This window comes from Streptomyces tardus, from assembly GCF_018101125.2.
Classification (GTDB): domain Bacteria; phylum Actinomycetota; class Actinomycetes; order Streptomycetales; family Streptomycetaceae; genus Streptomyces; species Streptomyces tardus.
Genome location: NZ_JAELVF020000001.1, coordinates 3,919,345 through 3,976,091, shown reverse-complemented (window position 1 = coordinate 3,976,091; position 56,747 = coordinate 3,919,345). Strand labels below are relative to the sequence as shown.

The window sequence follows — 56,747 nt, the reverse complement described above, 5'->3', positions numbered from 1 at the left end:
AGCCGGGAATGCTGGGCGCCGCCCGCTCGTTGCGTCTTTCGGAGCCCGCGCCGCCAGTCGGCCCGCGGCCCCGTGACCGCACTGCCCACCGGCCTGCCCAGGCACGCCGCCACACCCGAGGGAGCACACCACCCATGTCCGCAAGCGTGACGATGTACAGCACCACCTGGTGCGGCTACTGCCGCCGGCTGAAGGGTCAGATGGACCGCGAGGGCATCGCCTACTCGGAGGTCAACATCGAGCACGACCCGGCCTCGGCGGACTTCGTCGAGAAGGCCAACGGCGGGAACCAGACGGTCCCCACTCTGCTGGTCGTCTCCCCCTCGGGCACCGAGACCGTCATGACCAACCCCTCGCTGGCCCAGGTCAAGCAGGCGCTGGCAGCCTGACCCGCACCGGGCCTCCCCGGACAGCCCGGGGTGGGTCCGGACGAGCCGTACGGTCCGCGGTCCGAGCGGTTCCGGTGACGGCAGCCGGTCCGAGCGAGCCCGTCCGAGCAAGCCGCTCCGGCGCGCGGTCTCGGCCGGGCTCGCGGCCCGGCCCGCGGCTGCCCGCGGCGGGCGGTCCGGGGGCCGGGCGGCGTCCTGCCGTCGGCGCGCCCGACCACCGTTCCGCATCCGGTGGTCGGCCCCGGCGGCGTGCGCACCGCGCTACGGCAGCGGGACCGGAAGCGGCTTGCCGTACCAGAGCTCGACCAGCCGGGCCGCGATCGAGATTCCGGCGGGCGGATGGACCACGCCGCTCTCGATGGCAGCGCGCAGATCGTCCCGGGAGAACCAGCGCGCCTCCTCGATCTCCTCGCCGTCCACTCGAATCTCCGAGGAGCCCGCCCGCGCCATGAAGCCCAGCATCAGGCTGCTGGGGAACGGCCAGGGCTGGCTGGCGACGTACTCCACCTCGTCGACGACGACCCCCGCCTCCTCGAACACCTCTCGGATCACGGCTCGTTCGATGGACTCACCCGGCTCGACGAAGCCGGCCAGTGTGGAGAAACGGCCCTCCGGCCAGTGCACCTGCCGGCCCAGGAGCGCACGGTCCCGGTCGTCGGTGACGAGCATGATGACGGAGGGGTCGGTGCGCGGGTAGTGCTCCGCTCCGCACGCCAGGCACCGGCGAACGTGACCGGCCGCCGCGATCGTCGTGCGTTCGCCGCAGCGGGAGCAGAAGCGGTGCATCCGCTGCCAGTTCTCCAACGCGACCGCGTGCACCAGGAGTTCACTGTCACGCGGCCCGAGAAGGGCGCCCGCCTCCCGCAGACCGGCCGGTCTGGCGTCGTCGTCCATGCGCCCCGGAAGGGTGTCCTTCTGGAGCGCGAAGTAGCGGACGCCGTCGGTCCCGGTCCCCAGGAAGTACCGGTGGGCCTCGGTGAAGGGAGCCTCGAACGAGGGTGTGGTCACCAGCTCGGTGCGCCCGTCGTCGGTGTCCACGACCAGCGCGCGGCCGTCGGAGACCACGAAGCAGCGGGTGCTCGGGTGACTCCAGGCGGCGCCGAGCCACGCCTCGTCGAGCCGGTGGTTCGCACCCCGGTCGATGCCGCCGTTCACGGTCAGCGGCACCTGGTGGGCGATGGTACGGGCGGTCCTGGAGGTCACTGCGGTCTCTGCTCCCTGTGGAACTCGCGGGCGGTCTGACTGCTGCTCGTGCTCGGGCGGACACCGGGTTCACGGTCCGGGCGTGGTGGGCCGCCGCGCGGTTGCGGGACGCGGGTGGGCGCCCAGCTCCTCCCAGAGGTACGCCGCGGCCTCGGCCCCCTTGCGCAGAAGGTCGATCTCCACCTTCTCGTCGGGTGCATGCCAGCCGTCGGAGGGGATGGAGATACCCAGGAACAGCACCGGTACGCCCAGAATGTCCTGGAGATCAGCCGCGGGTCCCGAACCGCCCTCCCTGGTGAAGCGGATCGGCTGCTCGAACGCCCGGCCCATGGCCCTCACCAGAGAACGCAGCGCGGGGTGGTCCAGCGGCGTCAGACAGGGGCGGGTAGCGCCCCAGAAGGTCAGTTCGTACCGGACACCGGTCGGCAGCGTGGCGGCCACCCATTCGCGCAACGACTGCTGGATCTTCTCCTGGTCCTGGCCGGCGACCGTGCGGAAGGAGAGCTTGAGCTGTGCTGTCGCCGGGACGATCGTCTTGCCGCCCGGCCCCTGGTAGCCGCCGCCGATGCCGTTCACCTCCGCGGTGGGGCGCGCCCAGATCCGCTCCAGCGTGGAGTAGCCCTCCTCGCCGAGTGTGGCGCCGCTGTGGGCGGTGCGCAGCCACGCCGCCTCGTCGAAAGGCAGCTCTGCGAAGAGGCGCCGCTCCTCCTCGGTGAGTTCGACGATCCCGTCGTAGAAGCCGGAGACAGTGACCCGGCGGCGGTCGTCGTGCAGCGCCGCGGCCAGCGTCGCCGCAGCCTCCGCCGGGTTGGGCACCGCGCCGCCGAAGGAACCGGAGTGGATGTCCTGGGCCGGGCCGCTCAGATCGATCTGGCAGTCGATGAGCCCACGCATCCCGGTGCACACGGTCGGGGTGTCGGCCGCCCACATTCCGGTGTCGGAGATCAGGGCGGCGTCGCACTCCAGCCGGCCGGCGTGCGCACGGACGAGGGCGGGGAAGTGCGGCGAACCGGACTCCTCCTCGCCCTCGATCAGCAGCTTCAGCCCGACGGCGGGAGCGGTGCGGCCGGTGGCGGCGAGGTGGGCGGTGACGCCGAGGGTGTGGAAGTAGACCTGGCCTTTGTCGTCCGCCGCGCCCCTGGCGAAGAGACGCCCCTCGCGCTCGGTCGGTTGGAAGGGGTCGGACTGCCAGCCGTCGCCGCGTTCGGCGGGCTGTACGTCGTGGTGGCCGTAGACGAGCACGGTCGGGGCGTCCGCCTCGGCGGCCGGCCAGTGCGCGAAGACCGCGGGAAGCCCCTCGGTCTCCCAGACCTCCACCGTCGGAAAACCGGTGCGGCGCAGCGACTCGGCCAGCCATCGGGCGCTGCGGTCCACGTCGGCCGCGCGCTCCGGATCGGCGGAGACCGAGGGGATGCGCAGCCACTCCCGCAGCTCGTCGAGGAAACGGGGAAACCCGCTCGTCACGGCGTCGCGGACGGCGCTGTCCGGGGTGTCGCTCATCCTTCGAGCCTATCCGGCCGACGGGGGGCGCCGGTCGCCCGCCCCGGGGTCGGGTCCGGTCCTGCCGTACGGGTCGCCGCTCGGCACCGGGGCCACCGCGCCGGGATCCTCCGGCGGCTCCTCCGGCTGCTCCCGCGCGCTGCCGGTCAGCAGCAGTCGCTCCAGCTCCTGTCTGCCGGGGAGCCCGGCGGGACGGACCACCTCTCCGCTTCTGACGTGGACGAACGCCGCGCGCACGGCATCCAGCGGCAGCCCGTGACGCTCCGCCCAGGCGAGCCGGTAGATCGAGAGCTGGAGGGGGTCGGCGGCACGGCGGCGGCCGGTCTTCCAGTCGACGATCTCGAAGCCCTCTTCGTCCCGGTAGACCGCGTCGATACGGCCGCGCACCACCCGCCCGGCGAGCACCAGCTGGAAGGGCTCCTCGACCGCCCAGGGGGTGCGGTCCGCGTACGGAGTACGGCCGAACGCCTCCTTGAGCGCGGCGAGCTCACGCTCGTCCGCGATCTCCACGGGCTCGGTGTCCGACCCGTGATCGCCGGCGCCCGGCAGCTCCTCGGGGCCGAGCATCGGCAGGGTCAGCTCCTCGAATCGCGACTCGATCCAGGCGTGGAACCGGATGCCGCGCCGGGCGGCGTCCGGCTGCGGGGGGCGCGGCATCGGCCTCACCAGCTCGCGTGCGAACCGCTCGGGGTCGGCGTTCAGCCGCATCAGCTGGGAGGCGGTCAGTGAGGGCGGCAGCTCCACCTCGTGCACCCGGCGGCGGGCGCGGCGCAACTCACCGGCGAGAGCTGTCAGATCGCGATCCCAGGAGGCCGCGAGCCGACGCTCCTCGGGGGTGAGGCCCTCGGCCTCCGCAGCATCGGTCGCACGGCCCGGCTCTGCCTCCCGACGGCGGTACTCCTTCCCGCGCGGGTGCTCCTCGCACGGCTCCGCCTCGCGCGGCTCCCCGCGCGGGTGCGGCAACCGGCCGGTGCCGACGGGCTCCTGCCCGTACGCGTCCGTCTCACCCGGCTGCCGTACGGGACCGGATTCCAGCCGGTCGAGCACCATTGCTGCCGCGGTGCGCCGACGCGCCAGCGCCTGCGCGTCCAGCGGCATGGGCCAGCGCCGCTCCTCCGCCTCCGCGGCGAGGGCCGGGTTCTCCTCGTCCTCGCCGGGCGGCGGCGCCCACTCCTCCACCTCACCGTGCGCGGGCTGCGACTCCACATGTGCGCGGACCGCCTCCAGGAAGGCCGACGGGCCGCGCGGCTTCTTCTGCGAAGGCCCCCACCAGTGGCCGGACGCCAGCAGCAGCGAGCGCGGCCGGGTGAACGTCACATAGCCCAGGCGCAGTTCCTCGGTCGCCTGGTGATCGGTGAGGGCGGTGTCGTAGCGCGTGCGGTCCTTGGCGGTCCAGCCCCCCAGCTCCGGCAGCGTCGGGGCGTCCCCGCGCAGCGGGTGGGGCAGTACGCCGGCGCCGGTCAGCCAGGACGTCTGGCCCCTGCTGCTCGGGAACTGGCCGCTGACCAGCCCGGGAGCGGCGACCACATCCCATTCGAGGCCCTTGGAACGGTGCGCGGTCAGGACCTTGACGGTTTCCTCGCCGCCGGGCAGGGAGCTGTCCATGCCCTTGTCGTAGCGCTCGGCCATCCGCAGGAAACCCAGGAACGCCAGCAGGGTGCTCTCGCCCTCCAACGAGGCGAAGCCGGCCGCCACGTCCAGGAACTGGCCCAGCGTCTCCCTGCGTCTGGCCGCCAACGCGTGCGGGGAGGCGGCCAGTTCGACCTCCAGACCGGTCGCCGACAGTACGCGGTGCAGCACGTCCATCAGCGGATCGGCGAGCGACCTGCGCAACTCCCTGATCTCGGCCGCGAACCGCGCGAACCGCACCCTCGCCGCCCGCGAGAACGGCAGCTCGTCCTCGTGCCCCTCTGCCTCGAGGAAGGTGTCCAGCGCGTCCGCCAGGGAGAGCACCTCGGCCGGATCCGTGCCCTCGACCGCCGCGGCCAGCCGCTGGTCGGCGTCCTCGTCACGGCCACCGCGCGGTGGCAGCAGCAGCCGGGCCCTGCGGCCGAGCAGCGCCAGATCGCGGGGCCCGATCCGCCACCGCGGACCGGCCAGCAGCCGTACGAGCGAGGCGTTGGCCGTGGGGTCCTGGAGGACCTCGCACATGGCCACCAGATCGGCGACCTCGGGCAGGTGCAGCAGACCGGAGAGGCCGACGACCTCGACCGGCAGGCCGCGGGCCGTCAGCACGGACTGGATCTCGGCGAAGTCGGCGGCGCCCCGGCACAGCACCGCGATCTCGCCGGGGGGCGTGCCGGTGCGCACCAGGTGCGCGAGAGAGTCGCCGAGCCACTCCAACTCCTCGGCGTGGGTGGGCAGCAGCGCACAGCGGGCACGTCCGTCGGCCTCCGCGCCGGGCGCCGGGCGCAGTGCGTGCACACCCTGGTGGCGCTCGCGCAGCGGCAGGGCGAGCTCGTTGGCCAGCGAGAGCAGAAGGCCACCGCTGCGGCGGTTCTCGCTGAGCGAGTAGCGGTCGGCCGGGCTGCCGTCGCGTGCCGGGAAGTGCAGTGGGAAGTCGTCGAGGTTGGCGACGGAGGCGCCGCGCCATCCGTAGATCGCCTGGCACGGGTCGCCGACCGCCGTCACGGGGTGCCCGTCGCCGCCGAACAGCCCGGCGAGCAGGATGCGTTGGGCCACCGAGGTGTCCTGGTACTCGTCGAGCAGGACGACGGCGTACTCCTCGCGCAGCAGCCGCCCCACCTCCGGCACGTCCCGGGCCAGCCGGGCGGCCACCGCGATCTGGTCGCCGAAGTCCAGCAGCTCGCGACGGTGTTTGCGGCTGCGGTACTCCTCGACCAGCCCGAGCAGCTCCAACCGCCCCCGGACCGTGCGCGGCACCTGGCGCAGCGCGACGTTGGTGAGCCTGACCTCCCCGCTCTCCAGCAGCGCCAGCAGCTCGGTGTCGTGCTCGCGCAGCTGCTCCGGCGCGACCAGGTGCTCGGCCAACTCGCCGTCCAGCGCCAGCAGCTCGCTCACCAGCGTCCCGAGCGATCTGGTGAGGGACTCGTAGGGACCGGGCGCGGAGCGGAGCACGGCAGCGGCCAGCTGGAACCTGGTCGCATCGGCGAGCAGCCGGGCGCTGGGCTCCACGCCGAGCCGCAGCCCGTGGTCCTTCAGCAGCCGCCCCGCGAACGCGTGGTAGGTGGAGATCGCCGGCTCGCCCACCGGCTCCTGCGGCCCGAACCCCGCTCCCCCGACCGGCGCCCCGGGCGGCAGCGCGGCCTCGCCCAGCACTCCGGCGCTGGTGAGCGCTCTGCGTACGCGCTCGGCCAGCTCCGCGGCGGCCTTGTTGGTGAACGTCAGCCCCAGCACCTGCTCCGGCGCGACCTGCCCGGTGCCGACCAGCCACACCACACGGGCCGCCATCACCGTGGTCTTCCCCGAACCGGCGCCGGCCACGATGACCTGCGGAGCGGGCGGCGCGGTGATGCACGCCAGCTGCTCCGGGGTGAACGGGATACCGAGCAGCTCCTTGAGCTGGTCGGGTCGGTCGAGCTGTGCCACGAGTAGAGACCGTAGCCGAGGGCGCTGACAGCGAACGCCGCCGGTCAGCACCCGCGTCCAACAGCCCGTGGCGCGGCGGCACTTGGGTCGGTGCAGTCGGCACCGGCCCGGTGCAGCCACGGCGGGTGGGCGCGGGCGGGCGTGTCACTCCACGGGCGGGCGTGTCACTCCGCGGTCTGGCGTGTCACTCCACGGTCTGGCGGCCCTCCGGCCGTGCGCTGCACGCCGCGCGGAAGGAGCAGTTCGCGCACTGCCGCCCCGGTGTGGGGGTGAAGCGCTCCTCCAGTACACGGCCGGCGGCGGTCGCCAACAGGCCGCCCAGCCAGTCGTCCCGCTCCGGCGCCCCGGCCGAACCCTGCTCCGGCGCCCCGGCCGCCTCCTCGGCTGCGGCAGCAGCCGGCCCGGCGGCCGTCCCCTCGCCGCTGCCGGCCCCGCCCGCCGGGTCCGGGGCCTCCGGGCTCCCCGGCTCCGGCTCCGTACGCGCCTGCAGCTCCGTACGCGCCTCCCCGTCCCCGTCCGTACGGGCCTGCGGCAGCGGTTCCTGGCGCTGGACCGCGGGGAGCGTGTCACCGCCGTCCCGCTTAGGCGCGCCGAGCCGCAGATGCACCAGCTCGGCACCGCCGGGTTCCGCCTCCGGCGAGAGCTCCTGCAGCGCCCGTTGATAGACCGCCAGTTGCGGATGACGGTCTACTTCGGCCGCGGTCGGTTTGGCCGCTCCGGTCTTGAAGTCCACGACGTACACCCGCCCGTCGCCGTCCTCCTCGATCCGGTCCACTGTCCCGCGCACGCGTACCCGCACCTCGCCGGCGGCGAGCGTCACGTCGAACTCGCGCTCGCTCGCCACGGCCCGGCGCCCGCCGCGGTCGAGCACGTGCCAGCGCAGAAAGCGCTCCAGAGCGGCGCGGGCGCTGTCGCGCTCCTGGTGCGATTTCCACGGCGCGTCGAAGGCGAGCGCGTCCCACACCGAGTCGAGCCGGGCGAGCAGCACGTCCAGATCGGCCGGAGTGGTGCCCGAGGCGACCTCGTCCGCGAGTACGTGGACGACGTTGCCGAAGCCCTGTGCCGCGGTGGCGGGCTCCTCGGCGCGCACCTCGCGACCGAGGAACCACTGGAGCGAGCAGGCGTCCACCAACTGCCCCAGCGCACTGCCGGAGAGCGCCACCGGCTGCTGCGGATCGCGCAGCGGGACCTCGCTGCGCGTCGGTTCGTACAGCCCCCACCAGCGCTGCGGATGAGCCACGGGAACGAGCGGGTTGCCGTCGTCGTCCCTCAGGTCGGCGAGGGTGGCGAGGCGTTCGGCGGCTGCGGTGCGCAGCGCCTCGCTCGCCCGGGGGTCGACGGTGGTGGCCCGCAGCTCCGCGACCAGCGCCGCGACCGACAGCGGACGCGGTGGCCGCACTGTGCTGTCCTTCGGCTCGACCCCCAACTCCTGGAGAAACCGAGAGGGTTGATCGCCGTCCTCGGCAGCCGCGCGCACCGCGGTGACCACCAGCCGCTCCTTCGCCCGGGTGGCCGCGACGTAGAACAGGCGACGCTCCTCGGCCAGCAGCGCACCGGCCGCCATCGGCTCGGCGAGACCGGTGGGCCCTATCCGGTCGGCCTCCAGCAGCGAGCCACGGCGGCGCAGATCCGGCCAGAGCCCCTCCTGTACACCTGCCGCCACCACCAGCGACCACTCCAGCCCCTTGGCGCGGTGCGCGGTCATCAGCCGTACGGCGTCGGGCCGCACCGCGCGGCCCGCGAGCGTGTCGGCGGCGATGTCCTGGGCGTCCAGCTCCTCCAGGAGGTTGAGCGCGCCGCGACCGCCGGTGCGCTCCTCGGCGCGGGCGGCGATCTCGAAGAGCGTGCAGTGCGCGTCCAGGTCGCGGTCCGCGTGCCGGCCCGCGGCGCCGCCCCGACGGGCGGTGCGCTCCAGCCGCTGGGGCCACCCGGTGCCGTCCCACAACTCCCACAGCGCCGCCTCGGCCGTACCGCCGCCGGCCAGCAACTCCCGCGCCTTGCGCAGGAGCAGGCCGAGCCGATGGGCGCCCTGCGCATGGCTCCGCTCCTGGGCGACGAGACGCTCCGGCTCGGCGAGCGCGCGGGCCAGCAGTTCGTCCGAGGGCCTGGGCACGGGGTGCCCGGCGGCACGTTCCTCCTCCCGCAGCGCCCGGCCCAGGCGGCGCAGGTCGGCGGCGTCCATCCCGCCGAGCGGAGAGGCCAGCAGGGTGAGCGCGGTCTCGGTGTCCAACCAGCAGGGAGCCTGCGCCGCCGTACCGACGTCCGCGGATCCCTGCGACGCGTACCCGGCAGCTCCCGGATCCGCCGAATCCGCCGGGTCGCCGGGCTCCCCCGAACTCCCGTCCTCCGTACGCTCCTCGGAGTCCGCGGCAGCCGCCTCGGCGACCGCCCGCAACGCGGTGAGCAGCGGCGCCACGGCCGGCTCGCGCCGCAGCGGCAGATCGTCACCGGCGACGTCCAGAGGAACCCCCGCGGAGATCAGCGACCGCCGCAGTCCGGGGATCGTCCGCTCGCCGGCGCGCACCAGCACTGCCATCTGTGACCACGGCACGCCCTCTTCCAGGTGCGCCCGGCGCAGTACGTCGGCGACGGTGTCCCGCTCCGCGCCCTGGGTCGGGCAGGTGTACACCTGCACCCGCCCACCGGGCCGGCTCGCGGTGAGCGAGCGGTGCGCCCGTACGGCGTCGGCGGGCAGCCGCGGCAGCGGCATGCGCCGGGCCAGCTCCCGGCCGGCGGCGAGCACCCGTGCGGGCGCGCGGCGGCTGGTGCGCAGCACGGCGACGCGGGCGGGGGACCCGTCCGGGCGTCGGAAGGTGTGGGGGAAGTCGAGGATCCCGTTCACGTCCGCGCCGCGGAAGGCGTAGATCGACTGGTCCGGATCGCCGAGGGCGACCACCGTACGGGCGCGCTCCGGCGCACCCACCAGGGCGCGCACCAGCCGTACCTGCGCGGGGTCGGTGTCCTGGTACTCGTCCAGGTAGATCGCGTCGTACGCCCGGGCGAGGGTCTCCGCGGCGCCCTGCGGGCCCTGGCGCTCGGCGAGCAGGACCGCGCGGTGCACCAGCTCGGCGTAGTCCACGACGCCCTGGAGATCGAGCACGTCCAGGTACTCAGCGAGGAAGGACGCCGCAGCGGACCAGTCGGGACGACCGGCCCGGGCGGCGAACCCCGTCAGCTGCTCGGGGCCGAGTCCCAGCTCACGGCTGCGCGCCAGCACGGCGCGGACCTCGTCGGCGAAGCCGCGGGTGGTCAGACACGCGCGCAACTCGTCCGGCCAGCGGGTGCGCACCCGGCCACCGCGCGCCAGCTCCTGCTGCCCGGCGAGCAACTCCCTGATGTAGAGGTCCTGTTCGGGGCCGGAGAGCAGCCGCAGCGGCTCGGCGAAGCGGTCGGCCTCCTGATGGGCACGGACCAGCGCGTAGCAGTACGAGTGGAACGTCGTCGCCTGCGGTGCACCGCCCTCCAGCCGGGCGGCCATCCGGTCGCGGAGCTCCACCGCGGCCCTGCGGCTGAAGGTGAGCACCAGGATCCGCGAGGGGTCGGCCCCCTCCGCCACGCGCGCCGCGACCGATTCGACGAGTGTCGTCGTCTTGCCCGTGCCCGGACCGGCGAGCACCAGCAAAGGTCCGCCGGTGTGGTCAACCACAGCGCGCTGCGTTGCGTCCAGACGAGGTAGACCGACCTTGACCGGCGGAGTGCGCACCAATCGGTACGCGGGGGACTTCGGGTACGAACTCACGTGTCTCGCCGGTCCTGGGGTCTGTTCTGGTTGGTGCCGACGGTACGCCAGGCGCTCACCGAACCGCGGCGGGCCGGAGGTACCCCGTACGGACGCCCCATCGAATGAGCCTTGGCGCGATGACGGAAGCTGGTGGATGTGAACAGCCGTACCGGATGGCTGGAGCGCTCAGTCGCTGTGCCCGTCCCACCGTGCGCGGCGCACGTCCACTCTGGGCACCGCCTGCCCGGCGGTGGTGCGCGCCGCCTCGCGCAGCGGGGTGCCCTCCGCTCGATACTGCTCCAGCGCACGGCGCTCGGAGCCGGGCAGCAGGACACCGTCCGCGCGTATCACCCGCCACCACGGCACGGCGCCGCCGTAGAGCGCCATCACCCGGCCCACCTGCCGCGGGCCGCCGTCGGCCAGCCACTCGGCGATGTCGCCGTACGTCATCACCCGGCCCGGCGGGATGCGCTCGGCGACATCGAGCACACGCTCGGCGAAGTCGGGGATGGCGTCCGGGTCGCAGACGGGGTCGTCCGCGCGGTCGGCGGCTGGGGAGTCCGGTCGGGCGGCGGGTCGGTGCTGGGCGGGCATGTCGGCAATGGTGCCGCACGCCACCGACAGCGCGCCGCTCCCCCGCTCTGCCCGACCTCGGCGCACGGTACGCCCGAACCGGCCCTGACCTGGTGTTTCAACCTCGCACTTGATGACCGTCGAACCGTCAGCGCCACCCTGATGTGCGGCGCCCGTGTCAGCTCATGCCACCATCGTGCGGGCGGTGACGCGTGATACGGGACCACAGAGACCAGTCGGAGCAGCGGGACGGAGAGTTCTCCCCGGGGGAGAGCGGCTCCGGCGATTCGCGGGGTCCGCAGCGGGACGACGCCGCTCCGCGCAGGTCCGCCCGGGCCGGTGCCGAAGAGGCGCCGCGCACTCCGGAGTCCGGAACGAGCGGGCCCGCTAAGCCCGGTGACGCCCCCGCCGACGGCGCGGAGGCCGACGGCCCGGCCGCATCGGAGCAGGCCCCGGAGCCCACCGACCGTCACGAACGCACCTCCCTCCGGAAGCCGTCGGCGACGCCCCGGAGCACCGGATCGACCTCCGACGCGTCGACCTCCGAGCGGCTGGAGAAGGACGAACCGCTGCTCGCCGCGCGCGCCCACCGGCCCCCCGACCTGCTCCGCTTCCTGCTCGGCATCCTCGGGATGGCCGTGGTGCTGGGCATCGCCTACTTCGCCCACGCCACCACCGCGGGGCTGGAGGAGGACATCGACAAGGGCGCCGGTCAGGCCCCGCCGCTGGTGATCAGCTTCACCGCGGTGATCTCCAGCGTCGCCGTACTCCTGGTCCCGGTGGCCTTCGCGATCGAGCGACTGATCAAACGCGACGGACTGCGCATCGCCGACGGCGTGCTCGCCGCAGTGCTGGCGCACGGTGTCTCCCTCGCCGTGGCGCTGTGGGTCGCCAAGGTGGCACCGGTGCCGATCCAGGACGCGCTGACCAAGAACGCGCCCTCGGGGGGGCTCACCGACCCCGTGCACAACTACCTCGGCCCGGTCATCGCCTATATGACGGCGGTCGGCATGGCCAGGCGTCCGCGCTGGCGGGTGCTGCTCTGGGTGGTGCTGCTCACCGACGCGCTGTCCATCCTGGCCAGCGGTTACATGACGACGCTGGCGATCGTCCTCACGCTGCTCATCGGCTGGACCGTCGCCTACGGAACGCTGTACGCGGTCGGTTCGCCCAACGTGCGCCCCACCGGCCAGGGCCTGCTCGCCGGCCTTCGCCGGGTCGGTTTCCGGCCGGTCAGCGCACTGCACACGGAGGAGCCGGGTGTCGGTTCGGGAGAGAGCGAGCGCGGACGCCAGTACCTCGTCACGCTGGAGGACGGCGCCCCGCTGGACGTCACCATCGTCGACCGGGAACAGCAGGCTCACGGCTTCTTCTACCGCGCCTGGCGCCGTCTCGCGCTGCGCGGCATCACCCAGCGCCGCAGCACACAGTCGCTGCGGCAGGCGCTCGAGCAGGAGGCGCTGCTCGCCTACGCGGCGATAGCTGCGGGCGCCAACGCCCCCAAGCTCATCGCCACTTCCGAGCTCGGCCCGGACGCCGTGATGCTCGTCTACGAGCACACCGGCGGGCGCCCACTGGAGGCGCTGCCGGACACGGAGATCACCGACGAGCTGATGTGCGCGGCCTGGCAACAGGTACGGGCGCTCCAGTCGCGCCGGATCGCCCACCGCCGGCTGACCGGCGAAGCGCTGCTGGTCGACTCGGAGGGGACGGTCTACCTCACCGACCTCCGGGGCGGTGAGATCGCGGCGGGCGACCTGGTGCTGCTGATGGACGTCGCCCAGCTGCTGACGACGTTCGGCCTGCGGGTGGGCGCCGACCGCGCCGTGTCGTCCGCCGTGGAGACCCTCGGGCCGGACGCGGTCGCCGACAGCCTTCCGCTGCTCCAGCCCATCGCGCTCAACCGCAGCACCCGCACCACGCTGCGGCGGCTCTCCAAGGAACGGGCGGACCGGGAGCGGGAGGCGGTGCTGGCCGCGGCGCAGGCGCGCAAGGCGGCCAAGACGCATCCCGCCGACAGCGACCCCGAGGGACGCAAGGCGGCGAAGGCCGAACGCAGCCTCCAGAAGCGCCAGTTGGAGCAGGCGCTGGAGGACGCGCGCGAAGAGGACCTGCTGACCCAGATCCGCGAGGAGGTGCTGCGGATCCGGCCGGAGGCGACGATAGTCCCGGCCCGGCTGGAGCGGATCAAACCGCGCACGCTGGTCACCTCCATCGCGGGCGTCTTCGCGGCGTACTTCCTGCTCACCTCGTTCGCCCACGTCAACCTGCCCGATCTGGTGGGCGACGCGCACTGGGGGTGGGTGGCGGCTGCGGCCGTCTTCTCCGCGTCCAGCTATCTCGCGGCGGCGCTGAGCCTGCTCGGCTTCGTACCCGAGAAGGTGCCGTTCTGGCGGACGGTGTCGGCGCAGGTGGCGGGGTCGTTCGTCAAGCTCGTGGCGCCCGCCGCCATCGGCGGTGTGGCGCTCAACACCCGCTTCCTGCAGCGGGCCGGGCTGCGGCCGGGGCACGCGGTGGCGAGTGTGGGAGTTTCCCAGATCTTCGTGCTGACCTGCCACATCACGCTGCTGCTGTGCTTCGGCTATCTGACCGGCAAGGAGCAGGCGGCGTCCATCCCGCCCTCGCGCACGGTGATCGCCGGACTGTTGACGGTCGCGGTGCTGGTGCTGATCGTGACGGCGGTACCGGCGTTGCGGAAGTTCGTGACGACGCGGGTGCGTTCGCTGTTCGCGGGTGTGGTGCCGCGGATGCTCGACGTGGTCCAGCGGCCGAAGAAGCTCGCCAGCGGTATCGGCGGCATGCTGATGCTGACGGTGGTCTTCGTCGCCTGTCTCTACTCCTCGATCCAGGCGTTCGGCGGCGAGGTGAGCTTCGTCGTGGTGGCGACGGTCTTCCTCGCGGGCAACGCCCTGGGTTCGGCCGCGCCCACGCCCGGCGGTCTGGGCGCGGTGGAGGGCGCGCTGTTCGCCGGTCTCACCACGATCGGAAAGCTGGACTCGGCGACCGCGCTTTCGGCCGTGCTCCTCTACCGGGCCCTGACCTTCTGGCTTCCGGTGCTGCCCGGCTGGATCGCCTTCTCCCGGCTCACCTCTCGCAAGGCCCTGTAGCCCCGCGCCAGGTGCCGGAGAGGCAAGGTGCACGCGCGGCGACGGTGAGCGCTCCCGCGCGTGCACCGGGGCGCGCGACACTCACCCGTACGCCCCGCGCAACGGGCGTGGGTGCCCGGCGCGTACGGAGGATGGCACTCCGCGACATTGGGGAGCTGCGATGCCATCAGCTGTCAGCAGAGGTCTGTCCGTGGCGGTCGCCACAGTGCTCACGGCAGGGGCCGCGGCAGCCTGCAGCGGCGCCGAGAGCAGCCCGATGACCGGTACGGCCGCACAGCGGGACGCGTCTCCCGCGGCCACCGGCGCCAAAGACCTCCCCGCGAACTTCACCGACCAGGAGCTGGACTGGAAGAAGTGTCCGGAAACGGGCGGTGACGGGCTGGTCGGCGGCGAGCTGGAGCCCATGCCGAACGGCGCGCAGTGGCAGTGCGCCACGTTGAAGGCGCCACTGGACTACGCGGACCCGGACAGCAAGACGATGGACCTGGCCCTGGTCAGGGCCCGTACCAAGGCCTCGGGCGAAGAGCGCCTGGGCTCCTTGCTGTTCAACTTCGGCGGTCCCGGCGGTTCGGGCGTCAGCACTCTGCCGCCCTCCGGACCGGAATTCGCCGAGCTGCACAAACGGTACGACCTGGTCAGCTTCGACCCCCGCGGCGTCAGCGCCAGTTCGGGCGTGAAGTGCCTGGACGACAAGGAACTGGACGAGTACTACCAGGAGGCAAAGACCCCCACCAACGAGAAGGAGGGCAGACAGGCGTTCCGCGACCAGGAGCGGTACGCCCGGGCGTGCGCCGAGAACAGCGGCAAGGTCCTGCCCTACGTCGGCACCGAGTACGCGGCCCGCGACATGGACCTGATGCGGGAGGTGCTCGGCGACGAGAAGCTGAACTACTTCGGCATCTCCTACGGCACCGAGCTCGGTGGCGTGTACGCGACGCTCTTCCCCGACCGCGTGGGGCGAGCGGTCTTCGACGCGGTGGTGGACCCCTCGCAGACCCCGGAGCAGAGCAACCTCGGGCAGGCGAAAGGCTTCCAGCTCGCGCTGACGAACTATCTGAAGGCCTGCGAGGAGGACGGCGAGGACGGCTGTCCCCTCGCCGACAGCCCCGAGGACGGCGAGCGCCGGATCAGTGACCTGCTCAAGCAGCTGGAGAACAAGCCGCTGGAAACAGCCGATCCCGCCGGGCGGAAGCTCAACGGCTCGCTGGCGTCCAGCGGTATCGCGCTCGCCCTCTACTCCGACGACTTCTGGGAGGTCCTGACCGAGGGCCTGCAGACGGCCATGGACGACGGCGACGGCACGATGCTGCTGCGGTTGAGCGACCTGCTCAACGGCCGCAGCGACGACGGAAGTTACGACAACAGTCAGGCCTCGCTCACCGCGATCTCCTGCGCCGACACCAAGCCGCGGTACTCCCTGCAGGACGTCCAGGACAAGCTTCCGGAGTTCGAGAAGGCCTCACCGGTCTTCGGGACGATGACGGCATGGAGCATGAGTGCCTGCCACGGCTGGCCGGTCAGGGGCGACAAGGACCACCCCGAGATCGACGCCGAGGGTTCGGAGAAGATCCTGCTGATCGGCGCGACCGGGGACCCGGCGACCCCGTACGAGGGCACCAGGAAGATGGCCGAGGCTCTCGGCAAGGACGTCGCGGTGGAGCTGACCTTCGAAGGGGAGGGGCACGGGGCGTACAACAGCGGTGACCGCTGCGTCCAGAAGCGGGTGAACACCTACCTGCTGGAGGGCAAGCTGCCCAGGGACGGCACCACCTGCAAGGCGAGCGGCTCCGGATCCGGCGGCTAGCCGGAACAGCCCGGCGGCTCGGACCGGAAGGCGGTCGGCCGAGCCCGTACAGAGCAGGAGAGCAGGGCGAGCGGCAGTCCGCAGAGGGGCCGGCTCAGCCGGATCGACGGAAGGACGCAGGGGCGGGACACGGCGAACGCGCCGTGTCCCGCCCCTGCGGCGCTCGTCTCAGTAGATCGGCTTGTCCGGCTCGATCTGGTTCACCCAGCCGATGACACCGCCACCGACGTGGACGGCGTCCGAGAACCCGGCGTTCTTCAGCACCGCGAGGACTTCCGCGGATCGGACACCCGTCTTGCAGTTCAAGACGATCTTCCGGTCCTGGGGCAGGTCCTGGAGCGCGGTGCCCATCAGGAACTCGTTCTTCGGGATCAACCGGGCGCCCGGGATCGAGACGATCTCGAACTCGTTCGGCTCGCGGACGTCGATCAGATCGATCTTCTCGTCACCGTCGATCCACTCCTTGAGCTGCGCGGGAGTGATGGTGGAACCGGCCGCCGCCTCCTGCGCCTCCTCCGAGACGACACCGCAGAACGCGTCGTAGTCGATCAGCTCGGTGACGGTCGGGTTCTCGCCGCAGATCGCGCAGTCGGGGTCCTTGCGCACCTTGACCTGGCGGTAGCTCATCTCCAGGGCGTCGTAGATCATCAGGCGGCCGAGCAGCGGCTCACCGAAGCCCGCGAGCAGCTTGATCGCCTCGTTGACCTGGATCGATCCGATCGAGGCGCAGAGCACCCCGAGCACACCGCCCTCGGCGCAGGACGGCACCATGCCGGGCGGCGGGGGCTCGGGGTAGAGGCAGCGGTAGCAGGGGCCGTGCTCGCTCCAGAAGACCGACGCCTGGCCGTCGAAGCGGTAGATGGAGCCCCAGACGTACGGCTTGCCGAGCAGCACGCACGCGTCGTTCACCAGGTAGCGGGTGGCGAAGTTGTCCGTGCCGTCGACGATCAGGTCGTACTGGCTGAAGATGTCCATCACATTGGACGACTCCAGCCGCTCCTTGTGCAGATTGACCTGCACGAGCGGGTTGATGCCGAGCACGGTGTCCTTGGCCGAGTCGGCCTTGGAGCGCCCGATGTCGCTCTGGCTGTGGATGATCTGGCGCTGCAGGTTCGACTCGTCGACCTCGTCGAACTCGATGATGCCCAGGGTCCCGACACCCGCCGCGGCCAGGTACATCAGCGCGGGAGAGCCGAGCCCGCCGGCGCCGACACAGAGCACTCTGGCGTTCTTCAGGCGCTTCTGACCGTCCATACCGACATCCGGGATGATCAGGTGGCGCGAGTACCTGCGGACCTCGTCGACGGTGAGCTCGGCGGCTGGCTCGACCAGCGGTGGCAGCGACACGGAGACCTCAGCAAAAGGTTGAGAGGGGACAAACGCTTGTTCTCATCGGCAACACTGCCACGCGCCGTCTCATTCCCCGGCATCAGGTCCGAGCTTCGAGACGATTTCGTCCCAGTAGCCGGGCAGCGACTCCCAGGGGTCCAACCCCTCGTGCCGGGTGCGGTCGGTGAGATAGACGGTGCCGGCGCCCTGCCAGCGGGCGATGCGCACCGCCTCGTCCAGATGTGTCGCCGGCACCCCGTGGACCAGGTGGCAGAAGCGGTGCGACGGATGGTCCGCCGTCCACTCCGCCACCTGGGACCAGCGGTAGTCGTGCCAGGGCCCGCTGAAGGTGACCAGCTGGTCGGCCAGTTCGACGTAGTCGCGATGCGGGTGGCACTCCGGATCGAGCACCATCCGGTGTTGCACACCGTCGCCGGCGCCCGCCAGCGCCCGCAGCGTGGTGGTCACCCGCTCGACACCGGCGAGCCCGTCCCGGCCCGACGGAGCCCGAGCGAGGTAGAAGCCGTCCACGCCGTACCACTCCAGGAAGTGGTGGGCCTCACGCAGCACTTCGCCGAAGTCCCGGGTTCCCCGGCGCAGGTCCAGCCGGCCGAGCACTTCGACACCCGTCCCCCGCAGCGCGGCGATCGCCGCGGCGCAGTACGGGTCGGCACGAGCCCCGGCGCCGCCTGCCGCGACATGGACCGCGACCCAGTCCAACGGCACACCGGGGCGGGCCAGTTCGGCCCACTCCACCGGCGCCACCAGCGGATGCGCGTACCCCGGCACCCCCAGCCCCGGCCGGTCGGCGACAGCGCCACCGCCGCCGACCGGGGCGCCGCCGGCGGACGCACGGGCGGCGAGGAACGCGCGGGCAGCGCTGCGGGAGGGCGGTCTCAGATACGACATGCGGCCTCCATCCAGATATCGGCGAGCGACTCCTCCAGGCCGATTCGGGGGCGCCAGCCGAGCCGGTCGCGGGCGGTGCGGATGTCGGCCTGCTGCCAGACCCCGCAGCCGTCCGGGTACGGGGGCGCGTGGACCAGGCCGAGCTGTGGCTCGTCCAGCTCGTTGATCGCGCCGGCGAAGCCCGCCACACGGGAGAGCAGGGACGTCGCGTCGCGCAGCCGAACGGCGCGACCGGTGCCGATGTTCACCACACCCTGGGCGGCCGAGAGCGCGGCGGCGTGCACCGCGCGCGCCACGTCGCGCACGTCCACGAAGTCCCGCTGGACGGCGAGCCCGCTGAGCTTCAGCTCGAACTCGCCCTGCTGCATGGCCCGTCGCATCGACTCCGCCAGCCGGCCGAGCGGGGAACCCGCCGGTGTGCCGGGGCCCGCGGGCGAGAAGACCCGCAGCACCAGCGCGTCCAGACCGGAGCCGAGGACCAGCTCGGTGGCGGCCAACTTGCTCACTCCGTACGGCCCCCCGGGTCTGGGCAGGGCGTCCTCACTGGTGGAGGATCCCGGCTGGGACGGCCCGTACTCCGAGGCGCAGCCCACGTGCACCAGCCGCGCGGTGCAGCTGCTGCGCCGCATCGACTCGCAGACGGTCGCGGTCGCGACGGTGTTGTGCCGGGTCAACTCCCGCGCACCGCCGCGGATCGCGCCCGCGCAGTTGATGACGACTCCGGGGTGCACCGCGTCCAGGAAGCGGGCGAGCGCGCCCGGGCTGCCGGTGGAGAGATCGAACCGAACGTCGGCGTCGTCCCTCCGGCCGAGCGCCGTGAGCTGCACCGCCGGGTCGGCCAGCAGCCGGTCGGCGACGAAACGTCCGAGGAAGCCGTTGGCTCCCAGCAACAGCACCCTCATCGCACCCTCACTTCCCACCGCACGGCGCCGCTCGGGCTCTGCTGACTGGTCATTTCTCGTCTCTCCTTCGTGAGGGGTTCATCAGTCGTGCGGCGGGTCGGACCGTCTCGGTCGTCCGACCGCGCCGGGGTCGGTGCGGTGCGCGGTGCTCCGGCCGGGCAGGAGGCGACCGGCTCCGGAGCGGGCCGGGCCCGCACCCGGGCGGTCCGCGTACGGCTCGCGGGGTACGGCTCGCCCAACCGGCCGGGTCCGCGGTGCCGGCGGGCGGCAGCGGGTCGGCCGGGTACGGCAGCCGGGCCGGTGACCGCCGTGCGACGCGGGCGGGCCGGGCGTCCGGCGGCTACCCCGGCCAGGGCCGTCGGTGCGCAGACGCTCCCGTGAGCAGCCGGCCGGCGCAGATCAGCGCGCCCGTGGCCACCACCAGGCAGACCAGCGCGGGGACGGCAGCTTCGCCGTACGCGGTCGTCAGCAGTTCCACCGGCTTGCCGAGCGGGTCGAGGCCGGGCAGTCGCGCGGCGAACACCAGCATCGGCGCCAGGAGTTCGAGGGCTGCGGCGGTCGCGAGCACCTGCCCGGCGACCCTGCCGAAACCGTGCGCGCAGAGCAGCAGCGCCACGAAGAGCAGCAGCCCGAGCGCGGTCACCGCCAACCACTCCGCCCCGGCGGGCCGATGGCCGAGCAGTCCGTGCGTCAGCTGCCACAGCAGGCCGACGGCCGCGGCGAACCCCAGCACCGCCAGCGCCAGCAGCGGTCGCACCGAGGCGGCGAACGCCGAGAGGCTCTCGCTCTCGGCCAGTCGCCACCGGGCTCGCAGCGCGAACCACCGGGCGCACCCGAGGGCCGCCGCGACGGCCCAGGCGAGCGTCACCGGCACGCACCGGGAGGCGGTCTCGGGGAACGTGTCCGGGCCGCCGGCCAGGGCCGCGCCGAGCAGCGCGTCGCCGTAGAGCGCGTAGCACAGCAGCACGGTTCCGGCTGTCGCGGCGAGCGCGGAGAGCGCAGCCCTGCGCAGCGCGTACGCCAGTGAGAGGAGAACCGCGGTGACCCCCAGCGCGGCGATGACGCCGGGAGCGGAAGAACCCGTCTGCGGGAGGGGGAGCGCCAGCGCCGTGACCGTGCACAGGGCTCCTGGCAACAGCAGGCCGAGAGCCTGCCACCAGCTCCGCGCGCGCCGCCCGGGCCCCGACGCCGCCTGCGTACGGGTCGGCGGGTGCTCGTGCCGGCTCTCGTCGGCAGGCGCGGGGCTGCGTGCGTACAGCTCCTCGGCGAGGGAGAAGACGTCCCGGTGCCGGAAGCGCGCGGCACTGCGATCGGTGAGCCCGTCGGTCTCCAGTCCGACTGCGATCTCCAGCGGGTCGACGGCCCGTTCGCACAGCCCTCGATATCTCTCCATCAGGCCGCGCACCGGGTCGGCGGGCGCCGCGCCCGCGCCTGCGCCTGGGCGCTCGGGCGCGGCCAACGCGCCGGTCGCCGCGGCCGGTTCAGTTGCCCGCAGTCGCTCGTGCCCGGTCATCCGGCCTCACTCCGCCGCGTCGAGCCGGCACCCACCGCGCGTGCGAGGTCGACGCCGGCTCCGACGTCCACCGCCCAGCTCGGGCCGTCCGCTCCCGCCGCCGGGGCGACCACCCGCTGCCCGCCGTCGGCCAGCCGCACCGCGAGCTGCCCGTCCGCAGTGGTGGCGAACGGTTTCACCTCGGTGCCCGGCTGCTCCCGCAACCCCGGACCCGGCCCGCGGTACGAACGGCGGGAGATGAGTTCCAGGTAGATGCCGTGGAAGGCCGCCACGTTCTGTTCGACGGTGAAGAGCTCCATCGCCCGGGCCCGCGCCGCGGCGCCCAGCCGGGCACGCCGCCCCGGATCGGCGAGCAGCGCCAGACAGGCGTCGGCGAACGGCTCGGGTCGGCCGGGAGGCACCAGCAGGCCAGTGCCACCGATCACCTCGGCCGCCGCACCCACATCCGTGCAGACGATGGCGCGCCCGCAGAACATCGCCTCCACCAGCGCAGGGGGAAACCCCTCCACCGCGCTGGATCTCACCACCACGGTGGCCCGCGCGTACGCCTCCGCCACGGTCCGCACTCGTTCGCCGCCCAACTCCGCGAACTCCACGGCCGCCTGTCCGTCCGCGGACGGCGGAAAGAGCCGGTCGGCCAACTCCCGGCACTCGCGCGTACAGCTCGCGTCGGCTCCGGTACGCATCTCCACCAGCAGCAGTCGCGCACCCGGCCGGTCGGCACGCACCCGGGCGAAGGCGTGCAGCAGCCCGCGCACGTCCCTGGCCGGATCACACTGCCCGACCCACACCAGTGTGGGCGCGGTCTCCTGAGCCCCGGGGTCGTCGGGGACAGTCACGAAGGGGGCGGCGTCCATCCCGGGGTAGACGGTGCGCAGCCTGCTGCGCTCGGCGCCGCATCGTTCCTGCCAACCTCTCGCATGAGCGTTTCCGGGCGTGATCACCTCGGCCCGCCGGTACGCCTCCACGGCGAGGCGGCGCTGGAAGGAGCCGAGCAGCGCGCGCACTCCCGCCGCACCGCCGACGCTGCCGCCGCCCGGGCTGCCGGCCGTACCGCCGGCCGTACCGCCGGCCGTACTGCCGGCAGCCGCGCCCGTACGCGCCCCGGTGCGGACGTCTCCCGGTCGGGCTGCTCCCGCGAGCCCGGCAAGGCTCTCCAGATGGTGCTCGCGCAGCCGGACCCCGTACTCGGTGATGAGCAGCGGCGTGCCGAAGGCCCGTCGGGCCAGCAGCCCGGGCAGGGCCGCGAGGCCGCCGCCGACCGCGTGGCAGAGATCCGCCCCCGCCAGTCCCGCCGCCTCCTCACGGGCGGTCGCCGGCCGGTCGGCGCGCAGCCCGTACCAGTCGAGGGAGAGGGGACGCAGAGCACGTTCCAGCCGCTCCAGCACGGCCAGCAGATCGCTCACGCTGGTGGCGCGCACCGCCCGCGAGGCGCTGGGGGCGTGCGCCGCCGACTCCAGGAGCCGTACCGCCTGTTCGGAGCGGAGGGCGGCGGAGAGGCCCCGGTGTTCGGCGGCGAGATCGGCGAGCCCGTAGAGCGCATCGGCGAAACGGTCCTCCTCGGGCCGCGTCCCGTCGGCCGCGCGACCCTCGGCGGTGCCGGGCGAGGGGGCGCAGAGCGCGTGGGCGAGCCCGGAGAAGTGTTCGGCGAACCGCTCGGCCGGCTCGCCGTGGAAGGCCCTGCCCCTCGTCCGGCTCGCGGTCAGGGGCGGTTCGCCCCACAGCGGGGCGGTGCGCACCCGGCGCACATGCGCGGGCAGACCGTGGCTGCCGTACCAGCCCGCTTCCTCCTGCCGCCGACCGCGGCTGAGTGCGTACACCTCGAACTCGTGACTGCCCAGTCCACGCACCAGCCGGTCGCACCAGAGCACCGACTCACCGCGTGCGTACGGGTAACCACCCTCCGTCAGCAGTGCGATGCGCATGGACGTACCCCCGAATCTTTCTTCGAGACCGGCCGCGTCCGGACGAGTCGCCCGGGTGGCGTTGCGGGACGACGCTATGCGCGCTCTGCGGGGCGATGCTGGACGGTTGTCCGCCGCACCACTGGAAGGGGTGAACAAGCGTGACTATTCACCGGCGCGGACGTTCGGCAGAGTCGCCACCGCCACCGCCGGTGCTCTTCGCGGCCCACCGACCGCAGCCCGGCCCGGCTACGCGTCCGGGTGCGGCCAGGCGTTGGGCCGGCAGGTGCGCCCGTCGGTCGACAGGTACTTGGTCTGCTGCATCATCACGGGCGCCAGCGCGCCCTCCTTGGAGCAGCCGACATGGTTGAACCCGAGCCGGTGGCCGACCTCGTGGTTGATCAGCATCTGCCGGTACGCGAACATCCGGCTGTCGCCGAAGGTCTTGGCGCCGCGCGCCCAGCGGTAGGCGTTGATCATGATCCGGTCGGTCGCCGCGGAATCGCAGGAGACGTTGTCCTCAGTGGTGTCCAGACCGGACTTCGCGCACCACACTGCAGTGGTGCCGGGGCTCGCCAGCGTCACCACGAAGTCCGCCTTCCCGGAGGAGACGCGCTCGAAGTCCCGCTCGCCCCCGTTGGCCCAACTCCGGTCGTCGTTGAGGGTGGTGTGCACGGCACGGGCGAGCAGCTTCCCGTCCAGACCGAGCCCCTTCTCGACGTCGACCCGGTACCTCAGCTTGGTGCCGGCACCCGGCCCCTTGTTGCCGCCGGCGATCGCGGTGAACTCACCGCTGCCCTCGTGGTCGGGCTTCATCGGCAGCAGCGCGGCCATCTGCTGCTCGTAGCCGACCGGGCTCGGAGTGGTGCTCGGCACCGGCTCGGAGGGGGTGGGCCGGCCCTCGGAGCGCGAAGCCGAATCCTCTGCGGGGCGGCCCGAACCGTCGCCGGCAGCCTGGCCCCGGGAGTCGTCGTCACCCGACGCCACCTGGCCGGCCACTATCACCGTGAGCACAGTCGTGATCGCCGCGGCGGCGATCCCGGTGACCGTGCGGCCGCGGCGGTCCTTGGCGAAGTCGTTCCTGGAAACCTCTGGTTCCTCTGGTTCCTCGGTGTGGCTCTGATGGGGAGGTCGGTGCGGCCCGTCGGACTGCGTGCGTATGCCGGGCACTTCGGGCCCGTCACCGGTGCCCCCGGAGGTGGCGCCGCTCGGCCGCTCCGGAGTGGGACCCGTCTCTGCGAACGCGGGCCCGGCACCGTGCGACGGCCTCGGCCGTACGGGCTCTCCGGCGGCGAAGACATCGTCGAGAGCGCCCGTTCCACCGGCGGGGGTGTCCACGAAGGGCTGGCGGTCGAACGCGTCCAGGTAGTCCTGGCGGGGCCCGGCGGAGCGCTGCGAGGGCACCGCCGGCCCTGCCGCGGGCCCTGCCTTGCGAGGCGCGCCCTCCCGGTGCTGGGGATGCCCCGCGCGCACCGGGCGGCTGCGGGGATCGAAGCCGTCGAAGGAGTCGGAACCGGACCTGGAGCGCTCGGCTGCTCCCGGCGTGAACGCGCGCTCCCCCGCCGGTCCCTGCGGTGCGCTGCGCTGCCTGCCCTCGGCGGCCTGCTGCGGCGCGGGTACCTGATCGGGGCCCTCGCTCACCAGGGGTATCTCCTGGGTGCGACTGAAACCTCGACGCGGGCGGCTATGGCGTCCCACGCGTCGCCTCAACTCCTGCCCGTTCTGAATCGGCCATCAACTGGCGGAATGCTCCCGCCACCAGCTCCGGGTACTCCATCATCGCCACATGCCCCGCGTCCGGCAGTGCCAGCAGACGCGAGTCACGGAACACCCTGCACGCTTTGCGCGCCATACGGAAGCCGACCAGCTTGTCGCGGCCCCCGTACACCAGGAGGGTAGGCGCCAGAACACGGCCGGCCTGCCTCCACAGGGCGTGTTGCCCACCCAGCGTGTACGAGTCGACGACTCCCCGGGCGGACGCCGCAAGGGAATCCCAAAAGTACGGGAGAAGCAACCTGCGTTCGTACTCCTCCACCGCCGCCCGGAAGTCCTCGGACGCGACCCGGCTCGGATCTCCGTAGCACAGGCCGAGCACCGCCCTGGTGCGGTCGGCCGGTGACCAGTGCCCGGTCAGCCGGCGGAAGAGTCGCACCGTACCGGGTACGGCGAGCAGCGCGGTGGGCAGTGCGCTGCGCTGCGGTCGCAGCTCGGGGAGTGCGGGCGAAACCAGCGTCAGGGTGCGCACCAGGTCGGGCCGCAGTGCGGCGACCCTGGTGGCCGCGGCGCCCCCCATCGAGTTGCCGAAGAGGTGCACCGGGCCGCGCTCAGCGGCGTCGAGGTGGCGGATGACTGCTCTGGCGTGCGCGCTGAGCCCGTAGTTGCCGTCCGGCGGTGGCGGCGAGTCGCCGAAGCCGGGCAGGTCCACCGCCTCACCCTCGACGGTGTCGGCCAACTCGGCCATCAACACCGACCAGTTCTGCGACGAACCGCCCAGCCCGTGCACGTACAGCGCCGGCGGGAGTGTGCGGTCGGCATCCTCGCGGCTGCGAACGACCATGGTGCAGCCGGGCAGTTGGACGGTGCGCCGGGTCTCTCCGGCACGCATTCGCGACCCGCCGTGCGACGGCAGCCCGGCAGCCGTCTCGACAGGCGGGACGGGTCGACCGGTGGAATCCATGGATCAATGTTACGGCTTGATCACTTTGACGTGGAGGTGTCGGCGGTCACACCTGCCCCGCGACCCAACGACCGGTTGACGGCCGCCTGTTTGGCCGGCGGCGACGGCCCTCGGGCGGACGCCGGAGCCGTCCGCGGCGACAGGTCCTACGCTCGAAGGGAGACCTCGCATTCGACGAGGCTTCCGAGGAGAGGAGTCGCCATGCCCGTGGACCCAGGCAACCCCGACACCTTCGAGGACGCGGAGGGCGGCATCGACCGCGCACCCAGCAGCACCGGCCCGGAGGTTCCGGAGGCGGACGCGGCGGAGCTCCGGGCGGAGATGCTGGAGGAGAGCGAGACCCCTCCCCCGGGCCCGACCCTCGGAGAGGTCGATCCGGCGGACGCCGCCGAACAGGCCCGCACCGTCACGGACGAGGAGGACGACTACCGCTGAGTCTGACCGGAACCTCACGCTCAGTAAGTAAAGAGTTAACGGACAAATCCGTGCGATTACCACAGTTCGTCAAGGTCAGCGGGAAAATTCCCTCCTCCACGCCGCGCACAGTCCGGTTACCGAAACGTACGATGGCCGACGCGGCGCGAACCAGCGCGCGGTCAGAACCAGGGAGGCAGGCGTGAGCGCCATCGAGCAAGCGGAGGCACGTCCACGAGGTACGCGCCTGCCGCGCCGGGCCCGACGCAACCAGCTGCTGGGAGCGGCCCAGGAAGTGTTCGTCGCGCACGGCTACCACGCGGCGGCCATGGACGACATCGCCGACCGGGCAGGCGTCAGCAAGCCCGTGCTCTACCAGCACTTCCCGGGCAAGCTCGACCTCTACATGGCGCTGCTCGACCAGCACTGCGAGGCGCTGATCCAGTCCGTGCGCACCGCTCTGAGCTCCACTTCGGACAACAAGCTGCGCGTGGCGGCGACGATGGAGGCCTACTTCTCCTACGTCGAGCACGAGGGCGGCGCGTTCCGGCTCGTCTTCGAGTCCGACCTGACCAACGAGCCCGCGGTGCGGGACCGGGTGGACAAGGTCAGCCTCGAGTGCGCCGAGGCAGTGTGCGAGGTCATCGCCGAGGACACCCAGAGGCCCTACGACCAGTCGATGCTGCTGGCCATGGGGCTGACGGGCATGGCTCAGATCACCGCCCGCTACTGGCTGGGCTCCGGGCAGTCCATCCCCAGGAACGCCGCCGCGGAGCTCATCTCCTCGCTGGCCTGGCGCGGCATCGCCGGATTCCCTCTCCAGGACACCGAGGAGAGCGACGGGGCGCAGACCCCGCCCGAGGCGTAGCCCGGGCAGCCGGCCGGCAGCGGACCGTGTTCGCTGCCGGCGTGGCGGCCGGGCGCTTTCCGGTGTCGGAGCCGGGCTAATCTGGCCAGGTACGGCGCGGTCAACCGCGCATCCACTGACGGTCGGAGGGACTTAGCCGTGGAGGTCAAGATCGGCGTGCAGCACGCACCCCGAGAGCTCAACCTGGAGAGCAAGCAGACCGCCGAGGAGATCGAGAGCGCGATCGCCGAAGCGCTCACCGGCAAGAGCGGTCTGCTCGCCCTGGAGGACGAGAGCGGCCGCAAGGTGCTCGTCCCGGCGGACCGCCTGGCCTACGTCGACATCGGCGAGACCAAGGCCCGCAAGGTCGGTTTCGGCGCGGTCTGAGGCGCGGGCGCGTCCGCGCCTCGGTGCGTGGAGCCGCAGGCCACACACACCGCGCGGCGCCCCCCTGACCGGACCGCGAGCGAAGGCGCGCGACCGACCCACCACGGTGCTCGACACGCAAGTGCGGGACGCCATGCGGCCGGTGTGAACGGCGGCCGGGAGTTGAAGCTCCCGGCCGCCGTTTCGCGTATGGGTCGGACGGGGTAGTACCGAGTCGTCCGGATTCGCGCCGCGGCCACCGGAGGTGCCGCGCGACCAGGGAGGTTCATATGCTCGGAGAGCTGTTCGGCTCCGCGCTCCTCGGACTTGTCCTCGCTCTGGCCGCACTGCACTGGCTGCCCCGGCGCTTCCCCAACCACCGGCTCGTGCTGGCCACCGGGCCTGCGTCCGCCGCCGGCGGTGGGCTGATCGCGTGGGCCGTGCTCGGCTCGGGGCATCTGCTGCTGGCTCTGCTGGTCGCGACATCCGTCGCGGCCGTCCTCGTCTCGCTGCTGATGGACAACGGACGGGCGCCTCAGCCCGGTCCTGCCGACCCGCGGCTGGCGACCGCCGGTAGAACCCACTGACCCGCTGACCCGCCCGGGCGGTCGGGCCTCTCGGCCCGACACCACGGCCGTCGCGTCGAACTCTCCTCCGCCACGGCCCGGTTGGCGCCCGCTCCGGCGCCCTCCTCTGCCGGCCGCGGTGCACACGGCAGCCCGAGGGGCGGACGACGGGCGGCTCGTCCCGTGCATGTCGCCCGGCGATCCGGTCGACACGCGTCCGGATCCACGGGAAGTTCGGGTCTGCGGGCGGTCCGGATCCACGGGCGGCCCGGGCTGTTCAGGCGGCCAGCCCGAGTGCGGCCATCCGCTTGGTGTGCGCCTCGGTGATCCTGGAGAACATCCGACCGACCTCGGCGAGATCGAAGCCGTCCGCGACTCCGCCGACGAGCATCGTCGACAGCGCGTCCCGGTCGGCCACCACGCGCTGGGCCTGAGAGAGAGCCTCGCCCATCAACCGTCGCGCCCACAGCGCGAGCCGGCCGCCCACCCGCGGGTCCGCCTCGATGGCGGCGCGCACCTTCTCCACCACGAAGTTCGAGTGCCCGGTGTCATCGAGCACGTCGAGCACGAGCCGGCTGCTGTCTGCGTCCAGGCGTACAGCCACCTCCCGGTAGAAGTCCGAGGCGATGGAGTCGCCGACGTACGCCTTGATCAGGCCCTCCAGCCAGTCCGAGGGGGCGGTCTGGCGGTGGAACTCGTCGAGGGAGGCGACGAACGGTTCCATGGCGCGCGTCGGGTCCTCGTCGATGTGGGTCAGTCGTCGGCTCAATGCATCGAAGTGCTGGAACTCCGCCGAGGCCATGGCGACGAGCTCGGCCTTGTCGGCGAGGTTCGGCGCCAGCTTCGCGTCCTCGGCGAGCCGCTCGAAGGCGGCGAGTTCGCCGTAGGCGAGCACGCCGAGGAGGTCCACCACCGCGGCCCGGTACTGCGGGTCGGCAGCGGCCTCCTCCCAGCTCTTCGAGGCGATGGCCGTCGGGGCCTTCTCGGGGGTGTCAGACGTCTCCATGCCCGGCACAATAGCCCGCTCTGCCGGGGGCGCAGGAGGCGAGGGCGGTACGCGGGGCGGGCTCGTCCCGGTGGTGTGAGCCAATCGTCCCGGTACACCTGCACGATTTGGAGGTACAGTGATATAAGCCCGTCGATCACCGGCGGGTTCGCGCATGAACGCGGATGCCCGGTCGGTAGCACGATCGGCTCCGACCAGACCGCCCTCCCCACCTTCGAGGGACCGCTCGCGTGATATGAGCGCTTGAGCGAGAGCTAGTGGTCCTGCGCCGCGTGGCGAACACGCAGGCGCGGTACGACCCGCCTCGCCGACTTGTGTCGCGTCTCACAGAAGAGGCAAGCATCCTGTCCACCACGACTTTCCGCTCCCTCGGAATTCTCTCCGAGACGGCCGAGGCCCTTGAAGCCGTCGGCATCACCACTCCCTTCCCGATCCAGGAGCTGACGCTTCCGGTCGCACTCGCGGGCAAGGACGTCATCGGCCAGGCGAAGACCGGCACGGGCAAGACCCTCGGTTTCGGTCTGCCGCTGCTGGAGTCCGTCGTCGTCCCCGCCGACGTCGAGGCGGGCCGCGCACAGCCCGAGCAGCTGACCACAGCCCCGCACGCGCTGGTTGTCGTGCCGACCCGCGAGCTGTGCCAGCAGGTCATGAACGATCTGCTCACCGCCGGCAAGGTGCGCAACGTCCGCGTGATCTCGATCATCGGCGGCCGTCCGCACGAGGCCCAGGTCGAGGCACTCAACAAGGGCGTCGACATCGTCGTCGGCACCCCCGGCCGACTGCTCGACCTGGCGGGTCAGCGCAAGCTGGACCTCAGCCAGGTCCGCGGGCTGGTGCTGGACGAGGCCGACGAGATGCTCGACCTCGGCTTCCTGCCGGACGTCGAGAAGATCATCGAGAAGCTGCCGGCCAAGCGTCAGACGATGCTGTTCTCGGCGACGATGCCCGGCCAGGTCATCTCGCTGGCACGGCGCTACATGTCGCAGCCCACGCACATCCGTGCGACCTCGCCGGACGACGAGGGCGCGACCGTTGCCGCGACCAAGCAGCACGTGTTCCGCGCGCACAACATGGACAAGCCGGAGATGCTCTCGCGCATCCTCCAGGCCAAGGACCGCGGCCTGGTGATGGTCTTCACCCGCACCAAGCGCACCGCGGCCGACCTCACCGAGCAGCTGACGCGCCGCGGTTTCGCGGCCGGCTCCGTCCATGGCGACCTCGGCCAGGGCGCGCGAGAGCAGGCCCTGCGCGCGTTCCGCAGCGGCAAGGTCGACGTGCTGGTGTGCACCGACGTCGCGGCGCGCGGTATCGACGTCGAGGGCGTCACCCACGTCATCAACTACCAGACGCCGGACGACGAGAAGACCTACCTGCACCGCATCGGCCGTACCGGCCGTGCGGGCGCGACCGGCATTGCGGTCACGCTCGTCGACTGGGACGACATCCCCCGCTGGCAGCTGATCAACAAGGCGCTGGGCCTGGCCCACAACGACCCGCCCGAGACGTACTCCACCTCGCCGCACCTCTACGAGGAGCTGGGCATCCCGGAAGGCACGAAGGGTGTGCTGCCGCGCGCCGAGCGGACCAGGGCCGGGCTCGCCGCGGAGGAGCTGGAGGACCTCGGCGAGCCGGGCGGCAAGGGCCGCGGTCGCGGCCCCAAGAGCGCCGCACAGCCCAAGGAGAGCGAGCGGCCGGCCAGCCGCAGCCGCTCCCGCACCCGCCGCCGCACCCGCAACGGCGAGCCGGTGAGCGGTGTGGCGGGCGAGGAGGGCAAGAGCAGCGCTCCCGCAGCCGAGCAGAGCGCCGAAGCGCCCCGCGCCGAGGGCGAGGGCGGCGTTCGCAAGCCGCGGCGTCGCCGGCGTCGCACCCGCGGCGAGGCCGGGACGCAGTCGGCAAGCTGAGGCGGGTAGCGTCGCGGCATGAGTAAGCCGCCGACGCTTGAGCTTCCCGAGGGCGCCCGCGCCCGACAACTCCGTACGCCCCGCGGTGAGTTCGCGGTCCACGAGGCCGGCGAACCCACCCGGGGCACGGTTTTGCTCGTACCGGGCTTCACGGGCAGCAAGGAAGACTTCATCACGCTGCTGACGCCGGTGGCGCAGGCCGGGTACCGCGTGGTCGCGGTCGACGGCCGCGGCCAGTACGAGAGCGCGGGCCCGCTGGAGGGTTCCGGGTACGCGCAGCCGGAGTTGGCCGCCGATGTGTCGGCCCAGTGCGCCGCGCTCGGCGGCGGGGTGCATCTGCTCGGACACTCGCTCGGCGGACTGATCTGCCGGGCCGCCGTACTCGCCGAGCCCAAGGCGTTCCGTTCCTTCACGGCGATGAGCAGCGGGCCGGCCTCCGTCGGCGCCCAGCAGCAGGAGCGACTCAAGCTGCTGCTCGGAGCCCTGCCGGTAATGGAGATGGCGGCCATCTGGCAGGCGATGCGCGATCTGGACCCGCCGGAGGCGGCGGACGCACAGACCCCGCAGGCGGTAGGGGACTTCCTCCGGCGGCGCTGGTTGGCCACCAGCCCGCACCAACTGATCGCGGGCGCGGAGCAGTTGCTCGCCGAGCCGGACCGCGTGGACCAACTCGCCGCGCTGGACATCCCGTGCCACGTGCTCTCCGGCGAACGGGACTACGCGTGGCCGGTGGAGCTGATGGACGACATGGCGCACCGGCTCGGTGCACAGCGTTCCCTGATCCCGGGAGCGGAGCACTCTCCTGCGGTGGAGAACCCCGAAGCGACCGCACAGGCGCTGCTCGCCTTCTGGCAGCAGCACTGACGGCCCCGCCCGGCCCTCCCCCACCGCGGCGAGGGCCGGGCGGCCGTGTGGAGCACGAACACCGGGCCGGCCGGAGGTCAGCCTCCCCTGATGAACTGGGTGACGCCGTTGGCGATCTGCTGGACCGCGATCGCCGAAAGCAGCATGCCGGAGAGGCGCGTCACCAGTACGACGCCGCCCTCCTTGATCACACGCACGATCGCCAGCGAGAACCGCATCGTCAGCCACAGCACCAGATGGATCGCGCCGATCGCGCACCACACGGCCGCGTTCCCGGCCAGGTCGTCGGCCTTCTCCACCGCGAGGATCACCGCGACGATCGCACCCGGGCCGGCGAGCAGCGGCATGCCGAGCGGTACGAGCGCGGCGTTGACCTCCTTGGTCTGCTTCGGCTCGTCGGTCTTGCCGGTCAACAGGTCCAGGGCGACCAGCAGAAGCAGTAGACCTCCCGCGACCATCAGCGCGGGCATCGAGACATGGAGATAGTCCAGGATCTCCTTGCCCACCAGGCCGAACAGCGTGATGACGCCGCAGGCGACCAGCGCCGCCTGCCAGGCCATCCGCCGCTGCACCTTCACCGGTCGGCCGGAGGAGAGCGCGAGGAAGATCGGCGTGATGCCGGGCGGATCCATGATCACGAAGAGGGTCAGAAAGAGTGAGCCGAAGACGGCGGCGTCGAACACGGTGGGGCCTCGAGTGGGTGCGAACGGGTTGGGCGGAGGGGCGACCGCCGCGGAGCGCGGACGGCGTCGGCAGGCGTGCCTCGGCCGCCGGACGCGGTCGGCGCGGAGTCGGCACGTCGGGCAGCACGTCGGGCACGTCGGGCACAGAGCGACGGGTGCCGGGACGCGGCACGGGAGCGGTGGTTCAGCCGGTCAGCGGCGCCGCGCCTGAGCCGCGGTCGGCGATCTGGGCGTACACATCGGGCTCGGTGGTGTGCTCGCCGAGCTGACAGGCCTTCCGCTCGCCGTGGTAGTCGCTGGAACCGGTGGCGAGCAGCCCGAGCTCCCCGGCGAGCCCGCGCAGTCTGGCTCGGACGTCCCGGTCGTGCTCCATGTGGTCGACCTCGACGCCGTCGAGGCCCGCCTCTGCCAGCTCCGCGATGGCGCTCTCCGGCACACACCGACCGCGTTTGGCCGCGAAGGGATGCGCGAAGACCGACACGCCGCCGGCGGCTCTGATCATGCGGACCGCCCGGAACGGGTCCAGTTCGTGCTTCTCCACGTAGGCCCGGCCGTCGCCGCCGATCCACTCCGAAGTGAAGGCGTCCGAGACGGAGTTCACCACGCCGCTCTCCACCATGGCGGTGGCGATGTGCGGCCGTCCGATGCTGCCGTCCCCCGCGATCTCCAGCACCCGCTCCCAGGTGATCGGCACGCCGAGCTGCCGCAGACTGTCGACGATGCCCCGGGCACGCGGAACGCGGTCGTCCCGCAGCAGCTCGCGCTCGCGGGCGAGTTCGGGCTCGGTGGGGTCGAAGAGGTAGCCGAGCAGATGCAGACTCACGCCGTTCAGACGGCAGGAGAACTCGGTCCCGGTGACCAGCGTGAGCCCGGACGGCAGTGCCTCCGCGGCCTCTCGGTGGCCGGCGACAGTGTCGTGGTCGGTGAGCGCGACGACGTCCAGACCGCGTGCGGCTGCGTTGCGCACGAGCTCGGCGGGGGTGTCCGTACCGTCCGACGCGGTGGAGTGCGTGTGCAGATCGATGCGCACGGCGGCTCCCGGTGTCGGCGGACAGGACGACAGCGATTCTATCGACGCGGCGGCGGGCGCCGGGCCGAGTACGGCGTGAGGCCGGACACGGTCCGGCGGCGTGCTCGCGGACAGCCGGGCGGGACGTCCGTCCCGACGGACGCCTCGTCGTACGGACACCACAGACGCCTCGTCGTACGGACGCGCCGACAGGTCAGTCGAGCAGTCGGGGTGAGAGGGCGCCGCAGGGCAGCAGGTCCACCTCGGCGCCGGCGTCGCGCAGATCGGTCAGTATCAGATCGTCGTAGAGGAGCATTCCGGACTTCATCGGCCACACGACCGCCCACAGCCACAGGCCGCGTGCCTCGCCGGCGAAGACCGCACGGTCCTCGGGCACTCCGTTGACCTTCCACAGCGGGGTCGGGCGCCCGGCTGCGAAGACCTTCGCCTGCGGCGCGCCGTCCATCGCCAGCGCGGGGCCGGGATCGGGCCCCGGGATGCCGGCGAACCGCGCACCGAGGCCGACACCGAGCTCCTCGGCGATCAGCAGCAACTCCCCCGGCCCACCGAGAGGTCCGGGCCCCGAACAGGCGACCGCGGTGGCTCGGCCGCCGCTGCGGTCGTCGCCCGCCGACGCAACTCCGGTGTAGAGCCAGCCGAGCGGCAGCGGCCACGGCATCCAGACCGGTACCCGGGTGCGGCTGACCACCACGCCGAGCGCTTCCACGCTGGGCGGGACCACCGGTTGCAACGGATGGACGGTGCCGTGCTCGTCGCACTGCCAGGAGTCGTCAAAAAGGCCGGGCGCCCTGACCCGACCACCGCATTTCGGGCAACTCGGTTCACCCCTCATGGGGCCTTACGGTCCTATCCCCGGGGCCCTTCGTCAAGGACGGTCACCCGGTCAGTGGTACCGACCGGCGCACCGGGTCGCGCAGATCCGTGCCCTCGGCGAGCCACCGCTCCTCCAGCGCCTGGGCACCGTGCACGCGCTTCCACGCCGCCTCGTTGGGCGTCATCGGGAGCAACGGCAGAAAGCGCACCGGATCGTGTGGTTCTCCCAGCTCCAAGTCCGTTACCAGGCCGCCCGGTTCGGCGACCAGGACCGAGGTGAACGGAGCGCCGGGCCACAGCGGCTCGCCCACGTCCAGTGAGGCGCCCGGCGTCACGACAACGCCCTCCACCTGCGGAGAAGCGGCCAACACGGCCAGCGGCCGGAGCAGTTTGTCGGTGTCGGGAACGCCCTCGGCGCCCGCGGGTCGCGCACTGGGGCGACTCAGGGGGCGTACGGAGAACAGCAGTTCGGCGCGCGGGCCGCGGTCCGGATCGGCGAGCGCCGCGGTCGGGTCGGCCATCGGCGCTCCCGACATGCCGAGGGTGGCGTACCGCAGCACAGGCCCCTCGGCGCTGTCGGCGGTGAACCGCAGCACCTCGATCCGCTCGATACCGAGGAAGGTCACCGCGGCACGTGCGTCGGGCTCCCCCAGCTCACTGACCAGCCGGGCTTCCACCAGTTCGAGAACGCGATTCATACGGCGAGTTTATGGCGTGCCGGCCAAGCCCGTGGAGGCGGCAACGGGCTGGTACAGATTGGGCAAAGAGCAGCCCGGGAGCAGGTCGGATGCGGCTTTCGGGCGCCTGTGCCAGTGTTACCGTTGAGCGTCCGTCAGGCATAGCTGATCTTCCCCGAGAGGGGACTGGCCGGAGGAGGTGGGGCTCGCGTGGATCTTCCCAGTCGACCATCCGGCAGCAGCCACTCTCCCGCTCCGGCAGCGGCCTGACCCGCTCGGCAGCGCCCGGAGAATCCGGTCCGATGGTGCACACCACGACCTCTCGGCGACTTACCGCAGCTACGTTCCGCGTCTGGTTTCCACTCGCGCTTCCGTCGTAGGCCTGTGGACCGCTCCCGGAAACGGGGCCGGCGGAGCCCCGCGGACCGGCATTCCCCCGCGCGCCCTGCGCACTCCTCGCCGCTGACGGCCCACGCCGCCACCGTCCTCCCGCGCCCCGCGAAGGAGTTCCGCATGTCGATGATCCGTGAACTGCGTTCCGTCGTCCGCCCTTCGCTGCGGCGCGAGCGTCGGACACTGCACGAGGGACCGCTCGGTGCCGCCGCCGCACTGCCGAGCGCGGTGGTGGACTGCGCCGTGTACCGCGAGGGGCGGCGGGTCGCGGAGTGCCTGCGCCCCGAGGAGGCGCTCCGGCAGGTGCGCCGGGGCGCCGGGGAGTTCGTCTGGATCGGGCTGCACGAGCCGACGGAGGTCGAGTTCGCCGGGATCGCCACCGAGTTCGGGCTGCACCCGCTGGCGGTCGAGGACGCGGTGCAGGCGCACCAGCGACCCAAGCTGGAGCGCTACGACGACTCGGTCTTCACCGTCTTCAAGACGGTCCACTACGTGAACCGCGCGCTCACCGCGGGCGCGGTCGACCAGGAGCGCGGCGCGGCTCAGGTGGTGGAGACGGGCGAGGTGGCCTGCTTCACCGGGCTCGACTACATCATCACCGTGCGGCACGGCGTGCAGGGCTCGCTGCGGGCGCTCCGGCACCGGTTGGAGCAGGACAGCGAGCGCCTCGCGGCAGGCCCGAGCGCGGTTCTGCACGCGATCGCCGACCAGGTGGTGGACGGCTACCTCGGGGTGGCGGCAGCCGTCCAGGAGGACATCGACGAGGTGGAGATCGACGTCTTCTCGCAGTCGGGCGCTGCCGGACGGCGCGGCGGCGACGCGGGCCGTATCTACCAACTCAAGCGCGAGGTGCTGGAGTTCAAGCGCGCCGTCTCCCCGCTGCTGCGACCCATGCGCCAGCTCAGCGAGCGGCCGATGACGATGATGGAGCCGGACATCCAGAAATACTTCCGCGATGTGGCCGACCATCTGGCCAGGGTGAACGAGCAGGTGCTCTCCTTCGACGACCTGCTCAACTCCATTCTCCAGGCCAATCTGGCGCAGGCCACGGTCGCGCAGAACGAGGACATGCGCAAGATCACCGCGTGGGCCGCGATCTTCGCCGTACCGACGATGATCGCCGGGGTGTACGGCATGAACTTCGAGGTCATGCCGGAGACGGAGTGGACGTACGGCTATCCGATGGTGATGGCGTTCATCTGCACCGCGTGCTTCGCCATCCACCGGGGTTTCAGGCGCAACGGCTGGCTCTGATCCGCTCTCCCCGCGAAGAGCGCGGCCGGAGAGCGGAGTTGAGGTACGGGTTGGCGTTGCGGATCGGCGTGCGGAGGGCGGAGCCCGGTGTGCGGAGGGCGTACGGCGTCGGGTGCGCGGGCCGCGCCGCCCGGTGGGCCCCGCGGCGGGCGGGTTTGCCTCCGCCTCGGGCTGTCCGGGCCCCGCGGTAGGGTCGGCGCATGACCGAGACCGCTGATCAGCCACTCCTCTCACGGGCACTGATCGAGGAGACGGCCAAGAAGTCCGGGCTGCTCTGGGTCCGCGGGCCCTACGGCCCTTCGCGCGCGCTGTGGCACGTGTGGCACGAGGGTGCGGTCTGCCTGGTGACGGGCCCGGGCGAGCAGCCGGTCGACGGGCTGGGCCTGGCGGACGGCAGCGACGCCACCGTCACGGCGCGCAGCAAGGACAAGGGCGGCCGGCTGGTCGTCTGGCCGGCTCGGGTCACGGAGCTCGCTCCCCGCTCGCCGCAGTGGGAGGCGGCGGTGGCCGAGCTGAAGGGCAAGCGGCTCAACGCCCCCGACTCCGAGAATCTGGCCGCTCGTTGGGCCGCCGAATGCCGGGTGCTCCGCCTCGAGCCCGCCGGCGATCCGATGCAGCGCCCCGGTGCCATGCCGGACGGCTCGACCGCGGCCGTACCGCTCCCGACCCCCGCCACCACTCGGAACCCGGCCCCGGCCGGGCTGCCGAAGCTGCTCTTCCGCCGCCGCCGGAAGTAGGCCCGGACCACTGCGAGTCCCGGGCATCGCGGGCTCGTGCCCCGCTGCCGTACGGGCGGGCCGGTGGACTGTTCGTTCCCGGAAGGGACGTTCGCTTCCGTGGGCAGTTGGTTTCCTGCGGGCAGTTGGTTTCCTGCGGGCAGTTCCGGTGGCAGGCATCGGCCTCGCTCCGCGGCCGTACCGCCCGGTCGGCGCGAGCTCGTCCGCCGGAGCGGCCCGTACGAGGACGCGCACCGGGCCGCCGGGCCAACTCCCCGACAGGTACGCGCAGTTGCGCTCAGCTGCCGCTGAGGCCGCTCCCTGCGCCCGGCTCGCCGTGGTCGACGGTCTGCTCCTTCTTCGGCTTGCGCAACGTGAAGTCCTTGCCCCACTCGGCCATCTCCACCACGCCGGCCCCACCGCCGCGCTCCAGGCGCAGCGGGTAGGGCTTGCCGACCAGCGCCACGTCCAGTCTGCCGCCGCCGCCCTCGCCGGCCATCACCTGCACCGTGCGCACGCCGCCGATCTCCTTGCGTTCCCCGACCTCGCGCTCGCCGTCCAGGCTCAACAGCCCCTCCATCAGCACCTTCATATCGGTGAAGGCGCTCAGCTGCTTGTACGAGGGATCCTCGGAGTGGACCCGTACGTACTTGCCCTCCAACTTGCCGGCGGCCTGCTTGTCGGCGGCGCTCTGCTTGCCGCCCTTGCCGTCGTGGGCCCAGAAGTCGGCGTCCGCCTTGAGGTAGAGCGATTCGGCGAGCCGCAGCAGTTCGAAGCGCGGCCCGTCCTTGGCCGAGACCTCGCCGACGCCGCCGTTCTCCTTCAGCCGCATGTCGATCCGGTACGAGCTGCCCTTGCTGACCACCGTGCCCGACAGCCGTACCGCGTCGGCGCCCTCGGCACTCTTGCGGGCCTTGGCCTCGATCTGCTTGGCGGTGAGTTTGCCCACTCCGTTGGTGCCCTCGTCGGGGTCCTGCTCCTCTCCGCAGCCGGACATCGCGCCGGTGAGGAGCACCAGCCCCAGAGCGATCGTCGAGCGGCACACGGCTCGAGAGGGAGGTACTCGCTCGGAGTGTGCGCTCACAGACGTTCGTCCTCCCGGGTCCCACGGTTGACGGAGCAGACGGCACCTTACCTTTCCGCACCCGGGGACCATTCAGTGGAACCCCCGGGGCGCCGTACCATCGACGTATGGCTACCGACACGTACGGGCCCGCGTCCGGCGAATCACTCCCCACCGAGGACTCGGTGCGCGCCGCGCTGGCGACGGTGAACGACCCGGAGATCAACCGGCCCCTGACCGAGCTGGGCATGATCAAATCGGTCGGCATCGCCGCCGGCGGTGCCGTCGCCGTGGAAATCTTCCTCACGGTCTCCGGCTGTCCGATGCGCGAGACCATCACCTCCCGCGTCACCGAGGCCGTCGAACGCGTCGAGGGCGTCACCGCGGTCACCGTCACGCTCGATGTGATGAGCGACGAGCAGCGGCGCGAGCTCGCCGACACCCTGCGCGGCGGAAAGACCGAGCGCGAGGTGCCCTTCGCTCAGCCCAACTCCCTGACGCGGGTGTACTGCGTGGCCTCCGGCAAGGGCGGCGTCGGCAAGTCCTCGGTGACGGTCAACCTCGCCGCGGCGATGGCCGACGACGGCCTCAAGGTCGGCGTTGTGGACGCCGACATCTACGGTCACTCGGTGCCCCGGATGCTCGGCGCCGAAGGCCGCCCGACCCAGGTCGAGGACATGATCATGCCGCCGTCGGCGAACGGCGTGAAGGTCATCTCCATCGGGATGTTCACCCCGGGCAACGCCCCGGTCGTCTGGCGCGGCCCGATGCTGCACCGCGCCCTGCAGCAGTTCCTCGCGGACGTCTACTGGGGCGACCTGGACGTGCTCCTGCTGGACCTTCCCCCCGGCACCGGCGACATCGCCATCTCCGTCGCCCAGTTGATCCCCAACGCGGAGATCCTGGTTGTCACGACCCCGCAGCAGGCCGCGGCCGAGGTTGCCGAGCGAGCCGGCTCCGTCGCCGTGCAGACGCACCAGAAGATCGTCGGCGTCGTGGAGAACATGGCCGGGCTGCCCTGCCCGCACTGCGACGAGATGGTCGACGTGTTCGGCAGCGGCGGCGGGCAGCGGGTCGCGGACGGTCTGACCCAGACCACCGGCGCGCAGGTGCCGCTGCTCGGCTCGGTGCCGATCGACGTACGCCTGCGCGAGGGCGGCGACGACGGGCGTCCGGTCGTGCTGACCGACCCCGACTCCCCGGCCGGTTCCTCGCTGCGCACGATCGCGGGCAAGCTCGGCGGCCGTCAGCGCGGTCTGTCCGGGATGTCGCTGGGGCTGACCCCGAGCAACAAGTTCTGATCCGCCGCGCCCTGCGGGCGGTGGCATGAGTGGGGCGGACCACCGCGCAGTGGTCCGCCCCACTCATGCCCGCAGAGCCGGCGCGGTCGACGCCGGCGCTGCCTGCGCGGTCTGTCTCAACCGCTGTACGCCGTCAGGTCCTTGACCGCGCTGAAACCCAGCCCGTACGCGCTCAGGCCGCGGCCGTAGGCGCCGAGGTGCACGCTGTCGCCGGCCGTACCGGCCAGCACCCAGCCGTAGTCGGACTCGCGGTAGTGGAAGTCCGCGGGCACTCCGTCGACCGGCAGGGACAGCGTGCTCCAACCCTCACCACCGAGGTTGTCGGCGAGGTCCCAGGCGATGTCGGTCTGCTGGTCGAGCCACGCCTGGCGCAGCGCACGCTCCATGTGGGTCGGCCAGGTGCAGGAGAGCAGCCCGGATCCGGCGAGCCAGGCCGCCGATGCCCCGCTGGTCGCGTCCAGCACACCCGTACCGTCCGCGCTGGCCCGCACCGGTCGGGTGGCCACGGTGACGACCACGGCGAACCGCTGCACCGCGGGGTTGGTCTCGAAGCGCAGGGAGGGCTCCTCGCCGTGTCCCATGGCGCCGTGCTCCACGGTGCCGTCGAGGCCGGTACGGACCTGACCCACCCAACGCCGACCGCTGAACGCCTCGTCCAGTCCGTACCAGGGGAACTGCGCCGCCTCCGCCAGCGCGGTCAACTCTCCGGTATCCGCTCTCCGCTGCGGAGCGGACGGACCGCCGGCGCGCCCAGGCGCTGTGGCCCGACTCGTTGTCTCCATCTGCGCGAAGCCTCCTTGTACCCCGTTTGTCATGGTCGTCCTGCCCCCATTCGCCGTCCGCCCGGAGCGTGCCGCTCAACTGCTGCGGCGTGACGCTTCGTTGCACGGACAGGCTTCTGGGACCGACCCCGGACACAGGGAGGATAGCCACCTTCAGGGCGCTCGGCGGGCATGACGGACATCACACCGCTTGCTTCGGCATACCGGCGACAGGGGGCGAAGAGGGCCCTGCCACCCCCGCGGAGCAGCAGAAAGCTCAGGTCGCGTCGGGGTCGAAAACCGGTGGAGCACCGGCGGCGGAGCCATTGACAGGCTTGGAGAGGTCAGGAGACTTTGTGAGGTTGGGAGTCTTGGCAGTCTCGGCCGCCTGCTCGCTCTCCGGCTTGCGCAGCAGCTCCGGCGGACCGTCCGAAACCCCGCCGTTCTTGTAGATGTTGACGGCGTCGCTGACCTCGTTCAGCTCTTTGCGCAGGTCCAGGCTCTCCCGCAGCTCCTTGATGCCCAGGTCGTCGTTCTCCATCAGATGCTTCTGCGCGAACCGCTTGGGGTGCAGGTCCTGGAACTCGAAGTCCTTGAACTCCGGACCCATTTCCTTGCGGATGTCGTCCCGCGCGGTGTCCGAGAAGCTACGCACCTTGCGGATGAAGCCCACGATGTCCTGAATGAGCTTGGGTAGCTTCTCGGGTCCGAAGAGCAGCATGCCCAGGATGATGAGCACCACCACTTCCATCGCCCCGATGTCGAAGATCACGGTGCCACTCCCTCAGCAGTTCCCTGCCTCCGGCCTGCGGAGGTCCACGGCGCCACGGTACCCGGCACAGGTGTGCGAGCGGGAGGGAGCGGGTCGAGTTCGGCCTCGGTGCGGTCGGCCGTCACTCGCTGCTCCCCGAACCGAGCGTCACCTTCACGCTGCGCTCCTTGCCGCCGCGCTCCACTGTCAACTCCAGCTCGTCCCCGGGCTTGTGGCTGCGGATCTTGACGATCAGCTCCTCGCCGCTGCGCACCCGGGCGCTGTCCACCGCGGTGATGAGATCCCCCTCCTTCATCCCCGCGTCGTCGGCCGGCCCACCGGGCACCACTCCGGGCTGGTCGCCCTCGCCGCCACCGACCCGGGCGCCCTCCTCGGACTGATCGGCGATGTCGACGCTGACGCCGATCACCGGATGGGTCGCCCTGCCGTCGTTGATCAGCTCCTCGGCCACGCGCTTGGCCTGGTTGACCGGGATCGCGAAGCCGAGACCGACCGAACCACCGCCCTGCTCGTCCGCGCCGCCTCTACCGCCCTCACCGCTGCGAATGGCGGTGTTGACCCCGACCACCCGGCCCCTGGTGTCGACCAGCGGGCCGCCGGAGTTGCCCGGGTTGATGGGCGCGTCGGTCTGGAGCGCGTTGACGTAGCTGATGTCCGTGCCGTCGCCCCGGCCACCGGCAGTGACAGGACGCTCCTTGGCGCTGATGATGCCCGTGGTGACCGTGCCGGCCAGGTCGAACGGGGACCCGATCGCCACCACCGGATCGCCCACCTGCACGGCCTCGGAGTTGCCCAGCGGAAGGGGGCGCAGCCCGTCGACCCTGTCGACCTTCACCACTGCCAGGTCGTAGCCGCCGTCGCCGCCGATGAGCCGGCCGCGGACCGTCTCGCCGCCGTTGAAGGTCACTCCGATACGGCCACCCTGAGCGGCGGAACGCACCACGTGGTGGTTGGTGAGGATGTGGCCCTTGTCGTCGAGGACGAAGCCGGTGCCCGTCGACTGTCCCGAACCACCGCGGACGTGAAGGGTGACCACGCCCGGCAGCGTGGCGGCGGCAATACCGGCGACGCTGTCCTTGGGCCGGTCGCCGCCCTCGCCGGCCGGCTGTGAGAGCGAGACACGACCGAAACCGCCGTTGCGCTCGACGTACATGCCGACCGCACCGCCGACCGCACCTGCCAGCAGGGCGACCAGCAGCGCGCCGACGAGCAGCGTGCGACCACGGGGGCCGGGCGGGGGCACCGAGACGCCGTGTGCGGGGGTCGTCTGCGCCCTGGGGTGCTGTACGGGCGGGGCAAGCGCCCACGGGCCGGGGCCGCCGTAAGGGGGCGTGCCGTACGGGTCTTCGGGGTGCAGCGGGGTGGCTGCCGGGGCGCGGCTCTGCCCGGCACCGGGCCCCTGCGACGGCACTTCCGCCGACTCTGCGGGGCCTCCCGCCGCGTCGTGCGCCGACACCTCACCGGTCGCTCCGACGATCGCGTCGTCGGAACCGGCGTCGCGACGCGGCCTGTTCCACCATTTCGGCCTCGGCTCGGAGCCGCTCGACTCATCCATGCTTTTCCCACACCTCACGCGTTCACCCGGGAGCCCTCCCGGGCACTGCCACTGACGAATTGAACCAGGCGCGCGAGGCCCCGCGCAGGCAACCGTCCGCCCCTGGACAACTCGGCGCCCGGCTGCGGAGGTCAGGGATAGGAGGCCGGCGGAGCGCCCGATCGGTCGGCGAGCGGACCGGGCGGCTGCGGGCCGGCCGGAGAACCGTTTGCGCTGGGCATCGCGTACGGTCTCGCTCCCGATCGCCCGCTGGGGGCGTCGGCGGCGGTCACCGGCACACCGCGCTGTGCGGCGGCCAGGGCCAGTGGAGGTGAGAGAAGCGGCAGGGACGCCCGACCCGCGGCCAGCGGCCCGAGGCCCGGCGCATAGATCTCCTGTACGCGGGAGCCCGTGGCCCACCCGGCCCGCTCCCTGAGCGCGCTCAGCGGGCTGCTGTGCGTGGTGGGCTGTGCGTACGGGCCCGCTGCCCGCTCGGTCACGCCCGACTCGCCCCGCCGCTCGCCGCGCTCGACGCCGGCCGCGGGAACCCGCGCGGGGGCGGCCGTCGTCGGGCTGCCCGCAGTGCTCTGCCCGGAACTGACCACGCCGCCCAGGGCGACCGCCGCGAGCGAAACGGCGCCTGCCGCGGCGAAGGCGAACCGGCGGCCCCGCGCCGTCCGCTCCATCTCCGAGGGGCGGTGGGTGCGGAAACCGCGGGGGGAATCGAGGACCCCACCGCCGGAGAGCGGGCTGTGGTGGCCGGCGTCGGGGGTGAGGGGGTAGTGAATGCTCAGCCCGCCCGAGGCGCCGGGCCCGAAGTAGTCGACCGGCCCTTCCCGGCCCGCGCCCGGAAGGCCCTGGAGCCTGGCCAGCAGCCCGTCCGACAGGGGCGGCGGTGCACTGCCCGCGCAGACGCTCTTGACCCTGCGCTGTGCGTCGGCCTCGGCCTTGCAGTCGGGGCAGGTCACCAGATGGGCGAGCACGCGTTCACGGGGCTCGTCCGACAACTCGCCGTCGATCAGCGCCGCGAGCCGGTCTCCGAGGTGCAGCTCCACCGGTGTCGGCTCAGCTGGACCGCTCACCGTGCACCACCTTCCGCCAGGGGCGCGTCGACGGCTCCGACAGGCACCGGCTGCTCGACCACCGGAAGTTCGGCCCTGCGGGCGGGCGAGCGGTGCTTGAGCGACTTGCGCAGCTGGGACCTGCCCCGGTGGATACGGCTGCGCACGGTGCCGAGCTTGACCCCGAGAGTCGTGGCGATCTCCTCGTACGAGAGTCCCTCGATGTCGCAGAGCACCACCGCGGCGCGGAACTCCGGGGCGAGGGTGTCCAGCGCGTGCTGGACGTCCGCGTCGAAGTGCGTGTCGTTGAAGTGCTGTTGGGGGGAGGGCTCGCGGCTGGGGAGGCGCTCGGCGGCGTCGTCGGCCAGCGCGTCGAAGCGGATCCGCTGCTTGCGGCGGACCATGTCGAGGAAAAGGTTGGTGGTGATCCGGTGCAGCCAGCCCTCGAAGGTGCCGGGCGTGTAGGTCGACAGGGACCGGAAGACCCGGACGAAGACCTCCTGCGTGAGATCCTCGGCGTCGTGCTGGTTTCCGGTGAGGCGGTAGGCCAGGCGGTACACCCGTGCGCTGTGCGTGCTGACGATCTCCTCCCACGAGGGAGGCGTCCACGTCTGACTCTCCGCGTCTTCGGCGAACACCGCTGTCGCGGGCGCCTTGGTGGACGCGGAAGTAGTGGCGGGACTGCGGTCAGCGTTGTCGGTCACAGATGTTGGCTTGCCGGAACACCAGCGGGGAAGCCGAAGCGCCCGCCGATCACCGGCCGAAGCCGCACCTCCCCTGTCGGCTCTGGTGGTGTCCAGTGGAGCACTCACCTTAGCCATCTGCCCCGTTAGCTCCGGATAAGCATTTTCGGACGGCTTGTGCACCGGCCTCCTGTGCCCCAGTCCCATTCACGGACCCCCGTCACAACTGGCGCGTGCGCCACGCCTCGGTCACCTGATGGTTTCAACGCGCGATCCCGTCTCCAGGTTCCCGGGGCCAGCGGATACAGTCACGTTGACGCACGTAGACCACGCAGACCTGGTCCACGGGGACAGGAGACGGACCATTACCGGCAACCGGCAGACGAGTTGGGCGTTCGCCGAAGCGTACGGCGTCGACCACGTCGACACTGCCGCGGACGCCGCACTCAGCTGGGCGCACAGCCGGGCACGCGAGGCGGGACTCCGACCGGTCTCGGACGGTACGGGCTCGGCACTGCGGCTCCTCGCGGCGGCCACCGATGCCAAGGCCGTGGTGGAGATCGGCACCGGCACCGGCGTCTCCGGCATCCATCTGCTGCACGGCATGCGTCCCGACGGCGTGCTCACCACCGTGGACGTCGAGCCCGAACGCCAGCAGTTCGCCCGCCAGGCCTTCCGCGCCGCCGGTTTCGCCGGCAACCGGGCCCGGCTGATCGCGGGGCACTCGCTGGACGTGCTCCCCCGCCTCGCCGACGGCGCGTACGACCTGGTCTTCTGCGACGCCGACCTCCAGGAGACGCTGGAGTACCTCGCCGAGTCGCTGCGCCTGCTGCGCGCGGGCGGCCTGGTCTGCTTCGAAGGGGTCTTCGCGGACGGCCGCACGGTCGACTCCGCGGCCCAGACGGCGGACGTGCTCAGAGTCCGCGAGCTGCTGCGCACGGTACGGGACAGCGAAGAGCTCCTGCCGACGCTGCTGCCGGTGGGCGACGGGCTGCTCTGCGCGATCAAGCGCACCCGCTGACGACCTCGCGACAGCGCGCCGTCCGGTCCGTCGGCCCACCTCCGACACCCGCACGCAGGTGGTCATCCACCGCACGCGCCCACCCCGCGCGCGGTCGCCCTCCGCACCCGCACCCGCACCCGCTCGAAGTGCGCCCGCCCGCGCGGGACGACGACGAGAGCCCCCGGTACGGCGTCAACCGTCCCGGGGGCTCTCGTGGAAATCACCACAAGGTGCGTCGACCGACCGCTAGCCGGTGACCTTCTTCAGTTCCTCACCCAGTGCGACCGCTTCATCCGGGGTCAGCTCGACGACGAGTCGTCCACCGCCTTCGAGCGGAACGCGCATGATGATGCCCCGCCCCTCTTTGGTCACCTCTAGCGGACCATCGCCCGTCCGCGGCTTCATGGCCGCCATGCTCGTTCCCCTTCCTGAAACCAGCTCGAACCAGCTCGTCGCAGGTGACAACCCAGATGTCACCGGCATCGAACACATCGCTTCACCATCATTATCCCGCATCGCAGGACCCGTTGACCAACATCGGCAGGCATCTTCTGTGCAACGCGCCCAGTCAAAACGGCATATACCGCTGCGACGACCGTCATACTCCGCCACCGGCGTGCCTCCGGTAGACACAGGTCACACCGCGCGTCGCCGTCGGACGGCCTGTTCGCGCCCGTTGATCTCCGCCATGCTGGGTCCATGGCCGACACCGTTGCGCACGACACGACCGACGGCCTCGCGACGATCACCCTCGACCGTCCCGAGGCAATGAACGCCCTCAACCGCGAGACCAAAGAGGCGCTGCGGGACGCGCTGGAGGAGGCCGCCGCCGACACCTCCGTGCGCGCCGTGCTGCTCACCGGCACCGGGCGCGCCTTCTGCGTCGGCCAGGACCTCAAGGAGCACATCGAGGCGCTGCGGGAGCACGGGGGCGAGGCGCTCACCACGGTCACCGACCACTACAACCCGATCACCCGGGCGATCGCCACCATGCCCAAGCCGGTGCTGGCCGCGGTCAACGGTGTCGCCGCGGGGGCCGGGGCCGGATTCGCCTTCGCCGCCGACTACCGGATCGCCGCCGACACCGCAGCCTTCAACACCTCCTTCGCGGGAATCGCACTGACCGCGGACTCGGGCATGTCGTGGACACTCCCCCGCCTGATCGGGCCCGCCCGAGCCGCGGATCTGCTGCTCTTCCCGCGCTCCGTGAAAGCGGACGAGGCACTGGAGCTGGGCCTGGTGCAGCGCGTGGTGACCGCCGACGAGCTGCCGGGCACGGCGCTGGAGCTCGCCCGCAGGCTGGCGGAGGGACCGACCGCCTCGTACGCGGCGCTGAAGGAGTCACTCGCGTTCGGCGCCGAGCACACACTCGCGGAGACTCTGGAGAAGGAGGCGGAGCTGCAGGTGCGCGCCGGCTCCTCCGAGGACCACCACATCGCGGTGGAGGCGTTCGTGAAGAAGGAGAAGCCGCGCTTCCTGGGGCGCTGAGCCCCCGCTCGGCGTACGGCCCCCAGCCGTCGGGGCAGCGGCCGGTCGGGGTGTCCCGCCGGGGCGCGCCGGTCCTACGGCCGGGGGCTGCGGAAGGCGCACCCGGCCAGGTGGTCGTTGACCAGACCGCACGCCTGCATCGCCGCGTACGCCGTCGTCGGCCCGACGAACCGCAGCCCGCGGCGCTTCAGCTCCTTGGCCAGGGCGGTCGAGGCGGCGGTGCTGGCCGGTACGTCGTCGAGCGCGGCCGGCGCGGCGCCGGCCGGCGGCGCGAACGACCAGATGAGCGCGTCGAGTTCGCCCTGCTGCCAGCCCGCGAGCACTTGTGCGTTGGAGAGCGTGGCGTCGATCTTGGCGCGGTTGCGGATGATGCCGGCGTCCTGGAGCAGCCGCTCCCGGTCGGTGTCGGTGAACCCGGCGACCACCGCGATGTCGAACCCCGCGAAGGCCGTACGGAAACCCGCCCTGCGCCGCAGGATCGTCAGCCAGGAGAGTCCGGACTGGAACGCCTCCAGCGACAGCCGCTCGAAGAGCGCGCCGTCCCCGTGGACAGGCCGGCCCCACTCCTGGTCGTGGTAGGTGCTGTAGTCCTCGGGGCCAGCGCCCCAGGGGCAGCGCGGCAGTCCGTCGGCGCCTGCGACGGCGCCGCCGTGCACGCTCACCGGTTCTCCGCCCCACCGCTGCGGGGAGCCGCACCGGGCCCCTCACCGGCGGCACTGACATCATCGTCCCGTACGTCCCGAATCGCCCACGGGCCGTTCGGGGGCTCCGCGTCGTGAACGCCGTGCTCGTCCGTCCCGGCGTCGAGATCCGTACCGGGCCGACGCCGGCTCTCGGTGGTGCTGGGGGACAGGTGCTGCGGTCCCGACTCCGCGTCGGGCGGCGGGACTTCACCGGTGCCGCGCGGTTCGTCCGGGAGTTCGCCGCCCACCGCGCCCGCCTGGGCTCCGGCGAGCGCCGCCTCCAGCTCGGCGATCCGCGCGTCCCTCTCGGAGAGCTCCGCGCCGAGCCGGTCCAGGGCGTCGTCGACCTCCTCCATGCGGTATCCGCGCAGGGCCAGCGGCAGCCGCAGCGTGTCGATGTCCGTGCGCGCGACCGGGCGGTCGGGCGGCAGGTCGCCTGCGAGCCGCTCCGGTACGGGGTCGGCGAGGCCGCCGACCACGCGGTCCCCGCCTCTGCCGACACCGCTGCCGCTCACCGCGAGTGTGACCGCGCCGATCACCAGGAGCAGTCCCAAGAGCAGAAACCAGAACACGACCGTCGCTCCCCGTCGTACCGTCCGCCGCACATCCACGGCTCCCCCGATCCTGCCATGCGCGCGGCGACCGGGGACGTCCCCGTGGCGACCGGCACGGAAGGCACCACCGGTCCGGCCCGCGCCCGGCGCACCCGAACGCGGTTGTCAGCGGCCGGGGTTAGGGTCACGACGAAACGCTTCACTCCGCTCCCCCACTCAGGAAGGACGCCTCATGCTGCGGCTGGGACAGCGGGAGTTCGGTGCACACGAGCCCGTGATCATGGCGATCGTGAACCGCACCCCCGACTCCTTCTACGATCGGGGCGCCACCTTCCGCGACGAGCCGGCGTTGGACCGTGTCGAGCAGGCGGTCTCCGAGGGTGCCGCGATCGTGGACATCGGCGGAGTGAAGGCAGGGCCGGGCGATGAGGTCACCGCCGAGGAGGAGATCCGCCGTACGGTCGGTTTCGTCGCCGAGGTGCGCAGGCGGTACCCCGACGTGGTGATCAGCGTGGACACCTGGCGGCACGAAGTGGGCGAGGCCGTCTGCGAGGTGGGCGCTGACCTGCTCAACGACGCCTGGGGCGGCGTCGATCCGCGACTCGCGGAGGTGGCGGCGAGGTACGACGCGGGGCTGGTGTGCACCCACGCCGGCGGGGCCGAGCCCCGTACCCGACCCCATCGGGTGACGTACCGGGATGTGATGGCGGACATTCTGCGCGTGACGACCGGGCTCGCGGACCGCGCCGCAGCGCTCGGCGTGAGACGGGACGCGATCATGATCGACCCCGGCCACGACTTCGGGAAGAACACGCGCCACTCGTTGGAGGCGACCCGCAGGCTGGAGGAGATGACCGCCACCGGCTGGCCGGTGCTGGTCTCGCTCTCCAACAAGGACTTCGTCGGCGAGACCCTCGACCGGCCGGTCAAGGAGCGGCTGATCGGCACGCTGGCGACGACGGCGGTCTCCGCCTGGCTGGGCGCCCGGGTCTACCGGGTCCACGAAGTCGCCGAGACACGGCAGGTGTTGGAAATGGTGGCATCGATCGCCGGTCACCGCCCGCCGGCCGTGGCGCGACGCGGACTCGCCTAGCGCCGGGCCGGTCGGCGGGGCGGTCGCGACCGGGAGCGTTTCGCGGGGGCGGACGGGCCGGTGTCCGGCCGGCGGCGCGGGCCGACGGCCGGGACCGGACCGGTCTACGTCGTCAGCAGGGAGACTGCCTCGTCGACGTCGTCGGTGAGCTCCAGCAGGTCCAGATCGCCCGGGGCGATCTTGCCCTCCTTGGCGACGGTGTTCCGGAGCCAGCCGAGCAGACCCTCCCAGTACTCCGTGCCGTAGAGCACGATCGGGAAGCGGGTGACCTTGCGGGTCTGCACCAGCGTCAGCGCCTCGAACAGCTCGTCCAGAGTGCCGAGCCCGCCGGGCAGGACGACGAAGCCCTGCGAGTACTTGACGAAGCAGGTCTTCCGCACGAAGAAGTAGCGGAAGTTCACCCCGAGATCGACGTAGCTGTTCAGACCCTGCTCGAAGGGCAGCTCGATACCCAGGCCCACCGAGACGCCGCCGGCCTCGGAGGCACCGCGGTTCGCCGCCTCCATCGCACCCGGCCCGCCACCGGTGAGGACCGCGTAGCCGGCCTCCGCCAGGGCCCGGCCGAGCGCCACCCCGGCCGTGTACTCCGGCGTGCCCTCGCGGGTCCGCGCGGAGCCGAACACGCTGATGGCGGGCCCCACTTCGGCCAGCGCTCCGAAGCCGTCGACGAACTCGGACTGGATGCGCATGACCCGCCAGGGGTCCTGGTGGACAAAGTCGGACGGCCCGCTCGAATCCAGCAGCCGCTGGTCGGCGGTGCCCGGCTGCATCTGCCCCCTGCGGCGTACGACCGGACCCAACCGCTGCTCCTTGAGCTCCCGCTCGTCTGCGCTGCTCATCTCGCGCTCCCTCCGCCTCGATCTTCGGCCAAGGGTACGCAGCGCCGGCCGACCCGAGGGACAATTCCCCGGGTACGGAACCTGTACGGGGCACCCCGGCACCCCGTACGCCTCAGTCGGTGAGCCAGCTCCGCAGCCGCTCCTCGCAGTGCAGGATCTTCGCCGTGTCGACTCGCTCGTCGACGCGGTGCGCCAGACTCGGCTCGCCCGGGCCGTAGTTGACCGCCGGCACCCCGAGAGCGCTGAAGCGCGAGACGTCCGTCCAGCCGAACTTGGGCTGCGGCGTACCGCCGACGGCCGCCATGAACGCCGCCGCGGCGGGGTGGCCGAGACCCGGCAGCGCTGCCCCGCTGTGGTCGTCGACCACCAGCTCCTTCACACCGCAGTCCGCGAACACCTCCCGCACGTGGGCGAGCGCCTGCTCCTCGCCGAGGTCGGGCGCGTACCGGTAGTTGACCGTGACGACGCACTCGTCGGGGATGACGTTCCCGGCGACGCCACCGCCGATGCGGACCGCGTTCAGGCCCTCGCGGTACTCCAGTCCGTCGATCACCACGCGGCGCGGCTCGTATGCGGCGAGGCGGTTGAGAATGGGCGCGGCGGCGTGCACGGCGTTCTCCCCCATCCAGCTCCGGGCGGAGTGGGCCCGCTGCCCGACGGTGCGCAGAAGCACCCGCAGCGTGCCCTGGCAGCCGCCCTCCACCTCGCCGCTGGACGGCTCCAGCAGGACCGCGAAGTCGCCCGCCATCCAGTCGGGCAGGTCGCGGGCGATGTGGCCGAGCCCGTTGCGGTGGGCCTCGACCTCCTCGTTGTCGTAGAAGACGAAGGTCAGGTCGCGGTTGGGCTCGGTGACGGTGGCGGCGATCCGCAGCTGTACGGCGACGCCGGACTTCATGTCGGAGGTCCCGCAGCCCCAGAGGGTGCCGTCCTCGTCAAGGCGGGAGGGCACGTTGCCGGCGATCGGCACGGTGTCGATGTGGCCGGCCAGCACCACCCGCTCAGGATGACCCAGCCGCGTCCTGGCCAGGACGTTGTTGCCGTGCCTGAGGATTTCCAGGTGGTCCAGCTGCCGCAGTGCGGTCTCGATGGCGTCGGCGAGAGCTTTCTCCTCGCCGCTGACCGAGGGGAAATCGACGAGCTGCGCGGTGAGGAGGGCCGCGTCCTGGTGCAGATCAAGCGTCTTCGGGGCCATGGGCAGGACCCTACCGGTGCCCCTATAGGCTGGTGGGATGGCCGAGCAGCGGGGACGTTTGGGCAGGTGGGCGCGGATCGTGGGCGCCTGTGTGGTGCTGTTCGCGCTCGGCGGGTACCTCCTGGTGCTGCAGAAGAGCAGCGAGGAGGGGCCCTTCCGCTGCGTCGTCGAGGGCGGCGAGAAGCAGGAACCCTGGGAGCTGGAGCCCCAGATGATCCGCAACGCCGCGACCATCGAGGCGGTGGCCGCCGCCCGCGGCCTGCCCGACCGGGCGGTGACGATAGCCCTGGCGACCGCGATGCAGGAGTCGATGCTGCGCAACATCGACTACGGCGACAAGGACTCGGTCGGCCTCTTCCAGCAGCGCCCGACGCAGGGTTGGGGGACCGTCGAGCAGATCATGGACCCGGTGTACTCGGCGGAGATCTTCTACGCACGGTTGGTGGAGATCCCCGACTACTCCGAGCTGGAGCTCACCGACGCGGCCCAGCGGGTGCAGCGCAGCGCGTTCCCGCTGGCGTACGCCAAGCACGAGCCGCGCGCCGCTCTGCTGACGGCGGCGCTCAGCGGACGGGCGGAGGCCGGGATCAACTGCTCGGGCAAGCGCGAGGGCGAGCCGGTCGTCGGTGACGCGGCAAAGGTCCGTGCCAAGCTGGAGCGGGAGCACGGCAAGGGCCTGATCGCCCCGTCCCCCGGCGGCAGCGGCGGCGGGAAGAACGGCGCGGGTCGGAACGGCGGCCAGAACGGCGACGCCGAGCGCGGAGCGACGCTGCGCATCCAGGTGCCGCGCGACGATGCCAAGGGCGGCTCCGGCGGTACTGCCGAAACCACCCGTCGGGGCTGGCAGTTGGCACACTGGTCGCTGGCGAACGCCTCCCACCTCGGGGTCGCACGCATCGCCCACGACGGCTATGTCTGGGACGCCGCCACCGCGGGAAGCGGTTGGCAGCGGGATGAGCGCGCCGACGGGGACGTACGGCTGACGCTGACCCGGTAGGCCGTGGCCGGACCGCCCTCGCCGGCCGCAGGGCCACGGGCCGCACGGTCGCGCACCGACGGCTCGGGGGCCGGGAGCGCGGAGAGCACTGGGTGCGGAGAGTTCACGGAGCGAGAGTTCACGGGCCGTGTGTCGACTGCGGTTCGCCCGCTGTGGGTTCGGGGCGGGACGCGGCGCGTCTCCCGGACCGCGACGCGGTGCCCAGAGGCGACGACGCGGCGGCACCACCAGCGTCAACCTCGCTCCGAATATCTCACCCCATCGAGCAACTCCGATCCGTTCGCTCCGACTTTCACCCACCGGCGCCGCGGTCGTCGCCGGAGCGGGGGCGGGCGTCGCGCACGAACGCTTCCCACCCAGTCACCGCAGGCTCCGGCCTTGTCGCGAAGGCGAGTCGACCGGTCGCGGTACGCCTCTCGAGCCCCGTTCTCCTGCCCATATGATGCGACGCATTACCAATCCTTTACCGAGTCGGGCCGCAACTTCCGGGGCCGCGCGGGCGATAGGCACTGCGTCTGACCGGGCGCTGCCCGGAAGCCCGAACGCCACTCCGTCAAAGGAGCAACATGTCCTTCACCCGCCGGATCGCCAAGAGCGCACTGCTGACGGCTGCGGGCGCCGCGTCCGTCGTCGGTGCCGCCGCAGGCTCCGCCCAGGCCGTCGACCTGCCGAAGACGCCGGACCTCGGTGGCGTCAGCAACCTGGACGGCGCGGCCCAGGGCGTCACGGATCTGGCCGGCGAGACCGGTGCCGACCTGGTCAACACCACCCTGCCCGCCGAGGCCGGCGCCCCCGTCGACAGCCTCACCAGGTCCGGTGCGCCCGCGGTGGAGGCGACCGACGTGCTCGACACCACGGTCAGCACCGTCACCGAAGGCATCGGCACCCGCGGCCTGGACAGCACCCCGGCCGCCGCGCTCGACAGCCTCCCGCTGAGCAACGCCTCCATCGGCGGGCTGCCGGTACAGGGCCTGCCCCTCGGCTGACGCGGAGTCCGCCGGCACCGCCCGGCTCCGCCCGAACGCGGTGTGTGCGAGCCGCCGAACCACCAGCGCGGGCCCGGAGACCTCCGGGCCCGCGCTGTCGTCGTGTCAGCTCTCCAGCCGTCGTACGGCCTCCGCGACGCGCTCGTCGGTCGCGGTGAAGGCGACCCGCACGAAACGCTCGCCCGCCGGTCCGTAGAAGTCGCCGGGTGCGACCAGGATGCCCCGCTCAGCGAGCGCGCCCACCGTGTCCCAGCAGGGCTCGTCCCGGGTGGCCCACAGATAGAGCGACGCCTCGCTGTGCTCGGTCGCCAGACCGCAACGGGACAGCGCCCCGCGCAGCCCCTCGCGCCTGGCGGCGTACCGGGCACGCTGCTGCGCGACATGGTCGTCGTCGCCGAGCGCCGCGATCATCGCGGCCTGCACCGGCGCGGGCGTCATCATTCCGCCGTGCTTGCGCACCAGGAGCAGCTCCTCGAGCACCTCCGCGTCACCGGCGGCGAAGGCGGCGCGGTAGCCGGCCAGGTTGGAGCGCTTGGAGAGCGAGTGCACGGAGACCAGGCCCTCGAAGCTGCCGCCGCACACCTCGGGGTGGAGCACCGAGACCGGTTCGGCCTCCCAGCCGAGTTCCAGATAGCACTCGTCGCTGAAGACCAGGACCCCGTGCTGACGGGCCCATTCGACGATCTCCCGCAGCTCCCGGAGCGAGAGCACCCTGCCGGTCGGATTGGACGGGGAGTTCAGCCACAGCAGCTTCAGCCCGGTCGGATCGAGCTCCGTCGGCGAGTCGTAGACGACCGGTTCGGCGCCCGCGAGTCGCGCGCCCACCTCGTACGTCGGATATGCCAGCCGCGGGTACGCGACCCGGTCGCCCGGACCGAGCCCGAGCTGCACCGGCAGCCAGGCGACCAGCTCCTTGGAACCGACCACCGGCAGTACGTTTCGATGGCCCACCCCCACGGCGCCCAGCCGTCGTTCGCACCAGCCGGCGACGGCGTCGCGCAGCTCGGACGTCCCCCACACCGTGGGGTAGCCGGGCCGGTCGGTGGCGTCGGCCATCGCCCGCTGGACCAGCTGCGGCACCGGATCGACGGGCGTACCGACCGAGAGGTCCACTATGCCGCCGGGATGCGCCGCGGCCGTCGCCTTGTAGGGCTCCAGGCGGTCCCAGGGAAAGACCGGCAGACGGGACGAGACTGATGGCACGCGCTGACTCACTTTCTCCACGCTCAACTCTTCACGGCACAGCTCCGCACAGCGGGCACGGCGACCGTTGGCGACCGCTGCGGCGGCCCGGAACCGGAAACACCGCGGTCCCGTACGAGGGGCGTTCGTACGGGACCGCGGTCGGCTTGCGGACCGCTCGGGTCGCGGCCGGCCGTACGGCCGTGCCACGCCGTGGGCTTCTACTCGTCGTGCTCCTGCGGCGGAAGCGCAGCGATGACGGGGTGATCACGGTCGATCAGCCCCAGCTTGCTGGCGCCGCCCGGGGAACCGAGCTCGTCGAAGAACTCGACGTTCGCCTTGTAGAAGTCCTGCCACTCCTCGGGGGTGTCGTCCTCGTAGAAGATGGCTTCAACCGGGCAGACCGGCTCACAGGCCCCGCAGTCGACGCATTCGTCCGGGTGGATGTACAAGGACCTCTTGCCCTCGTAGATGCAGTCGACGGGGCACTCCTCGATGCACGCCTTGTCCTTCAGGTCGACACAAGGCTGCGCGATGACGTAGGTCACGCTGTCGTTCCTCCTAGGTAGGGCTCATCTCGCGCGGGAGCGCGGCGTCGTCGATGCCCACCCCTAGTATCGCCGCTCCTGGTAGAGAGACGAACAAGAGGGTCGAGGAGAAGAGCGGAGTTCACCGTGAGCGGACGACTGGAAGTGCGGATCGAAGCCGATGACGTGGGAAAACGCGTGTCAGTGCGGAGCTTGACCCGCGCGGGACCCGCTTCGGAAACCTTCACGGACACCGTCGGGGTGCTCACATCGTGGACAGCCGGCGTGTTGTGGATCACGCGCAGGGACGGCCGGCAGGTGTCGCTGGCGGAGGGCGACCTGGTCGCCGGCAAGGTCGTACCGCGCACTCCGGCCGGGCGGCGGGGGCTCCCGGCGGCGGGCACCGCCGAGCTCGCCAGAGTCGCGGCCCGCGGCTGGCCGCCGGTGGAGCAGGAGGACCTCGGCGGGTGGCGGCTGAGGGCGGCCGACGGATTCACCCGCCGGGCCAACTCCGTTCTGCCGTTGGGCGATCCGGGAGTGCCGACGTCGCAGGCGCTGGCGTACGTGCAGGACTGGTACGAAGCCCGCGGGCTGCGGCCGTACGTGCAGACCAGCACCGGGGGCGACGGTGACGGCGAGCGGCTCGGTGCCGAGCTGACCGCACACGGCTGGGACATCGACGTCAGCGCCGAGCTGTGGATCGCCGGTCTGGCCCGGGTCGCCGACACCGCGGCCGAGCAGTCCGAGGCGGCCTCCGGAAAGGGCCCCGCCGACCCGGGCGAGGTGCAACTGAGCCGCACCCTTCCGCCGGGCTGGCTGACCCGGTACCAGCGGGTGACCACCCGGGGCCCGGCGATGACCGCGGTGCTGGAGGGCGGCCCCTCGGTGTGGCTGGCGAGTCTGCCGGGTGCCGGAGGCGAGGCGCCCGCGGCGATCGGCAGGATGGTGGTCGACGGACGCTGGGCCGGGTTCAACGCGGTGGAGACCGACCCCGCTCGCCGTCGCCGCGGACTGGCCACAACGATCATGTCGGCGCTCTCCCGGCAGGCGTTGGAGGAGGGCGCCTCGGCTGCCTATCTTCAGGTGGAGACGGACAATGAGGGTGCGCGGCAGATGTACGAGCGGCTGGGCTTCGCCCGGCACCACAGCTACCACCACTGGCGTCCCGGCCCGCGGTGACCGGCGAGCACCGGTGACCGGAGAGATGGACGCGACGGCGTACGGCAGCGGGGCGTACGGGGAGCGGAGTTCGGCGGTCCGTACGGGCGGCGCGCACCACCCTGCGGTACGCGTACGGCCGGGCCCGCGGCGACTCGGACCGCCGGGGTACGGACATCGGGTCCCGCACAGCAGGGATCCGCACAGCAGGGATTGCAGCAGCCGGGGAGTCGAGGAGAGCAGCATGAGCGAGCCGGACGGCGACGGGCCGGGCGAACCCCGCGAATGGTTCGCCGAAGCAGCACGCGCCGAGAAACCCGATCTGGCCCTGCTCTGCCTGCTGTTGGGCGCGGTGGTCGGTGCCTGCCCGGACGCCGCGGACCCCGCGAAGACCGAACGGACCGTCGACGAGGGGCAGGTGGAGCTCGACCGGCTGAGCGGCCTGCTCCCGTACGCGCGCGGACGCACCCCCGAACAGTGGGCGCGCACCCTGGCCGAAGTCCTCGGCGAGGACTGCGGGTTCGGCGGTGCGGCCGGGGACTACGCACACCTGGAGTCCTCGCTGCTGGACGCGGTGCTGCGGCGGGGGCGCGGTCTGCCGATTCTGCTCTCCGTCGTCTGGCTGGAGGTCGCGCGCAGAGCCGGAGCGCCGGTGCGCGGTGTGGCGCTGCCCGGGCACTACGTCGTCGGGTTCGGCGGTCGACAGGGCGAGTTGGTGCTCGCCGACCCGTTCGCGGGCGGACGTCTGCTGCCCGAGACCGAGGCCCGACTGCTGGTGAGCGGCACTACGGGTCGTCCGCTGTCGCGGGCCATGATGGAGGCCGCCGGACCGCTGGAGACAGTGCTCCGGGTGCTGAACAACATCCGCGAATGGGCGGCCCGCCGCCCCGAGCGCACCGATGTTCGGCTCACCGCCCTGGACCTGTCACTGCTGCTCCCCCACCATCCGCTGCGGCTGCGCCACGAGCGCGCGAGAGTGCTCGTCGAGCGCGGCGAGTTCACCGCGGGCGCCAAGGAGTTGGAGGAGTACGCGGAGCTGATCGCCGCCGCCGAGCCGCAGGCGGCGGACGCCGTGCACCGTGAAGCACGGATCGCCCGCGCCCGGCTCAACTGAGCCGCCGAGGCGGGGCCTCGGGGCCGCGCCGCCAAGAGGCGGCGGGGCCGATCGAACCCGCCGCTCGTAAAGACGGAAGGGGCCCGGACACCGAAGTGCCCGGGCCCCTCTCGCCGTTGTCAGCTCCCGCTTCGGGCGCCCTCCAC

Annotated in this window: 50 protein-coding genes (1 of these 50 running past the window's edge); 19 read left to right on the top strand and 31 right to left on the bottom strand. The window is 72.3% G+C overall.

Going from position 1 to position 56,747, the window contains the following annotated elements:
- Positions 1-134 precede the first annotated feature (134 nt).
- Positions 135-389 (top strand): glutaredoxin domain-containing protein, encoded by a 255-nt coding sequence (locus JGS22_RS16995; protein ID WP_216815021.1) that lies wholly within the window; start codon positions 135-137, stop codon positions 387-389.
- A 261-nt stretch (positions 390-650) separates the two neighbouring features.
- Here JGS22_RS16995 and nudC read toward each other — a convergent pair whose 3' ends face one another.
- The 5 genes from nudC to JGS22_RS16970 form a co-directional block, all read right to left on the bottom strand.
- Positions 651-1,592: an NAD(+) diphosphatase gene (gene nudC, locus JGS22_RS16990; protein ID WP_211039452.1), complete on the bottom strand. Its 942-nt coding sequence runs from the start codon at positions 1,590-1,592 to the stop codon at positions 651-653.
- Between the two features lie 69 nt (positions 1,593-1,661).
- Positions 1,662-3,092 (bottom strand): M20/M25/M40 family metallo-hydrolase, encoded by a 1,431-nt coding sequence (locus JGS22_RS16985; protein WP_211039453.1) that lies wholly within the window; start codon positions 3,090-3,092, stop codon positions 1,662-1,664.
- A 9-nt stretch (positions 3,093-3,101) separates the two neighbouring features.
- A complete protein-coding gene (locus JGS22_RS16980; protein WP_308405715.1) occupies positions 3,102-6,641 on the bottom strand; it encodes an ATP-dependent helicase in 3,540 nt (1,179 codons plus the stop codon).
- Between the two features lie 184 nt (positions 6,642-6,825).
- Positions 6,826-10,344 carry an ATP-dependent helicase gene (locus JGS22_RS16975; protein ID WP_372454315.1) on the bottom strand — a complete coding sequence of 1,173 codons (3,519 nt, stop codon included), beginning with the start codon at positions 10,342-10,344 and terminating at the stop codon, positions 6,826-6,828.
- Positions 10,345-10,548: 204 nt separating this feature from the next.
- Positions 10,549-10,956 carry an MGMT family protein gene (locus tag JGS22_RS16970; protein ID WP_211039455.1) on the bottom strand — a complete coding sequence of 136 codons (408 nt, stop codon included), beginning with the start codon at positions 10,954-10,956 and terminating at the stop codon, positions 10,549-10,551.
- A 191-nt stretch (positions 10,957-11,147) separates the two neighbouring features.
- Between JGS22_RS16970 and JGS22_RS16965 the strand changes: the two genes are divergently transcribed.
- Complete coding sequence (locus JGS22_RS16965) at positions 11,148-14,042, top strand: lysylphosphatidylglycerol synthetase family protein (protein WP_211039456.1); 2,895 nt, start codon at positions 11,148-11,150, stop codon at positions 14,040-14,042.
- A 160-nt stretch (positions 14,043-14,202) separates the two neighbouring features.
- Positions 14,203-15,846, top strand: a complete 1,644-nt coding sequence (locus JGS22_RS16960; RefSeq protein ID WP_211039457.1) for an alpha/beta hydrolase — start codon at positions 14,203-14,205, stop codon at positions 15,844-15,846.
- Positions 15,847-16,014: 168 nt separating this feature from the next.
- Here the strand turns inward: JGS22_RS16960 and moeZ are convergent, their stop codons facing one another.
- The 7 genes from moeZ to JGS22_RS16925 all read right to left on the bottom strand — a co-directional run bounded on the left by moeZ (position 16,015) and on the right by JGS22_RS16925 (position 25,080).
- On the bottom strand, positions 16,015-17,193 hold the full coding sequence (gene moeZ, locus JGS22_RS16955; protein ID WP_211039458.1) for an adenylyltransferase/sulfurtransferase MoeZ: 1,179 nt from the start codon (positions 17,191-17,193) through the stop codon (positions 16,015-16,017).
- 69 nt (positions 17,194-17,262) lie between these two features.
- Complete coding sequence (locus JGS22_RS16950; RefSeq protein WP_211039459.1) at positions 17,263-18,084, bottom strand: spherulation-specific family 4 protein; 822 nt, start codon at positions 18,082-18,084, stop codon at positions 17,263-17,265.
- Positions 18,072-18,986: an NAD-dependent epimerase/dehydratase family protein gene (locus tag JGS22_RS16945; protein WP_211039460.1), complete on the bottom strand. Its 915-nt coding sequence runs from the start codon at positions 18,984-18,986 to the stop codon at positions 18,072-18,074. The genes JGS22_RS16950 and JGS22_RS16945 overlap by 13 nt, the downstream gene beginning before the upstream one ends.
- Positions 18,987-19,326: 340 nt before the next feature.
- The gene (locus JGS22_RS16940; RefSeq protein WP_236073181.1) at positions 19,327-20,499 is read right to left on the bottom strand and encodes an LPXTG cell wall anchor domain-containing protein; all 1,173 of its coding nucleotides are present in this window, start codon (positions 20,497-20,499) and stop codon (positions 19,327-19,329) included.
- Positions 20,496-22,424, bottom strand: a complete 1,929-nt coding sequence (locus JGS22_RS16935) for a DUF3492 domain-containing protein (RefSeq protein ID WP_211039461.1) — start codon at positions 22,422-22,424, stop codon at positions 20,496-20,498. The genes JGS22_RS16940 and JGS22_RS16935 overlap by 4 nt, the downstream gene beginning before the upstream one ends.
- Before the next feature lie 228 nt (positions 22,425-22,652).
- Complete coding sequence (locus tag JGS22_RS16930; RefSeq protein ID WP_308405713.1) at positions 22,653-24,044, bottom strand: DUF3152 domain-containing protein; 1,392 nt, start codon at positions 24,042-24,044, stop codon at positions 22,653-22,655.
- Between the two features lie 43 nt (positions 24,045-24,087).
- Positions 24,088-25,080 (bottom strand): alpha/beta fold hydrolase, encoded by a 993-nt coding sequence (locus JGS22_RS16925; protein WP_211039463.1) that lies wholly within the window; start codon positions 25,078-25,080, stop codon positions 24,088-24,090.
- Between the two features lie 201 nt (positions 25,081-25,281).
- Here JGS22_RS16925 and JGS22_RS16920 point away from each other — a divergent pair, with 201 nt between their 5' ends.
- From JGS22_RS16920 to JGS22_RS16905, 4 genes are all read left to right on the top strand, one after another.
- Positions 25,282-25,515, top strand: coding sequence for a hypothetical protein (locus JGS22_RS16920; protein ID WP_211039464.1), 234 nt, complete (start codon positions 25,282-25,284; stop codon positions 25,513-25,515).
- A gap of 181 nt (positions 25,516-25,696) precedes the next feature.
- The gene (locus tag JGS22_RS16915; protein WP_211039465.1) at positions 25,697-26,362 is read left to right on the top strand and encodes a TetR/AcrR family transcriptional regulator; all 666 of its coding nucleotides are present in this window, start codon (positions 25,697-25,699) and stop codon (positions 26,360-26,362) included.
- A 138-nt stretch (positions 26,363-26,500) separates the two neighbouring features.
- Positions 26,501-26,728, top strand: a complete 228-nt coding sequence (locus JGS22_RS16910) for a DUF3107 domain-containing protein (protein ID WP_211039466.1) — start codon at positions 26,501-26,503, stop codon at positions 26,726-26,728.
- 269 nt (positions 26,729-26,997) lie between these two features.
- Positions 26,998-27,294, top strand: coding sequence for a hypothetical protein (locus JGS22_RS16905; RefSeq protein WP_211039467.1), 297 nt, complete (start codon positions 26,998-27,000; stop codon positions 27,292-27,294).
- Between the two features lie 256 nt (positions 27,295-27,550).
- Here JGS22_RS16905 and JGS22_RS16900 read toward each other — a convergent pair whose 3' ends face one another.
- Positions 27,551-28,279 carry a ferritin-like fold-containing protein gene (locus tag JGS22_RS16900; RefSeq protein ID WP_211039468.1) on the bottom strand — a complete coding sequence of 243 codons (729 nt, stop codon included), beginning with the start codon at positions 28,277-28,279 and terminating at the stop codon, positions 27,551-27,553.
- Between the two features lie 314 nt (positions 28,280-28,593).
- Here JGS22_RS16900 and JGS22_RS16895 point away from each other — a divergent pair, with 314 nt between their 5' ends.
- Together JGS22_RS16895 and JGS22_RS16890 are read left to right on the top strand one after the other, a co-directional pair.
- Complete coding sequence (locus JGS22_RS16895; protein ID WP_308405712.1) at positions 28,594-30,180, top strand: DEAD/DEAH box helicase; 1,587 nt, start codon at positions 28,594-28,596, stop codon at positions 30,178-30,180.
- Positions 30,181-30,198: 18 nt separating this feature from the next.
- On the top strand, positions 30,199-31,044 hold the full coding sequence (locus JGS22_RS16890; protein ID WP_211039470.1) for an alpha/beta fold hydrolase: 846 nt from the start codon (positions 30,199-30,201) through the stop codon (positions 31,042-31,044).
- A 77-nt stretch (positions 31,045-31,121) separates the two neighbouring features.
- Here JGS22_RS16890 and JGS22_RS16885 read toward each other — a convergent pair whose 3' ends face one another.
- From JGS22_RS16885 to JGS22_RS16870, 4 genes are all read right to left on the bottom strand, one after another.
- Positions 31,122-31,727, bottom strand: coding sequence for a MarC family protein (locus JGS22_RS16885; RefSeq protein ID WP_211039471.1), 606 nt, complete (start codon positions 31,725-31,727; stop codon positions 31,122-31,124).
- Between the two features lie 184 nt (positions 31,728-31,911).
- On the bottom strand, positions 31,912-32,757 hold the full coding sequence (locus JGS22_RS16880; RefSeq protein WP_211039472.1) for a PHP domain-containing protein: 846 nt from the start codon (positions 32,755-32,757) through the stop codon (positions 31,912-31,914).
- A 193-nt stretch (positions 32,758-32,950) separates the two neighbouring features.
- On the bottom strand, positions 32,951-33,589 hold the full coding sequence (locus JGS22_RS16875) for a DUF6758 family protein (protein WP_211039473.1): 639 nt from the start codon (positions 33,587-33,589) through the stop codon (positions 32,951-32,953).
- A 43-nt stretch (positions 33,590-33,632) separates the two neighbouring features.
- Complete coding sequence (locus JGS22_RS16870) at positions 33,633-34,268, bottom strand: suppressor of fused domain protein (protein WP_211039474.1); 636 nt, start codon at positions 34,266-34,268, stop codon at positions 33,633-33,635.
- A 492-nt stretch (positions 34,269-34,760) separates the two neighbouring features.
- Here JGS22_RS16870 and JGS22_RS16865 point away from each other — a divergent pair, with 492 nt between their 5' ends.
- Positions 34,761-35,894 carry a magnesium and cobalt transport protein CorA gene (locus JGS22_RS16865; RefSeq protein WP_211039475.1) on the top strand — a complete coding sequence of 378 codons (1,134 nt, stop codon included), beginning with the start codon at positions 34,761-34,763 and terminating at the stop codon, positions 35,892-35,894.
- A gap of 200 nt (positions 35,895-36,094) precedes the next feature.
- A complete protein-coding gene (locus JGS22_RS16860) occupies positions 36,095-36,631 on the top strand; it encodes a hypothetical protein (protein WP_211039476.1) in 537 nt (178 codons plus the stop codon).
- A 277-nt stretch (positions 36,632-36,908) separates the two neighbouring features.
- Here the strand turns inward: JGS22_RS16860 and JGS22_RS16855 are convergent, their stop codons facing one another.
- The gene (locus tag JGS22_RS16855; protein WP_236074039.1) at positions 36,909-37,607 is read right to left on the bottom strand and encodes a hypothetical protein; all 699 of its coding nucleotides are present in this window, start codon (positions 37,605-37,607) and stop codon (positions 36,909-36,911) included.
- Positions 37,608-37,801: 194 nt separating this feature from the next.
- Between JGS22_RS16855 and JGS22_RS16850 the strand changes: the two genes are divergently transcribed.
- Positions 37,802-38,974 (top strand): Mrp/NBP35 family ATP-binding protein, encoded by a 1,173-nt coding sequence (locus tag JGS22_RS16850; protein WP_211039478.1) that lies wholly within the window; start codon positions 37,802-37,804, stop codon positions 38,972-38,974.
- 116 nt (positions 38,975-39,090) lie between these two features.
- On the opposite strand, the gene JGS22_RS16845 is transcribed toward JGS22_RS16850, so the two are convergent.
- The 5 genes from JGS22_RS16845 to sigE form a co-directional block, all read right to left on the bottom strand.
- The gene (locus tag JGS22_RS16845) at positions 39,091-39,756 is read right to left on the bottom strand and encodes a hypothetical protein (protein ID WP_372454269.1); all 666 of its coding nucleotides are present in this window, start codon (positions 39,754-39,756) and stop codon (positions 39,091-39,093) included.
- Between the two features lie 256 nt (positions 39,757-40,012).
- Entirely contained in the window at positions 40,013-40,507 is a 495-nt protein-coding gene (locus JGS22_RS16840) for a sec-independent translocase (protein WP_211039479.1), read from the bottom strand.
- A gap of 121 nt (positions 40,508-40,628) precedes the next feature.
- Complete coding sequence (locus tag JGS22_RS16835) at positions 40,629-42,062, bottom strand: S1C family serine protease (protein WP_216815020.1); 1,434 nt, start codon at positions 42,060-42,062, stop codon at positions 40,629-40,631.
- A gap of 131 nt (positions 42,063-42,193) precedes the next feature.
- Positions 42,194-43,123 (bottom strand): zf-HC2 domain-containing protein, encoded by a 930-nt coding sequence (locus JGS22_RS16830; RefSeq protein ID WP_211042559.1) that lies wholly within the window; start codon positions 43,121-43,123, stop codon positions 42,194-42,196.
- Entirely contained in the window at positions 43,120-43,806 is a 687-nt protein-coding gene (sigE, locus tag JGS22_RS16825; protein WP_308405711.1) for an RNA polymerase sigma factor SigE, read from the bottom strand. The genes JGS22_RS16830 and sigE overlap by 4 nt, the downstream gene beginning before the upstream one ends.
- Before the next feature lie 316 nt (positions 43,807-44,122).
- On the opposite strand from sigE, the gene JGS22_RS16820 reads away from it, so the two are divergent.
- A complete protein-coding gene (locus JGS22_RS16820) occupies positions 44,123-44,806 on the top strand; it encodes an O-methyltransferase (RefSeq protein ID WP_236074036.1) in 684 nt (227 codons plus the stop codon).
- Between the two features lie 228 nt (positions 44,807-45,034).
- On the opposite strand, the gene JGS22_RS16815 is transcribed toward JGS22_RS16820, so the two are convergent.
- Positions 45,035-45,202 (bottom strand): DUF3117 domain-containing protein, encoded by a 168-nt coding sequence (locus tag JGS22_RS16815; RefSeq protein ID WP_181354972.1) that lies wholly within the window; start codon positions 45,200-45,202, stop codon positions 45,035-45,037.
- A 285-nt stretch (positions 45,203-45,487) separates the two neighbouring features.
- Between JGS22_RS16815 and JGS22_RS16810 the strand changes: the two genes are divergently transcribed.
- Positions 45,488-46,276, top strand: coding sequence for an enoyl-CoA hydratase/isomerase family protein (locus JGS22_RS16810; protein ID WP_211042562.1), 789 nt, complete (start codon positions 45,488-45,490; stop codon positions 46,274-46,276).
- A 74-nt stretch (positions 46,277-46,350) separates the two neighbouring features.
- Here JGS22_RS16810 and JGS22_RS16805 read toward each other — a convergent pair whose 3' ends face one another.
- A complete protein-coding gene (locus JGS22_RS16805) occupies positions 46,351-46,932 on the bottom strand; it encodes a DNA-3-methyladenine glycosylase I (RefSeq protein WP_211042566.1) in 582 nt (193 codons plus the stop codon).
- Positions 46,933-46,934: 2 nt separating this feature from the next.
- Positions 46,935-47,531, bottom strand: coding sequence for a DivIVA domain-containing protein (locus JGS22_RS27425; RefSeq protein WP_211042563.1), 597 nt, complete (start codon positions 47,529-47,531; stop codon positions 46,935-46,937).
- 214 nt (positions 47,532-47,745) lie between these two features.
- Here JGS22_RS27425 and folP point away from each other — a divergent pair, with 214 nt between their 5' ends.
- Positions 47,746-48,606 (top strand): dihydropteroate synthase, encoded by an 861-nt coding sequence (gene folP / locus JGS22_RS16795; RefSeq protein WP_211042564.1) that lies wholly within the window; start codon positions 47,746-47,748, stop codon positions 48,604-48,606.
- A 104-nt stretch (positions 48,607-48,710) separates the two neighbouring features.
- Here the strand turns inward: folP and JGS22_RS16790 are convergent, their stop codons facing one another.
- Complete coding sequence (locus JGS22_RS16790; RefSeq protein ID WP_211042565.1) at positions 48,711-49,445, bottom strand: LOG family protein; 735 nt, start codon at positions 49,443-49,445, stop codon at positions 48,711-48,713.
- A gap of 112 nt (positions 49,446-49,557) precedes the next feature.
- Positions 49,558-50,637: a succinyl-diaminopimelate desuccinylase gene (gene dapE / locus JGS22_RS16785; RefSeq protein ID WP_211042069.1), complete on the bottom strand. Its 1,080-nt coding sequence runs from the start codon at positions 50,635-50,637 to the stop codon at positions 49,558-49,560.
- A gap of 37 nt (positions 50,638-50,674) precedes the next feature.
- On the opposite strand from dapE, the gene JGS22_RS16780 reads away from it, so the two are divergent.
- A complete protein-coding gene (locus tag JGS22_RS16780; protein ID WP_211042068.1) occupies positions 50,675-51,634 on the top strand; it encodes a hypothetical protein in 960 nt (319 codons plus the stop codon).
- 566 nt (positions 51,635-52,200) lie between these two features.
- Entirely contained in the window at positions 52,201-52,620 is a 420-nt protein-coding gene (locus JGS22_RS16775) for an ATP-binding protein (RefSeq protein WP_211042067.1), read from the top strand.
- A gap of 105 nt (positions 52,621-52,725) precedes the next feature.
- Here JGS22_RS16775 and dapC read toward each other — a convergent pair whose 3' ends face one another.
- The gene (gene dapC, locus JGS22_RS16770; protein ID WP_211042066.1) at positions 52,726-53,823 is read right to left on the bottom strand and encodes a succinyldiaminopimelate transaminase; all 1,098 of its coding nucleotides are present in this window, start codon (positions 53,821-53,823) and stop codon (positions 52,726-52,728) included.
- A 200-nt stretch (positions 53,824-54,023) separates the two neighbouring features.
- Positions 54,024-54,350 (bottom strand): ferredoxin, encoded by a 327-nt coding sequence (gene fdxA / locus JGS22_RS16765; protein WP_211042065.1) that lies wholly within the window; start codon positions 54,348-54,350, stop codon positions 54,024-54,026.
- 78 nt (positions 54,351-54,428) lie between these two features.
- Between fdxA and JGS22_RS16760 the strand changes: the two genes are divergently transcribed.
- The gene (locus JGS22_RS16760; protein ID WP_211042070.1) at positions 54,429-55,508 is read left to right on the top strand and encodes a GNAT family N-acetyltransferase; all 1,080 of its coding nucleotides are present in this window, start codon (positions 54,429-54,431) and stop codon (positions 55,506-55,508) included.
- Positions 55,509-55,731: 223 nt separating this feature from the next.
- On the top strand, positions 55,732-56,601 hold the full coding sequence (locus JGS22_RS16755; RefSeq protein WP_211042064.1) for a transglutaminase-like domain-containing protein: 870 nt from the start codon (positions 55,732-55,734) through the stop codon (positions 56,599-56,601).
- Positions 56,602-56,720: 119 nt separating this feature from the next.
- On the opposite strand, the gene JGS22_RS16750 is transcribed toward JGS22_RS16755, so the two are convergent.
- On the bottom strand, positions 56,721-56,747 hold the end of the coding sequence (locus JGS22_RS16750; protein ID WP_211042063.1) for a hypothetical protein. 1,734 nt of this gene lie beyond the right edge of the window; the window shows 27 of its 1,761 coding nt (coding positions 1,735-1,761); its start codon lies off the right edge, out of view — the gene reads right to left on this strand; its stop codon occupies positions 56,721-56,723.

Coding starts and splice junctions, on each gene's coding strand:
- JGS22_RS16940 (WP_236073181.1), bottom strand. CDS start 20,499: ATGACCGGGCACGAGCGACTGCGGGCAACTGAACCGGCCGCGGCGACC.
- JGS22_RS16870 (WP_211039474.1), bottom strand. CDS start 34,268: ATGAATCGCGTTCTCGAACTGGTGGAAGCCCGGCTGGTCAGTGAGCTG.
- JGS22_RS16950 (WP_211039459.1), bottom strand. CDS start 18,084: ATGTCGTATCTGAGACCGCCCTCCCGCAGCGCTGCCCGCGCGTTCCTC.
- JGS22_RS16960 (WP_211039457.1), top strand. CDS start 14,203: ATGCCATCAGCTGTCAGCAGAGGTCTGTCCGTGGCGGTCGCCACAGTG.
- JGS22_RS16845 (WP_372454269.1), bottom strand. CDS start 39,756: ATGGAGACAACGAGTCGGGCCACAGCGCCTGGGCGCGCCGGCGGTCCG.
- JGS22_RS16900 (WP_211039468.1), bottom strand. CDS start 28,279: ATGGAGACGTCTGACACCCCCGAGAAGGCCCCGACGGCCATCGCCTCG.
- JGS22_RS16905 (WP_211039467.1), top strand. CDS start 26,998: ATGCTCGGAGAGCTGTTCGGCTCCGCGCTCCTCGGACTTGTCCTCGCT.
- JGS22_RS16755 (WP_211042064.1), top strand. CDS start 55,732: ATGAGCGAGCCGGACGGCGACGGGCCGGGCGAACCCCGCGAATGGTTC.
- folP (WP_211042564.1), top strand. CDS start 47,746: ATGCTGCGGCTGGGACAGCGGGAGTTCGGTGCACACGAGCCCGTGATC.
- JGS22_RS16865 (WP_211039475.1), top strand. CDS start 34,761: ATGTCGATGATCCGTGAACTGCGTTCCGTCGTCCGCCCTTCGCTGCGG.
- JGS22_RS16810 (WP_211042562.1), top strand. CDS start 45,488: ATGGCCGACACCGTTGCGCACGACACGACCGACGGCCTCGCGACGATC.
- dapE (WP_211042069.1), bottom strand. CDS start 50,637: ATGGCCCCGAAGACGCTTGATCTGCACCAGGACGCGGCCCTCCTCACC.
- JGS22_RS16780 (WP_211042068.1), top strand. CDS start 50,675: ATGGCCGAGCAGCGGGGACGTTTGGGCAGGTGGGCGCGGATCGTGGGC.
- JGS22_RS16995 (WP_216815021.1), top strand. CDS start 135: ATGTCCGCAAGCGTGACGATGTACAGCACCACCTGGTGCGGCTACTGC.
- JGS22_RS16815 (WP_181354972.1), bottom strand. CDS start 45,202: ATGGCGGCCATGAAGCCGCGGACGGGCGATGGTCCGCTAGAGGTGACC.
- JGS22_RS16920 (WP_211039464.1), top strand. CDS start 25,282: ATGCCCGTGGACCCAGGCAACCCCGACACCTTCGAGGACGCGGAGGGC.
- JGS22_RS16775 (WP_211042067.1), top strand. CDS start 52,201: ATGTCCTTCACCCGCCGGATCGCCAAGAGCGCACTGCTGACGGCTGCG.
- JGS22_RS16935 (WP_211039461.1), bottom strand. CDS start 22,424: ATGCGCATCGCACTGCTGACGGAGGGTGGTTACCCGTACGCACGCGGT.
- JGS22_RS16835 (WP_216815020.1), bottom strand. CDS start 42,062: ATGGATGAGTCGAGCGGCTCCGAGCCGAGGCCGAAATGGTGGAACAGG.
- JGS22_RS16855 (WP_236074039.1), bottom strand. CDS start 37,607: ATGTCCGGCTGCGGAGAGGAGCAGGACCCCGACGAGGGCACCAACGGA.
- JGS22_RS16985 (WP_211039453.1), bottom strand. CDS start 3,092: ATGAGCGACACCCCGGACAGCGCCGTCCGCGACGCCGTGACGAGCGGG.
- JGS22_RS16860 (WP_211039476.1), top strand. CDS start 36,095: ATGACCGAGACCGCTGATCAGCCACTCCTCTCACGGGCACTGATCGAG.
- JGS22_RS16890 (WP_211039470.1), top strand. CDS start 30,199: ATGAGTAAGCCGCCGACGCTTGAGCTTCCCGAGGGCGCCCGCGCCCGA.
- JGS22_RS16790 (WP_211042565.1), bottom strand. CDS start 49,445: ATGAGCAGCGCAGACGAGCGGGAGCTCAAGGAGCAGCGGTTGGGTCCG.
- JGS22_RS16970 (WP_211039455.1), bottom strand. CDS start 10,956: ATGCCCGCCCAGCACCGACCCGCCGCCCGACCGGACTCCCCAGCCGCC.
- JGS22_RS16875 (WP_211039473.1), bottom strand. CDS start 33,589: ATGAGGGGTGAACCGAGTTGCCCGAAATGCGGTGGTCGGGTCAGGGCG.
- JGS22_RS16850 (WP_211039478.1), top strand. CDS start 37,802: ATGGCTACCGACACGTACGGGCCCGCGTCCGGCGAATCACTCCCCACC.
- JGS22_RS16945 (WP_211039460.1), bottom strand. CDS start 18,986: ATGAGGGTGCTGTTGCTGGGAGCCAACGGCTTCCTCGGACGTTTCGTC.
- JGS22_RS16925 (WP_211039463.1), bottom strand. CDS start 25,080: ATGGATTCCACCGGTCGACCCGTCCCGCCTGTCGAGACGGCTGCCGGG.